This window comes from Streptomyces sp. NPDC044033, assembly GCF_056434425.1.
The window spans coordinates 233083-289491 of record NZ_JBWKFF010000008.1 but is presented as its reverse complement, the minus strand read 5'-3'; the positions used below and the strand labels follow the sequence as shown (position 1 = coordinate 289491).

53 protein-coding genes, 1 pseudogene and 1 riboswitch (1 of these 55 only partly in view) are annotated in these 56409 nt (G+C 72.5%); of the genes and pseudogenes, 29 read left to right on the top strand and 25 right to left on the bottom strand.

What is annotated here, in order from left to right; translation table 11 throughout:
* On the top strand, positions 1–524 hold the final stretch of the coding sequence (locus tag AC07AB_RS17380) for a metallopeptidase TldD-related protein (RefSeq protein ID WP_478567022.1). It extends 886 nt beyond the left edge of the window; 524 of the gene's 1410 nt are visible here — the last part of the coding sequence; the start codon falls outside the window, past its left edge; the stop codon is at positions 522–524.
* A gap of 57 nt (positions 525–581) precedes the next feature.
* On the top strand, positions 582–2006 hold the full coding sequence (gene tyrS, locus AC07AB_RS17375; protein ID WP_478567019.1) for a tyrosine--tRNA ligase: 1425 nt from the start codon (positions 582–584) through the stop codon (positions 2004–2006).
* A gap of 251 nt (positions 2007–2257) precedes the next feature.
* Here the strand turns inward: tyrS and AC07AB_RS17370 are convergent, their stop codons facing one another.
* Positions 2258–2833, bottom strand: coding sequence for a TetR/AcrR family transcriptional regulator (locus tag AC07AB_RS17370; RefSeq protein WP_478567016.1), 576 nt, complete (start codon positions 2831–2833; stop codon positions 2258–2260).
* 74 nt (positions 2834–2907) lie between these two features.
* Between AC07AB_RS17370 and AC07AB_RS17365 the strand changes: the two genes are divergently transcribed.
* Positions 2908–3957: a zinc-binding dehydrogenase gene (locus AC07AB_RS17365; RefSeq protein WP_478567013.1), complete on the top strand. Its 1050-nt coding sequence runs from the start codon at positions 2908–2910 to the stop codon at positions 3955–3957.
* A 400-nt stretch (positions 3958–4357) separates the two neighbouring features.
* On the opposite strand, the gene AC07AB_RS17360 is transcribed toward AC07AB_RS17365, so the two are convergent.
* Positions 4358–4633, bottom strand: coding sequence for a GlsB/YeaQ/YmgE family stress response membrane protein (locus tag AC07AB_RS17360; RefSeq protein WP_478567010.1), 276 nt, complete (start codon positions 4631–4633; stop codon positions 4358–4360).
* A 210-nt stretch (positions 4634–4843) separates the two neighbouring features.
* Between AC07AB_RS17360 and AC07AB_RS17355 the strand changes: the two genes are divergently transcribed.
* Together AC07AB_RS17355 and AC07AB_RS17350 are read left to right on the top strand one after the other, a co-directional pair.
* Positions 4844–5218: a DUF3099 domain-containing protein gene (locus tag AC07AB_RS17355; protein WP_478567007.1), complete on the top strand. Its 375-nt coding sequence runs from the start codon at positions 4844–4846 to the stop codon at positions 5216–5218.
* A 180-nt stretch (positions 5219–5398) separates the two neighbouring features.
* Positions 5399–5635: a hypothetical protein gene (locus tag AC07AB_RS17350; protein ID WP_478567005.1), complete on the top strand. Its 237-nt coding sequence runs from the start codon at positions 5399–5401 to the stop codon at positions 5633–5635.
* On the opposite strand, the gene moaA is transcribed toward AC07AB_RS17350, so the two are convergent.
* From moaA to AC07AB_RS17335, 3 genes are all read right to left on the bottom strand, one after another.
* Entirely contained in the window at positions 5618–6607 is a 990-nt protein-coding gene (gene moaA, locus AC07AB_RS17345) for a GTP 3',8-cyclase MoaA (RefSeq protein ID WP_478567002.1), read from the bottom strand. The genes AC07AB_RS17350 and moaA overlap by 18 nt on opposite strands.
* Positions 6608–6776: 169 nt before the next feature.
* Positions 6777–8402: a solute symporter family protein gene (locus AC07AB_RS17340; RefSeq protein WP_478566999.1), complete on the bottom strand. Its 1626-nt coding sequence runs from the start codon at positions 8400–8402 to the stop codon at positions 6777–6779.
* Complete coding sequence (locus AC07AB_RS17335; protein WP_478566996.1) at positions 8399–8743, bottom strand: DUF485 domain-containing protein; 345 nt, start codon at positions 8741–8743, stop codon at positions 8399–8401. The genes AC07AB_RS17340 and AC07AB_RS17335 overlap by 4 nt, the downstream gene beginning before the upstream one ends.
* Before the next feature lie 640 nt (positions 8744–9383).
* Between AC07AB_RS17335 and AC07AB_RS17330 the strand changes: the two genes are divergently transcribed.
* A complete protein-coding gene (locus AC07AB_RS17330; protein WP_478566994.1) occupies positions 9384–10907 on the top strand; it encodes a S8 family peptidase in 1524 nt (507 codons plus the stop codon).
* On the opposite strand, the gene AC07AB_RS17325 is transcribed toward AC07AB_RS17330, so the two are convergent.
* Together AC07AB_RS17325 and AC07AB_RS17320 are read right to left on the bottom strand one after the other, a co-directional pair.
* A complete protein-coding gene (locus AC07AB_RS17325) occupies positions 10879–11682 on the bottom strand; it encodes a lysoplasmalogenase (protein WP_478566991.1) in 804 nt (267 codons plus the stop codon). The genes AC07AB_RS17330 and AC07AB_RS17325 overlap by 29 nt on opposite strands.
* The gene (locus tag AC07AB_RS17320) at positions 11679–12578 is read right to left on the bottom strand and encodes a sterol desaturase family protein (RefSeq protein ID WP_478566988.1); all 900 of its coding nucleotides are present in this window, start codon (positions 12576–12578) and stop codon (positions 11679–11681) included. Before AC07AB_RS17320 ends, AC07AB_RS17325 begins: the two co-directional genes overlap by 4 nt.
* A 157-nt stretch (positions 12579–12735) precedes the next feature.
* Here AC07AB_RS17320 and AC07AB_RS17315 point away from each other — a divergent pair, with 157 nt between their 5' ends.
* Positions 12736–15891 carry an NACHT domain-containing protein gene (locus AC07AB_RS17315; protein WP_478566985.1) on the top strand — a complete coding sequence of 1052 codons (3156 nt, stop codon included), beginning with the start codon at positions 12736–12738 and terminating at the stop codon, positions 15889–15891.
* A 4-nt stretch (positions 15892–15895) separates the two neighbouring features.
* Here AC07AB_RS17315 and AC07AB_RS17310 read toward each other — a convergent pair whose 3' ends face one another.
* The 3 genes from AC07AB_RS17310 to AC07AB_RS17300 all read right to left on the bottom strand — a co-directional run bounded on the left by AC07AB_RS17310 (position 15896) and on the right by AC07AB_RS17300 (position 19307).
* Positions 15896–17137, bottom strand: a complete 1242-nt coding sequence (locus AC07AB_RS17310) for an amidohydrolase family protein (RefSeq protein WP_478566982.1) — start codon at positions 17135–17137, stop codon at positions 15896–15898.
* Positions 17130–18419 (bottom strand): amidohydrolase family protein, encoded by a 1290-nt coding sequence (locus tag AC07AB_RS17305; RefSeq protein WP_478566979.1) that lies wholly within the window; start codon positions 18417–18419, stop codon positions 17130–17132. Before AC07AB_RS17305 ends, AC07AB_RS17310 begins: the two co-directional genes overlap by 8 nt.
* A gap of 90 nt (positions 18420–18509) precedes the next feature.
* Entirely contained in the window at positions 18510–19307 is a 798-nt protein-coding gene (locus AC07AB_RS17300; RefSeq protein ID WP_478566976.1) for an acetoacetate decarboxylase family protein, read from the bottom strand.
* 105 nt (positions 19308–19412) lie between these two features.
* Between AC07AB_RS17300 and AC07AB_RS17295 the strand changes: the two genes are divergently transcribed.
* The 5 genes from AC07AB_RS17295 (at position 19413) to AC07AB_RS17275 (ending at position 24662) form a co-directional block, all read left to right on the top strand.
* Complete coding sequence (locus AC07AB_RS17295; protein ID WP_478566973.1) at positions 19413–20030, top strand: TetR/AcrR family transcriptional regulator; 618 nt, start codon at positions 19413–19415, stop codon at positions 20028–20030.
* Positions 20031–20137: 107 nt separating this feature from the next.
* On the top strand, positions 20138–21151 hold the full coding sequence (locus tag AC07AB_RS17290; protein ID WP_478566970.1) for a DEDDh family exonuclease: 1014 nt from the start codon (positions 20138–20140) through the stop codon (positions 21149–21151).
* A gap of 88 nt (positions 21152–21239) precedes the next feature.
* Positions 21240–22085 carry an SURF1 family cytochrome oxidase biogenesis protein gene (locus AC07AB_RS17285; protein WP_478566967.1) on the top strand — a complete coding sequence of 282 codons (846 nt, stop codon included), beginning with the start codon at positions 21240–21242 and terminating at the stop codon, positions 22083–22085.
* A 29-nt stretch (positions 22086–22114) separates the two neighbouring features.
* The gene (locus AC07AB_RS17280; protein WP_478566964.1) at positions 22115–23902 is read left to right on the top strand and encodes a glycoside hydrolase family 15 protein; all 1788 of its coding nucleotides are present in this window, start codon (positions 22115–22117) and stop codon (positions 23900–23902) included.
* 4 nt (positions 23903–23906) lie between these two features.
* A complete protein-coding gene (locus AC07AB_RS17275; protein WP_478566961.1) occupies positions 23907–24662 on the top strand; it encodes an SDR family oxidoreductase in 756 nt (251 codons plus the stop codon).
* A 224-nt stretch (positions 24663–24886) separates the two neighbouring features.
* Here AC07AB_RS17275 and amaP read toward each other — a convergent pair whose 3' ends face one another.
* From amaP to AC07AB_RS17250, 5 genes are read right to left on the bottom strand one after another with little or no spacing between them, the layout of a single operon-like run.
* The gene (gene amaP, locus AC07AB_RS17270; protein WP_478566958.1) at positions 24887–25483 is read right to left on the bottom strand and encodes an alkaline shock response membrane anchor protein AmaP; all 597 of its coding nucleotides are present in this window, start codon (positions 25481–25483) and stop codon (positions 24887–24889) included.
* 7 nt (positions 25484–25490) lie between these two features.
* Complete coding sequence (locus AC07AB_RS17265) at positions 25491–26147, bottom strand: DUF6286 domain-containing protein (RefSeq protein WP_478566955.1); 657 nt, start codon at positions 26145–26147, stop codon at positions 25491–25493.
* Positions 26144–26482 carry an Asp23/Gls24 family envelope stress response protein gene (locus AC07AB_RS17260; protein WP_478566952.1) on the bottom strand — a complete coding sequence of 113 codons (339 nt, stop codon included), beginning with the start codon at positions 26480–26482 and terminating at the stop codon, positions 26144–26146. Before AC07AB_RS17260 ends, AC07AB_RS17265 begins: the two co-directional genes overlap by 4 nt.
* Before the next feature lie 54 nt (positions 26483–26536).
* Positions 26537–26728 carry a hypothetical protein gene (locus tag AC07AB_RS17255; RefSeq protein ID WP_030889278.1) on the bottom strand — a complete coding sequence of 64 codons (192 nt, stop codon included), beginning with the start codon at positions 26726–26728 and terminating at the stop codon, positions 26537–26539.
* 12 nt (positions 26729–26740) lie between these two features.
* On the bottom strand, positions 26741–27232 hold the full coding sequence (locus tag AC07AB_RS17250; protein WP_478566950.1) for an Asp23/Gls24 family envelope stress response protein: 492 nt from the start codon (positions 27230–27232) through the stop codon (positions 26741–26743).
* A gap of 170 nt (positions 27233–27402) precedes the next feature.
* Between AC07AB_RS17250 and AC07AB_RS17245 the strand changes: the two genes are divergently transcribed.
* Complete coding sequence (locus tag AC07AB_RS17245; protein ID WP_478566947.1) at positions 27403–28269, top strand: hypothetical protein; 867 nt, start codon at positions 27403–27405, stop codon at positions 28267–28269.
* A gap of 106 nt (positions 28270–28375) precedes the next feature.
* Here the strand turns inward: AC07AB_RS17245 and AC07AB_RS17240 are convergent, their stop codons facing one another.
* The 6 genes from AC07AB_RS17240 to AC07AB_RS17215 all read right to left on the bottom strand — a co-directional run bounded on the left by AC07AB_RS17240 (position 28376) and on the right by AC07AB_RS17215 (position 35386).
* Positions 28376–29161: an enoyl-CoA hydratase/isomerase family protein gene (locus AC07AB_RS17240; RefSeq protein ID WP_478566944.1), complete on the bottom strand. Its 786-nt coding sequence runs from the start codon at positions 29159–29161 to the stop codon at positions 28376–28378.
* 104 nt (positions 29162–29265) lie between these two features.
* Positions 29266–29487, bottom strand: coding sequence for a helix-turn-helix domain-containing protein (locus AC07AB_RS17235; RefSeq protein ID WP_030889289.1), 222 nt, complete (start codon positions 29485–29487; stop codon positions 29266–29268).
* 406 nt (positions 29488–29893) lie between these two features.
* Entirely contained in the window at positions 29894–31492 is a 1599-nt protein-coding gene (locus tag AC07AB_RS17230; protein ID WP_478566942.1) for an ABC-F family ATP-binding cassette domain-containing protein, read from the bottom strand.
* Between the two features lie 195 nt (positions 31493–31687).
* Complete coding sequence (locus AC07AB_RS17225) at positions 31688–33238, bottom strand: hypothetical protein (protein WP_478566939.1); 1551 nt, start codon at positions 33236–33238, stop codon at positions 31688–31690.
* A gap of 88 nt (positions 33239–33326) precedes the next feature.
* The gene (locus AC07AB_RS17220; RefSeq protein WP_478566936.1) at positions 33327–34454 is read right to left on the bottom strand and encodes an alpha/beta hydrolase; all 1128 of its coding nucleotides are present in this window, start codon (positions 34452–34454) and stop codon (positions 33327–33329) included.
* Positions 34455–34732: 278 nt separating this feature from the next.
* Positions 34733–35386 carry a class II aldolase/adducin family protein gene (locus tag AC07AB_RS17215; RefSeq protein WP_478566933.1) on the bottom strand — a complete coding sequence of 218 codons (654 nt, stop codon included), beginning with the start codon at positions 35384–35386 and terminating at the stop codon, positions 34733–34735.
* Between the two features lie 262 nt (positions 35387–35648).
* Here AC07AB_RS17215 and AC07AB_RS17210 point away from each other — a divergent pair, with 262 nt between their 5' ends.
* The 8 genes from AC07AB_RS17210 (at position 35649) to AC07AB_RS17175 (ending at position 45510) form a co-directional block, all read left to right on the top strand.
* Positions 35649–36452, top strand: coding sequence for a lysozyme (locus AC07AB_RS17210; protein ID WP_478566930.1), 804 nt, complete (start codon positions 35649–35651; stop codon positions 36450–36452).
* Positions 36453–36622: 170 nt separating this feature from the next.
* Positions 36623–37882, top strand: a complete 1260-nt coding sequence (locus AC07AB_RS17205) for an inorganic phosphate transporter (RefSeq protein WP_478566927.1) — start codon at positions 36623–36625, stop codon at positions 37880–37882.
* An 18-nt stretch (positions 37883–37900) separates the two neighbouring features.
* On the top strand, positions 37901–38140 hold the full coding sequence (locus AC07AB_RS17200) for a hypothetical protein (protein WP_478566924.1): 240 nt from the start codon (positions 37901–37903) through the stop codon (positions 38138–38140).
* A 180-nt stretch (positions 38141–38320) separates the two neighbouring features.
* Positions 38321–38454, top strand: a riboswitch (cobalamin riboswitch).
* Positions 38455–38507: 53 nt separating this feature from the next.
* Complete coding sequence (locus AC07AB_RS17195; RefSeq protein WP_478566921.1) at positions 38508–39653, top strand: cobalamin biosynthesis protein; 1146 nt, start codon at positions 38508–38510, stop codon at positions 39651–39653.
* Between the two features lie 8 nt (positions 39654–39661).
* Positions 39662–41212 (top strand): cobyric acid synthase, encoded by a 1551-nt coding sequence (locus AC07AB_RS17190; RefSeq protein WP_478567132.1) that lies wholly within the window; start codon positions 39662–39664, stop codon positions 41210–41212.
* A gap of 142 nt (positions 41213–41354) precedes the next feature.
* Entirely contained in the window at positions 41355–43493 is a 2139-nt protein-coding gene (locus AC07AB_RS17185; RefSeq protein WP_478566919.1) for a putative cobaltochelatase, read from the top strand.
* Entirely contained in the window at positions 43493–44089 is a 597-nt protein-coding gene (gene cobO / locus AC07AB_RS17180) for a cob(I)yrinic acid a,c-diamide adenosyltransferase (RefSeq protein ID WP_478566916.1), read from the top strand. The genes AC07AB_RS17185 and cobO overlap by 1 nt, the downstream gene beginning before the upstream one ends.
* Positions 44083–45510 (top strand): cobyrinate a,c-diamide synthase, encoded by a 1428-nt coding sequence (locus tag AC07AB_RS17175; protein WP_478566914.1) that lies wholly within the window; start codon positions 44083–44085, stop codon positions 45508–45510. Before cobO ends, AC07AB_RS17175 begins: the two co-directional genes overlap by 7 nt.
* 41 nt (positions 45511–45551) lie before the next feature.
* On the opposite strand, the gene AC07AB_RS17170 is transcribed toward AC07AB_RS17175, so the two are convergent.
* Positions 45552–46277, bottom strand: a complete 726-nt coding sequence (locus tag AC07AB_RS17170) for a ZIP family metal transporter (RefSeq protein WP_478566911.1) — start codon at positions 46275–46277, stop codon at positions 45552–45554.
* Positions 46278–46454: 177 nt separating this feature from the next.
* Between AC07AB_RS17170 and AC07AB_RS17165 the strand changes: the two genes are divergently transcribed.
* Genes AC07AB_RS17165 through cobC form a run of 3 tightly spaced genes read left to right on the top strand, consistent with a single transcriptional unit; the run spans position 46455 to position 48498 of the window.
* Complete coding sequence (locus AC07AB_RS17165) at positions 46455–46922, top strand: cobalamin biosynthesis protein (protein WP_478566909.1); 468 nt, start codon at positions 46455–46457, stop codon at positions 46920–46922.
* Between the two features lie 57 nt (positions 46923–46979).
* On the top strand, positions 46980–47426 hold the full coding sequence (locus AC07AB_RS17160; protein WP_478566906.1) for a hypothetical protein: 447 nt from the start codon (positions 46980–46982) through the stop codon (positions 47424–47426).
* A complete protein-coding gene (gene cobC, locus AC07AB_RS17155; protein ID WP_478566904.1) occupies positions 47419–48498 on the top strand; it encodes an Rv2231c family pyridoxal phosphate-dependent protein CobC in 1080 nt (359 codons plus the stop codon). Before AC07AB_RS17160 ends, cobC begins: the two co-directional genes overlap by 8 nt.
* A gap of 71 nt (positions 48499–48569) precedes the next feature.
* On the opposite strand, the pseudogene AC07AB_RS17150 reads toward cobC, so the two are convergent.
* Together AC07AB_RS17150 and AC07AB_RS17145 are read right to left on the bottom strand one after the other, a co-directional pair.
* Positions 48570–48662: pseudogene (locus AC07AB_RS17150) on the bottom strand (VOC family protein); the annotation flags it as partial.
* Between the two features lie 266 nt (positions 48663–48928).
* Entirely contained in the window at positions 48929–49894 is a 966-nt protein-coding gene (locus AC07AB_RS17145) for an SCO1860 family LAETG-anchored protein (protein WP_478566901.1), read from the bottom strand.
* A gap of 310 nt (positions 49895–50204) precedes the next feature.
* Between AC07AB_RS17145 and AC07AB_RS17140 the strand changes: the two genes are divergently transcribed.
* Positions 50205–51203: a bile acid:sodium symporter family protein gene (locus tag AC07AB_RS17140; RefSeq protein WP_478566898.1), complete on the top strand. Its 999-nt coding sequence runs from the start codon at positions 50205–50207 to the stop codon at positions 51201–51203.
* Between the two features lie 97 nt (positions 51204–51300).
* Here AC07AB_RS17140 and AC07AB_RS17135 read toward each other — a convergent pair whose 3' ends face one another.
* Positions 51301–52392 carry an amidohydrolase family protein gene (locus tag AC07AB_RS17135; RefSeq protein WP_478566895.1) on the bottom strand — a complete coding sequence of 364 codons (1092 nt, stop codon included), beginning with the start codon at positions 52390–52392 and terminating at the stop codon, positions 51301–51303.
* Between the two features lie 464 nt (positions 52393–52856).
* Between AC07AB_RS17135 and ectA the strand changes: the two genes are divergently transcribed.
* The 4 genes from ectA to thpD all read left to right on the top strand — a co-directional run bounded on the left by ectA (position 52857) and on the right by thpD (position 56215).
* Positions 52857–53405, top strand: coding sequence for a diaminobutyrate acetyltransferase (gene ectA, locus AC07AB_RS17130; RefSeq protein WP_478566892.1), 549 nt, complete (start codon positions 52857–52859; stop codon positions 53403–53405).
* A 105-nt stretch (positions 53406–53510) separates the two neighbouring features.
* Positions 53511–54779 (top strand): diaminobutyrate--2-oxoglutarate transaminase, encoded by a 1269-nt coding sequence (gene ectB / locus AC07AB_RS17125; protein ID WP_478566889.1) that lies wholly within the window; start codon positions 53511–53513, stop codon positions 54777–54779.
* Between the two features lie 75 nt (positions 54780–54854).
* A complete protein-coding gene (locus AC07AB_RS17120) occupies positions 54855–55277 on the top strand; it encodes an ectoine synthase (protein ID WP_478566886.1) in 423 nt (140 codons plus the stop codon).
* A 35-nt stretch (positions 55278–55312) separates the two neighbouring features.
* Complete coding sequence (thpD, locus tag AC07AB_RS17115; RefSeq protein ID WP_478566883.1) at positions 55313–56215, top strand: ectoine hydroxylase; 903 nt, start codon at positions 55313–55315, stop codon at positions 56213–56215.
* Positions 56216–56409: the final 194 nt, after the last annotated feature.

The window sequence follows — 56409 nt, the reverse complement described above, 5'->3', positions numbered from 1 at the left end:
AATCGGCGCCGTTCGTGATCGCGCACTCCTCGGAGGAGGACTCGTCGGTCTTCGACAACGGCCTGCCGCTCACCGCCACCGACTGGATCCGCGACGGGGTGCTGAACCGGCTGCTGGCCACGCGCCACAGCGCCGCGCTCACGGGGCAGCCCGTCGCCCCGAGCGTCGACAACCTCATCCTCGACGGGGGCGGCACCCGTTCGCTGGAGGAGATGATCGCGGGAACGGAGCGCGGGCTGCTGCTGACGAGCCTGTGGTACATCCGCGAGGTCGACCCGGCCACCCTGCTGCTGACGGGGCTGACGCGGGACGGCGTCTATCTGGTGGAGCACGGCGAGGTCGTCGGCGAGGTGAACAACTTCCGCTTCAACGAGTCGCCGGTCGGTCTGCTCTCCCGCGCCGCCGAGGCGGGCCGCACCGAGCCCACGCTGCCGCGCGAGTGGGGCGACTGGTTCACCCGGGCCGCGATGCCCGCGCTGCGGGTGCCGGACTTCAACATGAGCTCCGTCAGCCAGGGGGTGTGAACCGCCGAATAGACTGGTCCCGACCATCCGACCCGTTCACCGATCATCAGGAACGCCATGACACGCCTCGGCGAATCCGTCGCCCGCGCCAGCGAGCTCCTCGCGCAGGACCTCTCCTCCGACCAGACGGTCGAGCAGCTGCTCACCGAGACGGGCTCGCGGCGCTATCTCGACCTGACGGACCTGTCCGCCGCGGAGCAGGCGGAGCTGATCGCCGGGCGGGCCGTGAACGTACTGCCGTCGGCGGAGAAGCTGGCCGAGGAGATCGAGTCCGTACGGGCCGCGGGCCGCGGCCTGAAGGTGAAGCTCGGCATCGACCCCACCGGGGCCGATGTGCACCTGGGCCACACGGTGCCCATGATCGTGCTGAGCCGCTTCCAGCGGATGGGCCATGACGTCACGCTGCTGATCGGCGACATCACGGCCAAGATCGGCGACCCGTCGGGGCGGTCCGCGGAGCGCCCGCCGCTGACGGACGAGGACATCGCCCGGCACCTGTCCACGTACCAGGACCAGGTCCGGCCGTTCTTCGACTTCGACAAGGTCGGCGTGCGGTTCAACAGCGAGTGGCTGGCGGGGATCACGCTGCCGAAGCTGATCGGCATCCTCGCCCAGGTCCCGGCCTCGCAGCTGCTCCAGCGCGACGACTTCCGCAACCGGCTGGCGGCCGGCTCGGGGCTGACCATGTCGGAGCTGATCTACCCGATCGCGATGGCCATCGACTCCGCCGAGCTCGACTGCGACATCGAGCTGGGCGGCGTCGACCAGCTGCTCAACATGCAGATGGGCCGCAAGGTGATGGAGATCTACGGTCAGCGGCCGCAGATGATCGCCACCATGCCGCTGATCGAGGGGACCGACGGCACCGGCGCGAAGATGAGCAAGTCCAAGGGGAACGCGGTCGCCCTGACCGCGCCCGCCGACGATGTCTTCGGCAAGATCATGTCGATTCCGGACCGGCTGATGGTCCCGTACCTGCGGGCCTGGACCGAGTGGACCGACGCCGAGATCGAGGCGGCGGGCGCGCGGCTGGAGGCGCGGACGCTGCACCCGATGGACCTGAAGAAGGTCCTGGCCGGTGAGGTGGTGGCCGCGCTGTACGGGGTGCCGGCGGCGATGGCGGCGCGGGCGGGGTTCACGGCGCAGTTCTCGAAGAAGAGCTTCGTCGACGTCGACTCGCTGCCGGTGGTGGAGATGGCCGAGCACGGCGAGAAGCCCGTCACGGCCGTGCTCGCCACGGTCCTGGAGTTCCAGCCCAGCGCGTCGGCGGCCCGCCGGGTGGCCAAGCAGAACGGGCTGCGGCTGGTCGTGGAGACCGGGGACGGCCAGGAGTCGATCGTGCTGGCCGAGGCGGAGGCCATCCGGCCGCTGGGCGAGGTCGTCGCCGAGGTGCTGGCGAAGGCCGGCCTCGGCGCCGAGGGCGGCGTGTACCTGAAGGCCGGCCGCAAGCTCGCCCAGCTCCGGGGCGTTCAGGGGGCCTGACACACCGACCGCACGGCGGCGCGGCTGTCAGGTCCTGTCCGACGGACCGGGCGCCGCGCCGCCTGGCGCGGCGCCTCGCCGCGCTGTCGGGATGGTCTCCGCATCTCTCGCCGGAGGGTGATCCTCCGCCTCCGCCTCCGCCTTGCGGTCGCAAGCGCCGGACGCCGCCCCTGACCCCCTGGCCGGACGCCGCCCCCGGCCCCCTGGCCCCTCGCCCCCTGGCCGAGCGGCGGCCCTCCCCCGAACACGCTCTAGCGGCGGGGCCTCGTACCGGCTCGAACCAGCTCTCGTGCCAGGTCAGTGCTTTCCGGAAGGCTGTCGAGCGAGAGGGGCTGCGTGGCGACAGCCCCCTCGTGCAGAACGAGGAGTTGGGTCGCGAGGGTGGCCGGGCGGGAGCAGCCCGCAGTGGCGGCGAGTTCCTCGAACAGGTTCAGCAGCCACAGCTTCTGTGCCGCGGCGATGCGGTACGCGGGATGCGCGGGGTCCGGGAGTTCAGCCAGCGCGTTGATGAACGCGCAGCCGCGGGAATGGGTCCCGCTCCAGGTCCGCAGCGCCTCGAAGGGCGCGGTGACGGCCTCGGCGGGGGTGCCGCTGCCGTCGACGGCGGCGCGGACGAGCGACCGCCAGCGCCGGTCGCGTTCCGTGAGGTAGACCGCCACGAGGTGGTCCTTCGAGCCGAACTGGTTGTACAGGGTCCGCTTGGTCACGCCGGAGTGCTCAGCGATCAGATCCACGCCGACCGCTGTGATCCCGCGGTTGTAGAACAGCTCCTCGGCCGCCGCCACGATGCGGCGGCCCGCCGGCGTCAAAGGTCGCGCTTCCCGCACGAGCCACTCCTTCACTGATCGGTGTACGGTGGGAGATGTTCACAGATCAGTATACCTACGAGGAGGTTCAGACGATGAGCGTGTCCGACTTCATGAGCGCGGTACGCATCACACGGCACGGCGGACCGGAGGTCCTTGAGTCGGCGAAGGTGGCCGTGCCCGCCCCGCGGGCAGGAGAGGTACTGGTCCAGGTCAGCGCGGTGGCCCTCAACAACACCGACCTGTGGACCCGGGAGGGCGCCTACGGCCGCCCGGGAGATCCGGGGGCGCGGTCGGGCTGGCGGGGCCCGATCGACTTCCCGCGCATCCAGGGCGCCGACGTGGCAGGCCGGATCGTGGCCGTCGGTACCGGAGTGGCGGAGGGGCTCGTCGGGCGTCGGGTGGTCGTCGACCCGGCGATCTACGACGGCGACGGGCCGGACGCGAACCCGGTGGGCCTGATGGGGAGCGAACGCGACGGCGGTTACGCCGAGTACGTGACAGCTCCGGCGGAGCGTGTCCATGACGTGACGGAATCCCCGCTCACGGACGACCAGCTCGCGGCGTTGCCCACCGCCTACGGCACGGCGCTGGGCATGATCGAACGGGGCCGGCTGCGGGACGGGGAGACCGTCCTGGTCTCGGGCGCGTCCGGCGGCGTCGGCCTCGCGCTGGTCCAGATCGCCCGTGCGCGCGGCGCGAGGGTGCTCGCCATCAGCAGCGGACCCAAGATCGACGCGGTGCGCGAGGCAGGCGCGCACGACGTCATCGACCGCGCGGGAGACGTGACCGAGCAGATCCGCGCCGCCGCCCCGGAGGGCATCGACGTCGCGCTCGACGTCGTGGCCGGCGAGCTGGTCGGCGAGGGGCTGCCGCTGCTGCGCGAAGGGGGCCGGTGGGTCATCGCCGGCGCGCTCGGCGGCTACGGCGTGACCTTTGACGTACGCCGCCTCTACCTGCACAACGCCCAGGTCATCGGGTCCGCGATGCACACGCCCACGCACTTCGGCCTCCTCATGGACCTGGCCCGCCGGGCCGAGGTGCAGCCCGTCATCGCCGCGGCCTTCCCCTTGGACCAGGCCGCTCGGGCGCAGGAAGAGCTCTCCCGCAGGGGGCACGTGGGAAAGATCGTCATGCGTCCCTGAGTTCCGTCCGGCGGATGCGGATCACGGGCGGAGTCACGAGCAACCGCCGTGGCGGTGACCGCGCCGCGGCGGTGACCGCGCCGGGGCGGACGTAGGGGATTTCCGTCGATCACCTGACGGTGACCGTTCCACCGTCCGCCGCGCAGCCCCGTCGCTGGAGTGGATCGGCGCGCGTCAGGTCGCCCCGCCCCGTGCCGGACGCCGACGAGCCGAGAGCTACCCGACCCGCCGGACAGGACCTGATCGGCAATCAGCCGGGAAGCCACCCGTCAATCAGGTGGCTTCCCGGCTCCCGTACTCCTGATCCCTCGCGCTCCTGGCCCCTCGTACCCCTGAGCCATCGCGCCCTTGAGCTCTTGAGCCCCTGAGCCCTTGAGTTCGGCCCGCCCTCGCGGGCCGCTCAGGTGCGCTGCTTGTTGCCCCGTACCGCGGCCCATAGCCGGTCGCCCACGGCGACGATCACGACCGCGCCCGCCAGTTGCAGCAGGTGCCGCGTCCAGTCGATGCCGCGTGTGTCGTTGACGCCGAGCCCGGTGGCCGCCCAGTTGCCCAGGACGCTGCCGAGGATGCCGAAGACAGCCGTCAGCCAGAGCGGGATCTGCTGCTTGCCCGGGAGGATCGCCTTGGCGATCAGACCGAGCACCAAACCGACGATAATGGCCCACAACCAGCTCATGTCGCCTCCTATGCGGCGCGATGTGGCATGCCCAGCCAGTCTCCGTCCGATACCCGTACGGCGCATGTCGGACCGGGTCGTACGAGGTAGGTACGACAGGGGACGGCATCCCGGGATGTGCCCCGGCCTCGAACCCGGACGTGGCTCGGCGTAACGTTGGCTACGTCCCGGACGGGGAGAGCCGGCACTGCGATCAGGTGGTGGAACGTGATGCGGAAGCAGAGCGGTGCTGAGTCCTTCCGGATCACCGGCGCCCGGCAAGGGCTGACGGAGGACGTGCGGGGCCGGCAGCGGCGCTACATCATCTCCATGTCGGTAAGGACCCTGGCCGTCATCGCGACCGTCGTGTTGTGGGATGTCGAGCGGTTTGTGGCCATCGCGACGCTGGTTCTGGGCGTGGCACTGCCTTATATCGCGGTGGTCATCGCCAACGCGGGCCGGGAGAACGCCCCTTCGCTGCCGGGCACCTTCGTCCCCCCGCCGACCCGTCCGATGCTGGTCGCCGGTGCGGCGGAGCCCGCCGCGGAACCGGTCCCGGAAGCCAAAGCCCATGAGCGGAGCGAGGGTTCGGCACCGCAGAGCTGACCTTCAGCGGGGCATAAAGCTCAAGAAAAGCTCAGATCAATCATGTGGTTCCGGTGCACCGCCTCGGCTCGCCCGTGACATACTTCGTATGCGCTCCGCATCCCCCGTCGGAGCGACGGACCGACGCCGGGCGGCTCCCCCCGTGGCTGCCCGGCGTCGCTCATGTGCACACTGGTGGCTGTGAACGACGAATCGCCGATCTGCTCGGCCAAGGGCTGCCGTGCCGCCGCCGTGTGGGTGCTGGCGTGGAACAACCCGAAGATCCACACTCCGGAGCGTCGCAAGACGTGGCTCGCGTGCGACGAGCACCGCGAGCACCTCTCCCAGTTCCTCGGCGTACGGTCGATGCTCAAGGACGTGGTGACGCTCGCCGACTGGGAGGCGGGGGCCGGCGAACGGTCAGCCACCGATGGCTGACATCGGGCGCTGAGGCTGGAGGAAGGCCGGGTCGTCCAGGCCGGAACCGGCCTTCTTTCCCCACATCGCGAGCTTCCAGCGGCGGGCGATCTCCTCGTCGGGCGCGTCCGAGCGCAGCGCGCCGCGCAGGTCCGACTCCTCCTGGGCGAACAGGCACGTGCGGATCTGTCCGTCGGCCGTGAGCCGGGTGCGGTCGCAGGCGGCGCAGAACGGGCGGGTGACGGAGGCGATGACGCCCACCCGGGCCGGGCCGCCGTCGACGATCCACCGCTCGGCGGGCGCGGAGCCGCGCGCGTCGTCGCTCTCGGGGGTGAGGGTGAAGCGGGTGCGCAGCGACGTCAGGATGTCCCCGGCGGTGATCATGCCGTCACGCTTCCAGCCGTGCTGGGCGTCGAGGGGCATCTGCTCGATGAAGCGGAGTTCGTAGTCGTTCTCGACGGCCCAGGCGAGCAGGTCGGGCGCCTCATCGTCGTTCAGACCGGGCATCAGGACGGAGTTGACCTTGACCGGGGTGAGTCCCGCGTCGCGGGCGGCCGCGAGGCCGTCCAGCACGTCGCTGTGGCGCTTGCGCCGCGTCATGGTCTGGAAGACGTCGGGGCGCAGCGTGTCGAGGGAGACGTTGACGCGGTCGAGGCCGGCGTCGGCGAGGGCCCGGGCGGTGCGCTGGAGGCCGATGCCGTTGGTGGTCAGCGACATCTTGGGGCGCGGTTCGAGGGCGGCGCAGCGCTCGACGATGGAGACGAGGCCGGGGCGCAGCAGCGGTTCGCCGCCGGTGAAGCGGACGTCGGTGATACCCAGGTCGGTGACTGCTATACGGATCAGCCGGACGATCTCGTCATCGGTGAGCAGATCGGGCTTGGCAAGCCACTGCAGCCCCTCTTCCGGCATGCAGTAGGTGCAGCGGAGGTTGCAGCGGTCGGTAAGGGAGACGCGGAGGTCGGTGGCGACGCGACCAAAGGTATCGATGAGCATGGTGGCGGCCCCTCCTGCGGGAATGAACCATGGATACATCCAATTGTCCCGCAGCGTACGCGATAGGTCGGACACTCGGCGCTTGACCGAAGTGAGCGCCGGTGACCCTGCGCGATGAGGGGCCGCCCCGGCCGTACGGCCGGCTGGTGATCGTTACGGGCCAGTGGAGCTAGTGCGCGCCGTAGCCGGTGAGCGAGCGGACCTCCAGTTCGGCGTACTTACGGGCGTCCGGCCGCTCCTTCGACAGCAGCGAGCCGAGCCAGCCGAGCAGGAAGCCCAGCGGGATGGAGACCAGGCCGGGGTTGGCGAGCGGAAAGTAGTCGAAGGCCATGCCGGGGAAGAGCGCCTTCTCGTTGCCGGACAGCACCGGCGAGAAGATCACCAGCGCCACCGAGGAGACGAGCCCGCCGTAGATCGACCAGACCGCGCCCTGGGTGGTGAAGCGCTTCCAGAAGAGGCTGTAGAGGATGGTCGGCAGGTTGGCGGAGGCCGCGACGGCGAAGGCGAGAGCCACCAGCGCCGCGGCGTTGAGCCGGTGGGCGAAGATGCCGAGCGCGATGGAGATCGCGCCGATGACGACGGCCGCGAACTTGGCGGTGAGGACCTCCTCCCGCTCGCTGGTGCGGCCCTTGCGGATGACGTTGGCCCACAGGTCGTGCGCGAAGGACGCGGACGATGCGAGGGTCAGGCCCGCGACCACGGCGAGGATGGTGGCGAAGGCGACCGCGGAGATGACGGCGAGCAGGATCGCGCCGCCGGTCGAGTCCGCGCCGCCGCCGACCTCCTGGGCGAGCAGCGGGGCCGCGGTGTTGCCCGCCTCGTTGGAGGCGATGATCGCCTTGGAGCCGACGAGGGCGGCGGCGCCGAAGCCGAGCGCGATGGTCATCAGGTAGAACGCGCCGATGATGCCGATGGCCCAGTTGACGGACTTACGGGCGGCCTTGGCGGTGGGCACCGTGTAGAAGCGGATGAGGATGTGCGGCAGTCCGGCGGTACCGAGGACGAGCGCGATGCCGAGCGAGATGAAGTTGAGTTTGGACGTGCCGTCCTTGCCGTATTGGAGGCCGGGTTCGAGGAACGCCTTGCCCTTGCCGCTCTCCTTGGCCGCCTCTCCGAGCAGCGTGGAGATGTTCCAGCCGAACTTGTTGAGCACCAGGATCGTGACCAGCAGGGTGCCCGCGATGAGCATGACCGCCTTGACGATCTGCACCCACGTGGTTCCCTTCATGCCGCCGATGGTCACGTACAGCACCATGACGATGCCGACGAGGGCGATGATCCAGCGCCGCGCGCCCTCGCCCGTCGCGCCGAGCAGCAGCGCGACCAGGGCGCCCGCGCCGACCATCTGGGCGAGCAGGTAGAAGATCGAGACGACGATGGTGGAGGTGCCGGCGGCGGTGCGTACGGGCCGCTGCTTGAGGCGGTAGGCGAGCACGTCGGCCATGGTGAACCGGCCAGAGTTGCGCAGCGGTTCGGCGACCAGCAGGAGGGCGACGAGCCAGGCGACGAGGAAGCCGATGGAGTAGAGGAAGCCGTCGTAGCCGAAGAGGGCGATGGCGCCGGCGATGCCGAGGAAGGAGGCGGCGGACATGTAGTCGCCGGAGATGGCCAGGCCGTTCTGGAAACCGGTGAAGGAGCGGCCGCCGGCGTAGAAGTCGGTGGCGTCCTTGGTCTGCCGGCCGGCCCAGATCGTGATGCCGAGGGTGATGGCGACGAAGACGGAGAAGAGCGAGATGATCAGGGTGCGGTGCTCGGTGGCGGCCGCGGCGGCGGCGAGCTGCTGACTGGTGATCACGCGTCGCCCTCCAGGCGCTCTTTGATGGCCTTGGCCTTCGGGTCGAGACGGGCGGCGGCGTGCCGGGAGTACCACCACGCGATGAGGAACGTGGTCAGGAACTGGGCCAGCCCGAACACGAAGGCGATGTTGACGTTCCCGACGACCTGGGTACTCATGAAGCCGCCCGCGTAGTTGGACAGCAGCACGTACAGCAGGTACCAGGCGATGAACGCGACGGTGAGCGGGAAGGCGAACGAGCGCTGTGAGCGCCGCAGTTCGGCGAATTCTTCACTGGACTGGACGTCGGTGAAGCGATCCGGCCCGCCCTGCCCTTCGGCGGTGTGTGGTGCGGAGTCCACGGTCTCTCTCCTGACAAGCGGCAGCGGCGCGTGAGCCATTGACATGTGATCCGGGTCACGCATCGTAGAGGGGTGCGGCGCCATTCGACAGAGGGTTGTGGTTGAAGTCGACAAGAACCACCTTCCGGGGCGACACCGCCCGTGCGTGGCTTCGTTGTCCAGATGTGAACAGTGCCCAGCCCCCTCCGCCGCCCGGACGGTCCGGTTCCGGCCCGGCCCGACGCCCGTACGGGATGGTCGCCCTGGCGGCTCCGGTAGCGGCCGTACGGTCCGTACGGCGGACCTCCCCGGCGGCCGACGGCCGCTGGTACGGGCCCCGGCCGCCCCTGCCGCCGCTGAGCATCGACGCGCTGCGGGGGCCGGCGGCGCCGCCTTGACGGGGGCGGCGTGGGAGGTCCGCGACAGGCGTGGGAGGTCCGCGACGGGGGCCGTCACATGGGTCTATAAGGGTCGCCGCCTGGCCCATAGGGGTCGCCGCTTGGGCCATAGAGGTCGTCACAAGAGGCCCGATCGCGGCCCGTACCGGACTTTCTTGGGGAATTCATTGCTCGACGGCCATGATCGGCGCTAGCTTCACTCGTCATGTACCCGTCCGTGCGCGGCATGTGCGCGTGCGGTACCCGGATGATGTGGAGAACCCATGGCTCATCTGCGATCCAGACGCCGGCGCGCCCTGCTGGCGGTGCCGGCCGGACTGGCGCTCGTCGCCTCCATCGGCCTGCTGCCCGGCGCGGCCTCGGCCACCCCGCAGGACGCGCTCCCGGCCAAGGCCCCTGCCGCCGCCGACGGACCACTGCTGTCATACGTGGTCAACACCACCGCCGACCACGCCACGGTGGCCAGGGTGAAGAAGGCGATCGGCCGGGCCGGCGGCAGCGTCGTGACCGCCTACGAGCAGATCGGCGTGATCGTCGCCCACTCGAAGAACCCCGCCTTCGCGAAGACCGTCCGTACTGTGCCGGGCGTGCAGACCGCCGGTGCCACCCGGACCGCGCCGATCGCGTCGGCGGCCACCACCGACGTCGGCAAGCCCGAGAAGATCAAGGTCCCCCAGGCCACCGCGCGGAGCGAGGCGCGCTCGCTGGCCACGGGCAAGGAGCCCCTGGAGGGGCTCCAGTGGGACATCGCCGCCATCAAGGCCGACAAGGCCGCTGAGGTCAACCCGGGGTCCCGGAAGGTGACGGTCGCCGTCATCGACACCGGCGTGGACGATACCCACCCCGACCTCAAGGCGAACTTCTCGCGGAGCCAGTCGGCGAGCTGCGTCACCGGCAAGGCCGACACCAGCCCGGGCTCCTGGCGGCCGTTCAACCCTGACGAGGACTACCACGGCACCCACGTGGCCGGCGAGATCGCCGCCCCGCGCAACGGCGTCGGCGTCACCGGCGTCGCGCCGAACGTGAAGGTCTCGTCCATCAAGGTCAGTCAGGCCGAGGGCAGCTTCTTCTACGCGGAGAGCGTGGTGTGCGCCTTCGTCTTCGCCGCCGAGCACCACGTCCAGGTGACGAACAACAGCTATTACGTCGACCCGTGGATGTTCAACTGCTCGGACGACCCCGACCAGAAGGCCATCGCCGACGCCGTGGGCCGGGCCTCGAAGTTCGCCACGCGCAAGGGCGCGGTCAACGTGGCCTCCGCGGGCAACTCCAACTTCGACCTGGCGGCCAAGGAGATCACCGACGCCTCCAGCCCCAATGACGGCACCCCGGCGTCCCGCAAGATAGACCCGGCGAAGTGCCTCGACGTGCCCACCCAGATCCCGGGCGTCGTCACGGTCTCCGCGACCGGCGTCAAGTCGCTGAAGTCGTACTACTCCAACTACGGCCTCAACCAGATCGACGTCGCGGGCCCCGGCGGCGACATCCGGCAGGTGCCGGAGCTGCCCGCCAAGGACGGCCGCATCCTGTCCACCCTGCCCGGCGGCGACTACGGCTACCTCCAGGGCACCTCGATGGCGGGCCCGCACGTCGCGGGCGTGGCGGCGCTCCTCAAGAGCGCGCACCCGGACGCCGGCCCGCAGGAGATCCAGTGGCTGCTGAAGGCCCAGGCGGACAACCCCGGTTGCCCGACCGCGCCGGCCGACGCGGCCTGCACCGGCACCAAGCACGTCAACAGCTTCTACGGCTTCGGGATCGTCAACGCCCTGAAGGCGGTGGAGGACTGACCTCCGCCGCGTGAGTGACTGAGTCGTGGGGCCGGGCGGTACACGCCCGGCCCCGCGTACGTGTTCGCCCGCTGCCCGTCTCCGGTGCCGCCCGCAGCAGCCCTTCCGTGAGCAGGTACTGCGCCGCCAGGTAAGTGACCATGACGCAGAGCTGCGGCGCGGGCGGCTGCGGCCAGTCGGCGATGCCGCTCGCGATGAGCGTGTCCGACAGCAGGAACAGCAGCCCGCCCGCGGCGGCCAGCACCCCGACGCGCGTCGCGCCGAGGGCCATGATGGTGAGCAGCAGCGCGTACCCGGCCATCGGCAGGCGCAGCCCGGATTCGAGGCCGGGCCACAGGAGGGCGACGGTGACGAGCCAGGCGACCCCGTAGGCGGCGCCGAGCCCGTACGCGCGCGGGCTGAATCCGTACGTACGTGGGCCGAGTCCGTACGCACGTGGGCCGGCGCCCTTCGCCCCGTGGCGGGTCGCCCCGTGGCGGGCAAAGAGGAACAGATAGCAGAGGTGCCCGGCGGCGAAAGACCCCATTCCGGCGAGGAAGGCGGCCTGATCGTCGAGTTGCAGCAGCGTGTCACCGCCGCAGCCGAACAGCAGCGCGGCGAGCAGCGGGCGGGGCGCGCCGCGGGACGCCGCGTGCAGGGCGAGCGCGGGCATCAGGGCGGGCTTGGTGAGGTGGTGCACGCCGTCGAGGTGGGCGGCGAGGGCGATGAGGTGGGCGGCGCAGAGGGCGGCGAAGAGGGCGCCGGTGGCGCGGACGGCCCACTGCCGACGGCTCATGCGACGCGTTGGGGGGAGGGGGCGGGGGGCTGCTGCGGCGCGGCCACTGCCCCGGTCGTCCGTACGGGCTGCCATCCCGGCCCCCGGAACACCCGCCCGGCCCGCTCGCGCCAGCTCGTGGCCGCCCGTACGTCGCGCGCGATGGCGGCGTACTCATGGGTGGCGACCCGCAGCGGGTTGAACGTGTGGATGTTCTTGGTGAGCCCGAACACCGGCCGCTCCGTCTCCGGCACGAAGGAGCCGAACATCCGGTCCCAGACGATGAGGATGCCGCCGAAGTTGCGGTCGAGGTAGCCGCCCTGCGAGGCGTGGTGCACCCGGTGGTGGGACGGGGTGTTCAGCACGTACTCGAACGGCCTCGGCAGCCTGCCGACCCGCTCCGTGTGCACCCAGAACTGGTAGACGAGGTTGGCCGACGAACAGAACGCGACCGCCGCCGGGTGCACGCCGAGCGCGATCATCGGCACGTAGAACGGCCACACGGTCAGCGTGGTCCACGGCTGCCGCAGCGCGGTCGTCAGGTTGAACTTCTCGCTGGAGTGGTGGACCACATGGCAGGCCCACAGAACGCGGATGACGTGGTGGCCCCGGTGCGACCAGTAGTAGAAGAAGTCCTGCGCGAGCAGCATCAGGGGCAGCGTCCACCACAGGACGGGGACGCGCAGCGGCGTGAGTTCGTAGACGGCCGTGTAGACCGCCACGATCGGGATCTTCCAGAGCGCGTCGAAGACGAGACTGCCGACGCCCATGCCGATACTCGTGGCGGCGTCCTTGGTCTCATAACCCGCGGCGCCGCTCTCCTCGGCGGGGTGCCATCGGTAGCTCACCATCTCCAGGACGGTGAGCAGGACGAAGGCGGGTACGGACCACATCACGACATCGGGGAGATGGGGCATGGCGGCACCATAGGCGGGCGAGCGGGGGCGACGCCAGGGGTTGTTACCGATCGGTATTGGTCGGGGTTACCGGGGGTTCGGGCTGTCGGGGCGGGGGTGGGCGCGGATACTGGCTCCCACGTTGCGCGCACGGGGAGGGACCGGGAGGGGGCAGCGGATGCAGGGAGCGGAGACGGTCGTCTTACGGCTGGCCGCTACGGTCGTGAGCGCGCTCGCCAAGTCGCTGATCGCCAAGAACCCGGGCGCGGGGCTCGTACGTAAGCCCGGAAGCCCGGCGCCGGTCGGCCGACGGCCCGATCAGTTGGGCGAGAAGGAGACGGCTCGGCTGGTGGAGGCGCTGTCACGACGGCTGACGGCGGCGGAGCCGTCCCTGCCGGAGCACGAACAGCGGGCGGCGGTCGACGCGGTGTGCGACGTCTTCGGCGGTACGGAAGCCATCAGCCAGGAGACGTTATTCACGGCGGACCTCGATCCGACGCGGCTGCGCTCCGTACTCCTGGAGCGCTCCCCCGGCCTGCCGGAGCGGGCCGGGCTCGGTGTGGCAGGGACGGCACTGTTCAGCGAACTACTGGACGCGGTCTGCGAACACCTCGTGGAGTACGTGACGTCGCTACGATCGTTCCCGGCGCGCACGGGCGTGGAGTTGGTGCGGCGGTCGGGCGAGACGGGGCGGGCGCTGGAGGACGTGCGGGAGAGGCTGGGGCCCGCATCCGAGGCGCAGTCCCTTGGATTCGAGGAGCGCTACGGGCAGTTCGTCGAGGCGACGCATGGCAAGCTTCAGCTCTTCGGGCTGACGCTTGGATGTACGGCGGCACGGGAGTGGCCGTTGAGCACCGCGTACATCACGCTGAGCGTGAGTACCGAGGCCGAGTGCTATCGAATCGAGCCGACCGCACTGCCCATGACCACGTCCGTCTCGGCCGAGCAAGCGCTGGCTGACTGTGACCGGGTACTGCTGCGCGGCCCGGCGGGCTCGGGCAAGAGCACGCTCCTGCAGTGGCTCGCCACCAACGCGGCGCGCCGGAGCTTCGGGCAGCCGCTCGACGACTGGAACAGCTACGTGCCGTTCATGTTGCGGCTGCGGTCCTTCGTGACGCGGGAGACACTGCCGCTACCGGGCGAGTTCCTAGCCGCTGCAGGCAATCCACTGACGGGGGCGGCGCCGGCCGGGTGGGTGGAGGCACTCCTCACCGAGGGGCGGGCGCTGGTCCTGGTCGACGGCGTGGACGAGATTCCGTCGGCGCTGCGGCAGCACACCAAGACATGGTTGCGGTCGCTCCTGGCCGCCTTCCCGAACGCCAGGTACATCGTCACCACGCGCCCCTCCGCCGTCCCTGAGGACTGGTTGCAGGGCCAGGGCTTCACCGCACACTCGTTGCTGCCGATGGGCCGCGAGGACATCAGGAAGTTCATCGCCCACTGGCACCACGCAGCCCGCGAGGAATGCGACGACGCTCCAGAGCGGCACAAACAGTTGGACGGCTTCGAACGCTCCCTTCAACAGGCCGTCACCACCCGTCGCGAGTTGGGGCGGCTCGCGACGAACCCGTTGATGTGCTCCCTCCTCTGCGCTCTGAACCGCGACCGCCGCATGCATCTGCCGCGCGCCCGCAAGGAGCTGTACGACGCCTCGCTGGACATGTTGCTCGTACGGCGGGACACGGAGCGGGAGATCTCCGGGGTGGAGGGCGTCGACCTCACTCGCGACGAGCAGATGCTGCTGCTCCAGCGTCTGGCGTACTGGCTGATCCGCAACGGCCAGGTGGAGGCAGCGTGCACGGAGGCGGTCGAGATGATCGACGGCTGGCTGGCCGCGATGCCGCAGGTACGCGCCCAGGGCGACGCGCGGGCCGTCTTCCGCCACCTCCTTATCCGCAGTGGCCTGCTCCGCGAGCTGGTCCCAGGTTCAGTGGGCTTCATCCATAGGACGTTTCAGGACTATTTGGGGGCGAAGGAAGCGGTCGAGGCACGGGACTTCGGGATGCTGGTCCGCAACGCGCATGACGACCAGTGGGACGACGTCGTACGGATGGCGGTGGGGCATGCGCGGGCGGAGGAGCGAGCGCGGCTGCTACGGCAGTTGCTGCGGCGGGCGGATCGGGTGAAGAGCCATCGGCAGCGGCTGACGCTGCTAGCGGCGGCCTGCCTGGAGCATGCGCCAGAGTTGGACCCAGCGCTTCGGGAGGCTGTTGAGGCACGCACAGCGGAGTTGCTACCGCCGCGCAACGATGATGATGCCGAGGGGTTGGCCAAGGTCGGTGAGTTGGTTCTTGAGTTGCTGCCAGGACCGGACGGGCTCGGCGAGCTTGCAGCGGCGGCGGTAGTACGGACGGCGGGACTCGTCAAGGGGGATGCCGCCTTCGCGCTGATATCCCGATTCCGAGACGACACACGCTCCCGTGTCGCACTTCAGGTTTCGCGGGCCTGGGGTTCTTTCGAAACGGAATCATATGCCCGGGAAATCCTGACCGCCAACTCGTGGGAAAAGGTTCAACTGCGAGTAGAAAACGCAGAGCAACTTGCCGCCTTACGCCACCTTCCGGCAGTCTGTCGCGTTTTTTTGAGTGGTCCGCACGCCGACCTCACACCGTTGCTCCATGCCAATAAAATGGAACGCCTTGCCATTTTCGACAACCACACCCTCAGCAATCTCTCCTCGTTCACCTTCGTCCCCAAAATGCGAGAGGTCTCACTCAGCCGTTGCCCTGAAGTAAGCGACCTGAGCCCGCTCGCCGGTCCGGGACTGAAGGTCCTCTCACTTTACGACGTTCATCCTGACGTCTCCATGGAGCCCCTGCGGGACATGCCTGATCTCCAGTCCCTCACAATCGACCACCCAGTGATCACCGACCGTGTGGGAGAACTACCAGTCGGCCCTCAGCTCAAGGGGCTTTCACTCCGTCACCGAATGCGCTACCTGAGCTTGGACGGGATTGAACGCTGGCCTGGCCTCGCCCGAATCAGGCTGGGCGGTTCGACGCAGTTGCAGCAGCTGTCCAGGACGACTTCCCTTCCCGAGCTGGCTCAGCTGTACCTCGAAGAGCTGCGTTCGCTCGACCTGGCTCTGGTAGGCCGAATCACGCAACTGCGGCAAATCATCTTATGGCGGTGCGACATTCCCAAAGGTCTCGGCCCGTTGCGTGACCTGCCGAACCTCACGTCCCTCTGGGTTTCGCATTGCGCACAGTCGGGAACTCCGATCGACCTGAGTCCATTGGCCGACCTGGAGAAGCTCTCCATCACGCTCGTCGCCGGAACCCCAGTAATCGGCGAAGACCGAATCCCACCCGAACGCCTCACCCGCCTGTCCTAGCCCCTCACCAAACCCGCAACGAAGCCCCCTTAGCAAACACCGGACTAGTAGCCCCCTCCGGCGCCTCCCCCAACGGCTCCCAAACCTCTGCGACCGTAGGCCCCACCCTCCCCGCAATAGCGCCCAACGCCCCTAGATCAAACCCGTAAACCCGAGCAGCATTCCCCCCGACCATCGCCGCCACCTCCGCCCTGTCCACCCCCGCATAAGCGGCCCGCAGCCCCTCCCGCGTATACGGATACGTCCCCTCGTCATGCGGGTAATCGCTCCCCCACATGATCTTCTCCAGGCCGATCCGATGGCGCAGCGGCACCTCATGGGGCCGCATGAAGCTCGCGCCGACGAAGCAGTTGTCGCGCCATACCTCGCTCGGGGGTACCCCCATCAATTCCCCCAGCCCCACCCCGAATTTCGCTTCTGCTGTAGCCGCCCGCGTCGAAGCCGCCATCAGCCGCCCGTGGTAGTAGTCCAGCATCTCCAGGACGCCCGGAATCCAGCCCGAGCCCTGTTCCGTAAGGACAAGCCGTAGCCCCGGGTGGCGGTGGAAGGCGCCGCCGAACACCAGATGCCATAGCGCCCGGTGCGAGAACCACGTCGTCTCGACCATGAAGACCGCGCGCGCCGCAGGTTCGTCACCCAGCGGCGGGGACGCCGAACCCGCGTGGTGATTCACCGGGACGTCGAGTTCCGCGCAGACCGCCCACAGCGGGTCGTACGTCCGGGAGTGCAGTTCCGGGAGACCCGAGCCCGGGGGCGTACCAGGGAGCAGGATGCCGCCCGTCAAGCCCACCGACTTGACCCAGCGGACCTCGCGCACGGCCTCCTCGACATCGTTCAGCAGGATCTGCGCCACCCCCGCGCGGCGGCCCGGGGCCGCCGCGCAGAAGTCGGCCAGCCAGCGGTTGTGCGCACGCAATCCCGCCCAGCGCTGGGCGAACTCCTCGGGTGTGGGAGCGGGGGCCATCAGCGCGGCGCTGGGGAAGAACGGCGGGATGGTGTTGGGGAAGACGACTTCCGCGACGATGCCGTCCGCCTCCAGTTCGGCGAGGCGCCGGTCCGAGTTCCAGTTGCGGTCGGCGGAGTCGGCGAGCAGGTCCTCGTACGGATTGACGTACGTGGCCGCCCAGGCGTCGAACGCCTCGTGGTGGGCCCGCTCCAGGTACGGGCGGTAGTCGAGGAGGTCCGCGCCGGCGTGGCAGTCGGCGGAGATGACCGTATAGCGATCAGCGGGGCCGCGCTCAGTCATCGCCCACCCCGATGTACGGGAAGTCGAACCCGGTCAGCCAGTGCCGGCCGGTCTCCCGCGACCGTCGCCAGGACGCCTCGACGGGCGCCTGGTTCGCGCTCTGGCCGAGTTCGGACGGGGTGGGGCCGATGCGCCGGGCGACGGGGGCCAGGGCCGCGACGTCGAAGTCGAAGACCTCCGCCGCCGACTGGCCGAGCATCCGGCGGGTCTCGCCGACGGGGATGTCGTGGAACGTGCCGCGCAGCCACTCCCTCGTACGCGGCCAGGTCCCCTCGGGGTGCGGGAAGTCGCTGCCCCACAGGATGTTGTCGACGCCGATCTCGTAGCGCTGGGCGAGTTCGCGCCGCTTGGTGTTGGTGGCGCAGATGAAGATGTTGCGGTCGAGGTACTCGTGCGGCGGGCGTTTGAGTTCGGCGAAGGGCGAGAGCTTCTTGCCGCCGTGCGAGCCGAGGTAGAGGCGGTCCATGAACCACAGCAGGTTGGGCAGCCACCAGCAGCCCGACTCGGCGACGCCGAAGCGCAGTCCGGGGTGGCGTTCGAAGACGCCGGACCAGAGCATGAACCACAGGGGCCGGGCTGGCCACCAGGTCACCTCGGAGACGTAGATGCCGAGGTGGTCGCCGTACTCGTGGCGGGGCGCGGCCCCCGAGTGGGTGATCACCGGCATCCGGGCCTCGGCGGCGGCCGCCCACACCGGGTCGTAACGGCGGTCGTGGTAGGGGGCCTTGTCCACCCACATCGCGGGGATCATCAGCGCGCCGAGCCCGGCGTCCTTGGCGCGGTGGATCTCGGCGACCGCCCGGTCCACGTCTCCGGTGATGGGCAGCAGAGCGACGCCGCAATGTCTCTTCGGGTCGTGCGCGCAGAAGTCGGCGAGCCAGCGGTTGTGGGCCTGGGCGCCCGCCATGCCGAGGTCCGGGTCCTGGTCGCCCGAGAGGCCGAGGCCGACGCCGAAGGGGGCCGCGGTGCGGCTGTCCACGGCGTCGGCGTCCGGGAAGACGACCTCGCCCGCCACCCCGTCGCCGTCGAGTTCCTTCGCCCGCTGGGCGGCGTCCCAGCCGCCGCGCAGCCCTTCCTCGTGCTCCTCGAACCACTTGGTGGCGAAGGTCTCGTTCCGGATGCCCAGGCGGGTCATCTCCTCGCGGCGGCTCTCGCGCTGCCCGAGGAAGTCGTCGAAATCCCGGTGGAACCTCGCGTCCAGATACGGCCGGTACTCCTCGGTGGGCAGTCCGGCGTGGCAGTCGGAGGAGATGATCAAGTACGGGTCCGTCATATCCGTCATCACTTGCTCCTCGGTCGGGTGGAATCGGGTGCTGTGCGGCGTTACCTGTACTTCGCGGACGCTGCCGCGTTCGCCGTACGGAGTACGGACTCAGACGCTCCCCTCCGGCGGCCCGTCCACGATCTGCCGGGCGTCGTCGTACCGCTGGTGGATGTACGGCAACAGGGCCTGCGCGCTGACCCGTTCGGCGACCCGGCCCCTCTGGTCCGTGGTCTTCTCGCCGATCGTGATCTCCACGAGCCTGCGCACCGGCAGGTCGGCGACCGGGTCGTACGCGGACTCGCGCAGCAGCACGTCGCCGCTCATCGCCTCCAGCTTGCGGACCTTCTCGGTGCGCGTGCAGTACACGAGCAGCGGGTCGGCGTCGAAGCCCGTGCCGTCCACGGCGGGCAGGAACTTGAAGTAGAAGTCCAGCTTCTCGGCCGGCGGCGGGAGCGGCAGCGCGCCGCCGACCGCGCCCCGCACCTCGACGAAGGCGATGCCGTGCCGCGCCAGGTACGCCCGTACGACGCCGCCCTCGCGTTCGATCACGACCTCGCCGAGCTTCTTCGGTTCGCCGAACACCTCGCGCCCGCCGATCAGCGCCCGTTCATGGGTCATCGGCATGACCAGCGGGTACCAGCCGTCGTGCCCGCCGTGGTGCGCCGCGACGGCCACCGAGCCGGCGCCCAGGGGGTAGCCGGGCAGGTCGACCTTGCTGACGGCGGCCCGTACGAGCGGGCGGCCGGCGGGTTTGAGCGGTGGCGGCAGGACCGCCGCCACCGCGTCCGGATCGCTCTCCCAGAGGGCGACCACGCCCGTGGACCAGATGTCGGGGAGCCGTGCGCTCCCCTCCCGCGCCGCCTTGACCTCGGCCTCGTCGCGCGCGCCGTACCGTACGCGTGCCATGTCCTACCGCCCTTCGACAGCGTGCTCGGCCTGTTGCGTGTAACACAGTTACAGGCGGGAGCGCGAAGGGTAAAGGGCCCCGCACACAGCGGAGTTGGGGGCAACATGCCAAAACCGGCGCTGACCCGCGAGGACGTGCTCGACGCCGCCGCACGACTCGTCGAGCGGCACGGCCCGCAGGCCCTGTCGATGCGCAGGCTGGCCGCCGAGCTCGATACCGCCGTCACCTCGATCTACTGGCATGTGGGCAATCGCGAGTCACTGCTCGACGCGCTCGTCGAGGCGACCGTGAGCGGGCTCGGGACCGTCCGGCCCTCCGGGCGCACCCCGCGGCAGCGCGTCGTCTCCGTCGCCCGCGCGCTCCGGCGCGATCTGCTGGAGCACCCGCAGCTGATCGCGGTGGTCCATGAACGCGGCCTGACGGAGCGGATGTTCGTCCCCGCCCAGCAGGCGCTGATCCGCGAGGTGCACGCCGCGGGGCTGCGCGGGGCGCGCGCCGCGGCGGCGGTGCGGGCCGTGCAGTTCCAGGTGGTCGGGTACGTCCTCGTGGAGCGCAACCGCGAACGCGCGCCCGCCCGGGGGCTCCGCGAGGCGGCCCGGTGGGACGCGCCCGCCGCCGACCACGATCCGCCGCTCGCGCGCGCCCTCGCCCGTCCGGTCGATTCCGAGCGGCTCTTCGTCACGTCCGTACGGGCTCTGGTCGACGGGCTCCTCCCGCGCTGACCACGCCCGCCGCCGTCCGGCCGGGCCGGTGCGGGTGCGCGCGGGAGGGCGGCCCGCAGTGCCCTGGCGGGCCGCGCTGTCAGCGGTGGCCCGTATCCTCTGGGACCATGCTCGAAGACCACACCGCAGCCGCACTGCCGACCCCGTGGCCGACCGCGTACCCCGAGGGCTACGCGGTCGTCGACGTGGAGACGACCGGCCTCGCCAGAGACGACCGGATAGTGTCGGCCGGCGTCTATCAGCTGGACGCGCGCGGCGAGGTGCAGGACCACTGGTACACGCTGGTCAACCCCGAGCGCGACCCCGGCCCGGTCTGGATCCACGGCCTCACCTCGGACATGCTGGCGGGCGCGCCGCTCTTCGGGGAGATCGCGGCCGCGCTGTCCGAGAAGCTCGACGGCCGGGTGCTCGTCGCGCACAACGCGGCCTTCGACTGGTCGATGCTGGCGCGTGAGTACGCCCGCGCGCGGGCCACCACCCCGGTGCGGCAGCGGCTGTGCACCATCGCGCTCTCCAAGGAGCTGCGGCTGCCGCTGCCCAACCACAAGCTGGAGTCCCTCGCCGCGCACTACGGCGTGGTCCAGCAGCGCGCGCACCACGCGCTGGACGACGCGCGGGTGCTGGCGGAGGCGTTCCGGCCGAGCCTGGCGCTGGCGGCGCGGGCTGGGCTGCGGCTGCCGCTGCTGGCGTGCCAGCCGCTCACGGAGTGGTCGGACGGGCCGTCGGCCTCCTCCCCCATCGGCTATCAGGGCGGGCGCTCCGGGCACGCCGCGGGCGGTTCGTACCGGCCGGGGACCTGGCGGGCCAGCCGTAAGCGGCCCGCCTGCCCGTATCCGAACCCGGGCCGGTACGTACCGGGCGGACAGCTCGTCCAGGGCATGCGGGTGGCGTTCTCGGGCGACACGTCCGTGGACCGCGAACTGCTGGAGGACCGGGGCATCGAGGCCGGGCTGCACATCGCCACCAGCGTCTCCCGGCTCACCAGCGTGCTGGTGACCAACGACCCCGGCTCCGTCACCTCCAAGACCGCGAAGGCCGCCACCTTCGGCACCCCCGTGATCGACGAGGCCGCCTTCATGCAGCTGCTCCAGCACGTGGTGCCCGCGCCTCCCGCGCCGTGAGGGCGGCGGCGGGCCCGGCGGGACCGCCGGGCCGGGCCCGCGGGACCCAATAGTCCGGGCCCGCGCCCCTGCGGGTACCGTCGAAGCCGTGTATCGCTTCCTGTTGTCCCGGCAGTGGGTGATCCTCACGCTGGTGGGGCTCGTCCTGATTCCGGTGATGATCAAACTGGGCTTCTGGCAGTTCCACCGCCATGAGCACAAAGTCGCGCAGAACCAGCTGATCGCGGACAGTCTGGACGCCGAACCCGTACCGGTCGGCAAGCTCACCGCGCCCGGCCGCACCGTCCCGCACGACGACATGTGGCGCCGGGTGACCGCGCAGGGAACGTACGACGCCAAGGACGAGGTGGTGGTCCGCCAGCGGACCTCGGCGGACGGCCAGAGCCAGGGCTATTACGTCCTCACCCCGCTGCTGCTCGACGACGGCCGGGCGGTCCTCGTCAACCGCGGCTGGATCCCCGCCGACGGGAACCTCACCGAGTTCCCGAAGGTCCCCGCGCCGCCCGCCGGGAAGGTCGCCGTCACCGGACGGCTCAAAGAGGACGAAACCAGCGGCTACAGCGGCATCAAGGACAAAAAGGGCCTGCCGCCCCGCCAGGTCATGCTGATCAACAGCGGCGAACAGGCGAAGAACGTGCACCGCCCGCTACTCGGCGGCTATATCGAGCTGATCTCCCCGCACGCCAAGGGGCAGCCCGAACTCGTCCCCGCCCCCGACCACAGCGAGATCGGCCCGCACATGGCCTACGCCGTGCAGTGGTGGCTGTTCTCCGGCGCCGTCCCCGTCGGGTGGGTCATCCTGGTCCGCAGGGAGCGCCGCGACCGCCTCGCCGACGCGGCCAAGAAGGCCAACGAGGCCGCCGCCGCCGAAGAGACCGCCCCAGGCGAGCCGAAGGGCCCGGAGATCGCCCGTACGGCCGCCGCGGCGGAGTAGCGCACCCGCCTACCGGGAAGGCGGCACGCGTGGCTCAACTCATCGAGGATTACGCGCTCATCGGCGATCTCCAGACCGCCGCCCTGGTCGGCAAGGACGGCTCCATCGACTGGCTCTGCCTGCCCCGGTTCGACTCGTCCGCCTGCTTCGCCGCGCTGCTGGGGGACGAGGACAACGGGCACTGGCGGCTCGCCCCGGCCGGCGCCGGGACCTGCACCCGCCGCGCCTACCTCGACGACTCCCTCGTCCTGGAGACGGTCTGGGAGACGGAGAGCGGCACCGTCAAGGTCACCGACTTCATGCCGCAGCGCGACGAGGCCCCCGATGTCATCCGGATCGTCGAGGGCGTCAGCGGCTCCGTCGACATGAGCGGCGTGCTGCGGCTGCGCTTCGACTACGGCCGCGTCGTCCCCTGGGTGCGCCGCTCCGGCGGCAGCCGGCGGGTGGCCGTCGCCGGCCCTGACTCCACCTGGCTGCGCAGCGAGCCGCCGGTGAAGACGTACGGCCATGACTTCTCCACGTGCTCCGACTTCACCGTCGCCGAAGGCGAACGGGTCGCCTTCGTCCTCACCTGGCACCCCTCGCACAAGCCGCGCCCGAAGGAGCTCGACCCGTACAAGGCCCTCGAATACAGCCTCGCGGACTGGCGCGCCTGGGCCCGCAAGTGCAGCCACCGGGGTCCGCACCGCGAGGCCGTCGTCCGCTCCCTCATCACCCTCAAGGCGCTCACCTACGCCCCCACCGGCGGCATCGTCGCCGCCCCCACCGCCTCCCTCCCCGAATCCATCGGCGGCGTGCGCAACTGGGACTACCGCTACTGCTGGCTGCGCGACTCCACGCTCACCCTCGGCGCGCTGCTCTCCGCCGGATACCAGCAGGAGGCCGCCGACTGGCGCGACTGGCTGCTGCGCGCCATCGCCGGTGACCCCGCCGACCTCCAGATCATGTACGGCATCGGGGGCGAGCGCCGGCTGCCGGAGAGCGAACTCCCCTGGCTCGCCGGATTCGAGGGCTCCGCGCCCGTACGCATCGGCAACGGCGCCGTCAGCCAGCTCCAGCTCGACGTGTACGGCGAGGTCATCGACTCGCTCCACCTCGCACGCTCCGCCGGGCTCAAGGACAAGCCGCACGCCTGGAACGTGCAGCGGCGCTTCATGGAGTTCCTGGAGTCCACGTGGCGGGAGCCCGACGAGGGGCTGTGGGAGGTCCGCGGGCCGCGCCGGCACTTCGTCCACTCCAAGGTGATGGCCTGGGTCGCCGCCGACCGCGCCGTGCGCACCCTGGAGGACGACCCCGGGCTTGAGGGCGACCTCGACCTGTGGCGGGCGATGCGCGACGAGGTGCACCGCGAGGTCTGCGAGAAGGGGTACGACCCCGAGCGCAACACCTTCACCCAGTCCTACGGCTCGGCCGAACTCGACGCCGCCACGCTCCTCATCCCCCGGGTGGGGTTCCTGCCCCCCGACGACCCGCGGGTGGTCGGCACCGTCGACGCGGTGGCGCGCGAGCTGCGCCACGACGGCCTCGTACGGCGCTACAGCACCGAAGGCGGCACGGTCGACGGCCTGCCCGGGTCCGAGGGCGCCTTCCTCGTCTGCTCGTTCTGGCTGGCCGACGCCCTGTGCCTGACCGGCCGGAAGAAGGAGGGCGAGGAGCTGTTCCAGCGGCTACTGGCGCTCCGCAACGACGTCGGGCTGCTCGCCGAGGAGTACGACCCCGTGGCGGGGCGGATGCTCGGCAACTTCCCGCAGGCGTTCAGCCACATCGGCCTGGTCGGCACCGCCCACACGCTCATGGACGGGGAACCGGCAGACTGACCCCATGGATCTTGGACTCAAAGACCGCGTGTACATCGTCACCGGAGCCACCCGCGGGCTGGGCTACGCCACCGCGCGCGAGCTCCTCGCCGACGGCGCGAAGGTGGTCATCACCGGCCGGGACGAGCGGACGGTGGCCGCCGCCGCGGAGCAGCTCGGTGACGGCTGCGCCGGAGTGCCCGCCGACAACGCGGACCCCGCCGCGGCCGACCGCCTCATCGCCGCCGCCCGCGACCGCTTCGGCCGCCTCGACGGCATCCTGATCAGCGTCGGCGGCCCGCCGCCGGGGTCGGCCGCCGACAACACCGACGAGCAGTGGCGCACGTCCTTCGAAGCCGTCTTCCTCGGCGCGGTCCGGCTCGCCCGCGCCGCGTCGGCGGCGCTCGACGCGGACGGCGTGATCGCCTTCGTCCTCTCCGCGTCCGTGCACGAGCCGATCGCCGGGCTCACGATCTCCAACGGGCTCCGGCCGGGGCTCGCCGGGTTCGCCAAGTCCCTGTCCGTGGAGCTCGGCCCCCGCGGCATCCGCGTACTCGGCCTGCTCCCCGGCCGCATCCTCACCGACCGCATCCGCGAACTCGACGCGCTCTCCGGCGACGCCGACGAGAACCGGGAGCGCCGCACCGCGGCGATCCCGCTGGGCCGCTACGGCACTCCGGCCGAGTTCGGCCGCACGGCGGCGTTCCTGCTCTCCCCCGCCGCCTCGTACGTCAACGGCGTGATGCTGCCGGTGGACGGGGGCGCCCGGCACGGCTTCTAGCTTTCTCGGGCCGCGCGTTCCGGCTCTCACGGGCCGCCGCGCCCGGCGGGGGCCGGGCCTGTCGCGGTGCGGCGGACGCCGGACGCCGGGCCCCTCCGGCGGGTGCTCAAGCGGTACGGGCGGCGCGCGGTATCGGGCCCGGCCCGGGCGGCGCGGCGGACTGTCCAGTACGGCGGGTGCTCAAGCGGTACGGGCCCGGGTCCGGGCGGCGCGGTCCCGGGCCGTCAGGTCACGCGGCGCGCGCGGTGCCGGACCGCTCTGAGGCGGACCTCGGCCGGCAGCCGGTCCAGGCCCGCCGAGACGCGGGCGTGCTCCAGGGCCTCGGTCCGCAGCCGGTCCAGCGCCACCGCCGGTTCCGCGTGCGCCTCCAGGACCAGGCCCACCCGGGCCCGCGGCGCCGTGCGCCGGCCGCGCAGCGCGACATGGGCCCGGTCGACGCCGTCCAGGTCCTCGGCCTCCGCCGCCAGAGCGTCCTCCAGCGCCCGGCCGCGCAGCCGCGCGCCTTCGCCGTCGCCACTGTCCACCAGCAGTTCGCGCAGGCGCCGCCGCCGCGTCTGTGCCAGCAGCCACCACAGACACAACAGCACCAGTACGGCCAGCACCGCGATGACCACCGGCCACCACCAGCCGTCGGCCCGCCACTTGGTGCGGTCCGCGTGGCTCAGCAGCACATCGCGGGGGCCGCTCCACGGCCAGGCCGAAGGCAGCGAGAAGCCCCACCGCCGCGGCAGATCCAGGCCGCCGAGCAGCACGGCGGCGCCCAGCGCCAGCAGCACCAGGCCCACGAGCCCGACCAATACCCGATTGACGGTCCTCAACACCGCGCGCTCACCTCTTCGCCGGTCGGCGTACGTGCACGGACAGGCCCGGCTGCCGCACCAGCCCCAACTGGCGGATGCCGTCGGCCAGTGCCGCGTCCAGATCGCCGCGCACTTCGTCCACGTCCCTGAAATGCGACTGCGCCCGCGCCTTGACCCGCCGCCGCCCGACGTCCACCCGCACCGACTGCACCCCGGCGACCTTCATCGCCCGGTCCCGCAGCACGAGGGAGGCCGCGGCGCGGTCCAGCCCGGCCCGTACGCCGCCGGTCCGCCGCATCGGCAGCGACCTGCGCAGGCCCGGCGTCAGGGCCAGCACCAGCAGCCACACGCCCAGCACCACGGCGATCGCGGCCCCGGCGATGACCCAGCCGTGTTCGAGGTGACGGGTCGCCAGCTGGTCGGCGAGCCACCGGCGCCACCGCATCGCGGGGCGGTCCGCCCGTACGGCCGCCACGTCATAGAGGAAGAGCCCGGCGGCGCCCAGCAGCACCAGCCCGACCAGCACGGCCGGCACCCGCCGCGTGGACCAGAACCGCCCGGCCCGGCCGCCGTCCGGACCGCCCGGCTCCGGAGCCGTGGCGCTCCCGGACCGCTCGGCCCCCGCCGCGTCCGACGCCTTCTCCAGCGTCGGCGAACTCCGCGTACCCGGTTCGCTGTCGCTCATCGCACCCTTCCCTGGCCCGCGCGCTGGAGTTGCGGCGAGTGCAGCCGCTCCACGGTGACCGCGACCTCGGGCACCTCCATGCCCGTCAACGTCCGTACCCGCTCGGCGACTCGGCGGCGCACCGCGCCGCACTGCGCGCCGATGTCGGACGGATAGCCGAGTTCGACGGAGACCCGCACCCGGGCCGACATCTCCCGTACGGCCACGGCCGCGTGCGGGACGTCCGCCGCGCCGTCCGCCGCCGGGCCGGTCAGCGCCTCGCGCGCCGCCTGCGAGGCGATCTTCGATACGACCCGGTCCGCGATGCGCGTCGCACCCCGCTCAGCCGGCTCCACCGTGCCCCCTCACCGCGTGTTCGCGCATCGCGTTTCCAGGGTGTTCGCGCACCGTCACCGCCGGCGTCCGTCACGCTCGCGCGTGCGGAAGAAGTCGCCCGGTTCCAGATCGCCGTCCAGGAACCGGCCGGCTACGAACCCGATGGCGCCCAGGGCCGCCACCAGCAGAAAGGCTCCGAACCCGCCGAAGTATCCGGCGAACCCCAGCGCCATGCCCACGATCAGACCGACCACGGCCATGCTCATCCTGTGCTCCTTCTACTGGAGCCTCGGCTCCGGCTCGTCCTCTTCTTCGTCCGGCAGTTTCACGTCGCTCACCGCGATATTGACCTCGACCACTTCGAGGCCGGTCATCCGCTCGACCCCGGAGACCACGTTCTCCCGCACGGACCGCGCCACATCCGCGATCGACACGCCGTACTCGACCACGATCTCCAGATCGAGCGCCGTCTGCACCTCGCCCACTTCGGCCTTCACGCCACGCGTGACGGACTTCCCGCTGCCGGGCACCCGGTCCCGGACCGCGCCGAAGGTCCGTGAGAGACCACTACCCATCGCGTGCACGCCGACCACATCCCGGGCCGCCAGCCCGGCGATCTTCTCCACGACGCCGTCGGCGATGGTGGTCCGGCCTCGGTCGCCCGGGGCGGAGCCGCGCTTGCCGCTCGACCCGAGCGTCTTCCTGCCCTCGCCGCCCGACTGCTCCTGGCCCGACGATCCGGACTGCTTGAACTGTGCCGTGTCACTCATCGCCGATCATCCCTTTCCGCGGGGAAGGAGCGGCCTGCCGCTCCTTTTGCCACCCTAAGTGCGATTCCGCCGTCCCGCTCCGGGGATACGTCAGCCGTGGCGCGTCACCCGCCGATCGGGTGGGCCGGTGCGGCAGGCTGGGCGTACGCACGACGAAGGGGCGACGGACTGTGGTCACGGACCGGTTGGCACAAGCGGTACGGCAGCAACTCCGCCTCGGCAGGGTGCTGCCGCTGGGCGGCCCCGCGGACGGTGCGTGGATCACGGAGCGCGCGGCGGGCGGTGTGCTGCGCCGGGCCGCCGACGCGCTGCCCGGCGTCCGCCTCGGCCCGCTGCGCATCGGGTCGGCCGACGCGCCGACCGACGCTCCACCGGCGGAGCGTGCGGCGGTGCCGCCCCCGCCGAGCGCCCTGCCGCCGGGGCCGCTGAGCGTCGAGGCGCGGTTCGCGGCCTCGGCCGATCAGCCGTTGCCCACTACGGCGGGGCTGCTGCGCGACACGCTGCGGGCGACGGCCGTCAATCGCCTCGGGCTGGCCGTGGACACGGTGGATCTGCACATCACGTCGCTGCTCGACGACGAGAGTGAGAGCGGGGACGGGGACAGGGACGAGCAGGGGGACGGGGGCGAGCAGGGGGACGGCGGCGGCGATGACGCGGCGGACGGCTCCGGCGGCCGGGACGGCTCGGCGTCAGCGGGCCCGTACTCCCCCGGCGACGCTCCCTCCGGCGCCCATACGGAGACCGGCGCCGTCGAGGCCGCGGCGCGGGGCGTCGCGGGCGTCACCCGACTGGCCCCGGCGCTCGGCGGCCCGGCGGCGCACGCCGTACGGATCGAGGACCGCGCGCCGCAGGACGGCGACGGGGAGGAGACGGCCGGGCGGCACGTGCAGGTCCAGCTCGCCGTCGGCGCGGACCACCGCGCCCTCGACGTGGCGCTGGCCGTCCGCGCCGCGGTGGCCGGGGCCGTGGCACCGAGCGCCGCCGGCCCGGTCACCGTCGCCGTGCTCGTGACGGCCGTGGACGGCGCCGAGGGCTGAGGCTCTGAGAGCCGGTGTTCACGCCCGGCGCCGGCGCGCGCTGATCCGGCCACGGACATGACTGTCCAGGCTCCGAGGCCCCGCGGGACCGGCGGGACCGGCGGGTTCAGTCCGAGAGGCCGGCCAGGTCGCGCAGTCGGCGGCCCTGGGCGGCGCGCTCCGCGGCGCGCTGCTCGTCGTACGTACGGCCGGCGGCGTCGCGCAGCAGGGCCTTGGTCTCGATGACGGCGTCGCGCGGGGCGGCGAGCAGCGCGGCGGCCAGGTCCGCCACGGCGGCGTCGAGGTCACCGGCGGGCACGACGAGGTTGGCGAGGCCGGTGCGTTCGGCCTCCTCGGCGTGGACGGACCGGCCCGTGGCGCAGATCTCCAGCGCGCGGGCGTAGCCGACCAGCGAGAGGAGCGGGGTGGTGCCGGTGAGGTCGGGCACCAGGCCCAGGCTCGTCTCCCGCATCGCGAACTGGACATCGTCCGCGCAGACGCGCAGGTCGCAGGCGAGGGCGAGCTGGAACCCGGCGCCGATCGCGTGCCCCTGGACGGCGGCGACGGAGACGATGTCGTTCCGCCGCCACCAGGTGAACGCCTCCTGGTACTCGGCGATGGCCGCGTCGAGGCCGCTCTCCGAGCCGCACGCCAAGTCGAGGAAGGACGGCTCGCCGTCGAAGCCCTCGGGGGTGAAAGCCTGCCGGTCGAGGCCCGCGGAGAAGGACTTGCCCTCTCCGCGCACCACGACGACGCGCACGGTGCCCGGCAGGAGTCGCCCGGCCTCGGCCAGCGCCCGCCACAGGGCGGGCGACTGGGCGTTGCGCTTGGCCGGGTTGGCCAGCGTCACCGTGGCCGTGGTCGCCGCTTCGTCGACGGCGAGCCGCACGCCGTCCTTGTCGAGCAGGGTCAAGGGGTGCCTCCGGAGTCAACCGCAGTTAAGTTGACTGAACAGTAACCACCCGGTCGGCCGAACGGCAGACCGGGTGGCACCACTGCATTCCGGAGCCGGCCTCGTCAGGCAGAGGCAGGTTTCTTGCCCCTCGTCGCCCCTCCGCGGCCACGCAGAGTTACGCCCGATTCGCTGAGCATCCGGTGGACGAACCCATAGGAACGGCCGGTTTCCTCGGCCAGCGCCCGAATGCTCGCACCGGAGTCGTACTTCTTCTTCAGGTCTGCCGCGAGCTTTTCGCGCGCGGCGCCGGTAACCCGGCTGCCCTTCTTCAGAGTCTCGGCCACCCGTGCCTCCTCGTGGGAAGTGCGCTCTGGACTCTCATGATCACCCCTCCACGCCATCCTGGCCACCCATTCGGCAAGGTAGGTGAGAGGGGTTTTCCCGGCATTGAGGGGCCGACAGCCCCCGGAACACGGGATTCCGAGGGGGTTCGGGCGTACGGCCGTCCGGGTTGCCGGGCGAAGCGGCAGGTCAGGCCCGGCGGGGGCGCGGGCGGGGCCGGAGCGCCCGGCGGGACGCACAGGGCGCACGCCGGGGCGCTCAGCCACGCTGCGGTACGAGCCGCACTCACTCAGATGATGGATCACGCGTCGGCCGAATGATCCAGTCGGCACTGATCACCTCATGCGGATCGGCCCGCACCCCAGGGGTACGGGCCGATCGCGGCATTCGGTTACGTTCCGTGCCCAATCAGGCCAGGGCGACCAGATCCAGGTAGTCGGCGCCCCACAGGTCCTCGACGCCGTCCGGGAGCAGGATGATGCGCTCCGGCTGGAGCGCGTCCACCGCGCCCTCGTCGTGGGTCACCATCACGACCGCGCCCTTGTACGTGCGCAGCGCGCCGAGGATCTCCTCGCGGCTGGCCGGGTCGAGGTTGTTGGTGGGCTCGTCGAGGAGCAGGACGTTGGCGGAGGAGACGACGAGGGTGGCCAGCGCCAGCCGCGTCTTCTCGCCGCCGGAGAGCACGGCGGCCGGCTTGTCGACGTCGTCGCCGGAGAAGAGGAACGAGCCGAGCGTCTTGCGGACCGCGACGAGGTCGAGGTCGGGGGCGGCGGAGCGCATGTTCTCCAGGACCGTGCGGTCCGGGTCGAGCGTCTCGTGCTCCTGCGCGTAATAGCCGAGCTTGAGGCCGTGGCCGGGCGTGACCTGGCCGGTGTCGGGCTTCTCGGCCCCGGCGAGCAGCCGCAGCAGCGTGGTCTTGCCCGCGCCGTTGAGGCCGAGGATGACCACCCGCGAGCCCTTGTCGATGGCCAGGTCCACGTCGGTGAAGATCTCCAGCGATCCGTACGACTTGGACAGGCCCTCGGCGGTGAGCGGGGTCTTGCCGCACGGTGCGGGGTCGGGGAAGCGCAGCTTGGCGACCTTGTCGGAGGCGCGCACGTCCTCCAGCCCGGCGAGCAGCCGCTCGGCCCGCTTGGCCATGTTCTGCGCGGCGACGGTCTTCGTCGCCTTGGCGCGCATCTTGTCGGCCTGCGAATTGAGGGCGGACGCCTTCTTCTCGGCGTTCTGCCGCTCGCGCTTGCGGCGCTTCTCGTCGGCCTCGCGCTGCTGCTGGTACAGCTTCCAGCCCATGTTGTAGATGTCGATCTGGGACCGGTTGGCGTCGAGGTAGAAGACCTTGTTGACGACGGTCTCGACCAGTTCGACGTCGTGGGAGATGACGATGAAGCCGCCGCGGTAGGTCTTGAGGTAGTCGCGCAGCCAGACGATGGAGTCGGCGTCGAGGTGGTTGGTCGGCTCGTCGAGGAGCAGGGTGTCGGCGTCCGAGAAGAGGATGCGGGCGAGCTCGACGCGGCGGCGCTGGCCGCCGGAGAGGGTGTGCAGCGGCTGGCCGAGCACCCGGTCGGGCAGTCCGAGGCTGGCGGCGATGGTCGCGGCCTCCGCCTCGGCCGCGTACCCGCCCTTGGTGAGGAACTCCGTCTCCAGGCGCTCGTACTTCTTCATGGCCTTCTCACGCGTGGCGCCCTGCCCGTTGGCCATGCGGTCCTCGTTCTCCCGCATCTTGCGGAGCACCGAGTCCAGGCCGCGGGCCGAGAGGATGCGGTCGCGGGCGAAGACGTCGAGGTCGCCGGTGCGCGGGTCCTGCGGCAGATAGCCGACCTCGCCGGAGCGGGTGATGGACCCGGCGGCGGGCTGGCCCTCGCCCGCCAGGCACTTGGTGAGCGTGGTCTTGCCCGCTCCGTTGCGGCCGACGAGGCCGATGCGGTCGCCCTTGGCGATACGGAAGGAAGCGGACTCGATGAGAATGCGTGCGCCGGCACGCAGCTCGACGCCGGAGGCGGTGATCACGGTATTGCTCCTGGGCAGGATGGACGGCGGGCGGGACGGTCGAGGTCTGTCTGACGCCGTCTAATGCACAAGGAGGAAAGCCATACGGACCATTCTAACGGTGGCTCGCAACTTGGATTCCGCGGCGGCCGGGACGGCCCGCGGGGCTTCGGCGCGTACCGCCCCGGCGGGTGCCCGCCGCGCCGGGGCCGGGGCTCAGACCCCGCCGGTGTGCACCTGGAACGCCGCCCGGCGCACCGCCTTGGCGAGCGCCGGGTCCGGGTGCGCGGCGGCCAGCGCGACCAGTACCTGCACGGTGCGCGGGTGGCCGACGGCCCGTACCTCCTCCAGGAGCGCCGGCACGGTGCCCTGGACGGCCGAGTCGAGATGGCGGACCAGCAGCCGGCTCTCGCCGTGGTCGGCGACGGCCGCGGCGGTGTCGACCCACAGCCAGGTGGCTTCCTCGCGGGTCAGCACGGACAGCGTGCTCTCCGGATCGCCGCCCTCCTGCTCGGCCAGCCACAGCAGGGCGTACGGGCGCAGGACGGGCTCTCCGGAGGCGCCGCGGACGGCGGGCTCGGCGGGTGCGCCGACCGCGCGCAGCGCCTCGAAGGCGAGGCCGCGCAGCAGGGCGTCGTCGCCGCGGGCGGCGTCGAGGAGCTCGGTGACGGCGCTGCCCACGGGGCGGGCGGCGAGCCAGGCGCGGTATTCGGCGCGGGCCGGGCCGGGGGTGAGGTCGGCGCAGCCGCGCAACATGTCCTCGGCGGACAGTTCGATGTTGCCCGCGGGGCTCTGGGCGGCGACGCAGATCTGTTCCAGCTTGACCCACACCGCCCAGTTGCCGAGCGGTGTCAGGGCCGCGATGCGGGTGTCGGCGTGGGCGGCCCCCGGCGGACCGGCCGTGTCGGTGGCGTCCGCCGGGGTGCCCTCGCGCACGACGAGCGCGCCGACGGAGGCGAGGGCCGCGAGGGCCCAGTCGAGCAGCGGGGGCAGCGGGTCGTCAGACGTCTCCGGCACAGCCGGGCCCGCGGGCTCGGCGAGGCGGGTGCCGGCGGTGGCGGTGACGGCGCTCTCGGGGTGCTCGGGGGCGGCCGGCGCGTCGGGGCCGGTCCGCGTGGCGGCCGGGGACCGCTGTCCGTACGGCACTTCGCACCGCTCGGCGCGGATCTCGGCGACGCGCTGCTGGAGCAGGTCGAGCAGCATCGCGGCGGAGAGCGCGCCGGCCGACAGGTGCATGACGGACAGGAGCTGCGGCACGGCCTCGACGACTTCGGCGGCTATGGCCGGGTCGGCGTCGGGGCGGGCCGGGTGGGCGAGCGACCAGGCGTCGAAGAGGGCGACCCAGCCGCGCAGTACGGCGCTGTCGTCGCGGTCCCACGCCTGGAGCCGCCAGCCGGGGCGGGCGGCGGCGCCGTGGATCTCGATGAGGCCCGTGAGGCGGGCCCGGTCCCAGTCGGCGCGTACCCGGGGCGCGGGGAGCAGCAGGGCGGCGGCAGCCCGCTCGACCGCCTCGTCGGAGAGCGCCGCGATGCCGCCGGACCGGGGCTCGGCGCCTTGGCCGCGCTCCTCGGCCATCCAGCGGGCGACCTTGACGGCGCCGGTGAGCCCGACTCGCGCGTGCCGGGCCAGCTCGGCCGGTGGCGGCATGCCCGCTGGTGGGCGGGGCGCCGGGCGGGAGCCGCGGTTCGCCACGGCCCGGCGGGCTGCGGCGATCGGCGCTTGAGGGACAAGTCGGAGCCGGGAGTCGCGCGGAGTACGGGACGTCACAGGAGCAGTCTTGCCGTTGACGCTCCGAAAACCCAATCGGAATGCCCGACGGGGATCTTCGCCGCGGTGCGCGGCGGTGTCCGAGGCGCTACATGAGCGGTGTCATGAAGCGCCGCAGGGCTTCTTCGTAGCCCTGCGGATCAGCGTTCCACATCGCGGCGTGCGGCGCGCGCGGAACGGTGTGAAGCGTGATCAGGTCGGGTCGCGCGGCGGCCAGTTCGCGGGAGCTCCGCCAGGGGGCGACGGTGTCGTCCGGCCCGTGCACGATCAGGGTGGGCACGGCGAGGCCGGCGGCCGCGGCGGCTTCCGCGCGCTCGCCGGTGAGCAGGCCGGTGCGGCCCTGTGCGGCCCGTACGGCCAGCGGCAGCAGCGCCGAGGGGGTGTGGCGGGCGGCGGCCGTGGCGCGCAGTGTGGCCTGCCAGTCGAGGACCGGGGAGTCCAGGACGATGCCGCTGACGCGGTGGCGCAGCGCGGATGAGGTGGCGGCGCGCAGCGCCATGGTGGCGCCGGTGGAGAAGCCGTGCAGGATGACGCCGCGCGCCCCGTAGCGCACGGCGTAGCGGATCGCGGCGTCCAGGTCGCGCCATTCGGTGTCGCCGAGGCGGCCGATGCCGTCGGGTTGGCGGGGCGCGCCGGGGTCGCCGCGGTAGGCGAGGTCCAGCACGGGCAGCTGCTGCCCGTGCAGGAACGGCATGACCACCATGGGGTGTTCGCGGGTGGTGCCGAGGCCGTGCGTGGTGATGACCCAGATGTCCCGGGCGCCGGGCACGAACCAGGCGGGCAGGGTGCCGAGTTCGCCGGGCACGTCGACGTCGGCGTGGTCGAGGCCGAGCGCGTCGCGCGGGTTGCCCACATACGCCTGGGGGGTGAGCCGCATGCGCAGGCCGGGTTCGAGCCTGCCGTGGGTGACGCGTTCGAGGCGGCGGACGACGCAGGCGGCGGGGGACGGGGCGCCTTCGACGACGGGCCCGACGACGGCGTGGCAGCCGGGGCCGGTGAGTCCGTACGTGCCGGGGCGGAGCGAGGCGAGGGTGCGGCTCAGGGTGATCTGGCCGGCCGCGATGGCGTGCACGGTGAGTTGCGGGTCGCCCGGCAAGGGGCGGCCCGGTGCGGGTTTGAGGGCAGCATCGCTGGCGTACCGTCCGGCCGCCACTGCGGCGGCCCCGGCACCGAGCACGGTGGTGACGGCCGCGGCCGCCGCTGTACGCAGGCGCATCCTCCTCAGTGTGGGTGCGTGCGGGTGGCACGGCCAGTGGGCGGGCGCGGCCGGGTGAAGGGGCGCGGCGCGGCGGGCTCCGGGGCGGGCCGGTTCAGGCCGGGCGGTACGGGCGTGGGCGGGCCTGCCGCGGGCGCGGGGCGGTACGACCGGTGGGCGCGGCTCGGGCGCGTGCGGCGCGGGGCGGTGCGACCGGTGGGCACGGCTCGGGCGCGTACGGCGCGGGCGGTGCGTCCTGCGGGCACGGCTCGGGCGCGTACGGCGCGGGGCGCTCCGGCTCAGTCGCGCTGTCCGTAGCCGCGGAGCTTCTCGGTCACCTGCTGGAGCTGTTCGCCGGTCAGCAGGGTGGGGGTGCGGCCGGGCTGGGCGGCGGCGGTGAGCCAGACCCGGCACATCCAGTCGAGCTGGGCGGTGCGGTCGTACGCCTGGCCGAGGGTGTCGCCGTAGGTGACGGTGCCGTGGTTCTGGAGGAGGCAGCCGGTGCGGCCGTCGAGGGCGCGGAGCATGTTCTCGGCCAACTCCCGGGTGCCGTAGAGGGCGTAGGGGGCCACGCGGACGGGACCGCCGAGCGCGGCGGCCATGTAGTGGATCAGGGGCAGCTCGGGGACGAGCGTGGAGACGGCCGTGGCGTGTTCGGCGTGGGTGTGGACGACGGCCTGGGCGGGGGTCTCGCGGTAGATCGCGAGGTGCATGGGGAGTTCGCTGGTGGGGATCAGCTCGCCGAGCACCTGGCGGCCGTCGAGGTCGACGGCGACGGCGTCGTCAACACCGAGCCTGTCGTAGGGGACCCCGCTGGGGGTGACGAGGATCAGGTCGCCGGCGCGGGCGGAGACATTGCCCGAGGTGCCGACGACGAGCCCGTCGGCGACCGTCCGGCGGGCCGTGGCGACCACGTCGGCCCAGGTCCGTTCCACCGCGGTGCGGTCCGTCATGAGCCTTCGCCTCCACTGGATTCCGTGCGCTTGCGTCCGCTTCCGTCGCGTTCCGTCGCGCGATCGTACGGGGGCCGGGCGGGCCGCGGGCGAGTCGCGGACCGGGGCCGCGGCGGGGGCGGCCGGAGGGGGCCGAACAGGCGGCGTCGAGGGGGCGCGGCGGCGGGCGGCGCTCCAGCGCGGACCCGGAGCCTCCGGAATCCGCTATAGAGGGCCTGATAAGCGACTTACTGTGATTGGCTGGTGATCGACGGTGTTGGTCATGACATCCACGAACCTTGCCGCGATGTGTCATGCGCTCCGCCTCCCGGGCGGAAACACGGACCATGACAACCATCCGCGGCGGCGGGGCAGGCTGATCGCCGCCTCCGCCTCGGCCGCCGCGCTCGCTCTCGGAGCCGCCGTCCTCGCCGAGAGCTCCCCGGCGGCGGCCTGGGCCAAGCCGCGCGGCCACGATGTGTCCTCGCACCAGAAGAACGTGCACTGGCCGACGGTCCGCGCCGACGGCGCGAGCTTCGTCTATGTGAAGGCCACCGAGGCCACGAACTACCGCAATCCGTACTTCACGCAGCAGTACAACGGCTCGCGGAAGGCCGGGCTGCTGCGCGGCGCGTACCACTTCGGGGTGCCCAGCCGCTCCTCGGGCCGCGCGCAGGCCGCGTACTTCCTGCGGCACGGCGGCGCGTGGCGGGCGGACGGCTGGACCCTGCCGCCCGCGCTGGACATCGAGGGGAATCCGTACGGCGGGAAGAAGTGCTACGGGCTGAACCGGACGGAGATGGTGCGCTGGATCTCGTCCTTCAGCGGCGAGGTGCTGCGGCGTACGAGCCGCCGTCCGGTGATCTACACGACGGCCCGCTGGTGGAACAGCTGCACGGGCGGCAGCGCGGCCTTCGCGGCGAACCATCCGCTGTGGCTGGCGAACTGGCACGACTCGCCGGGGCCGATGCCCACCGGCTGGTCGTTCGCGACCTTCTGGCAGCACGCGAACCGCGGACTCCTGCCGGGCGACCAGGACGTGTTCAACGGCACGATGAAGGGGCTGCGGCAGCTCGCCTCCGGGTGAACGTCCGGCCGCCGCCCAACCCCCGCACCGCCGCGGCGCGGCTTCCGGGACGCCGGGCGCCGCGCCACTCCGGTTGGCGTCACCACCACGCCCGTTCCAGTTCATCTTCCGTTCATCAAGGCTCTTTAGGTTCGCCGCGTAACTGCTCACCAAACTGATTGCCTGGGTGAATGGAACACATCACGCTTCTCATCGGGATCGTGATCGTCACGGCCTTGGTGTTCGACTTTACGAACGGCTTCCACGACACGGCCAACGCCATGGCCACCACCATCTCCACCGGCGCCCTGGGCCCCCGCACCGCGGTGGGGATGTCGGCGGCCCTGAACCTCGTCGGCGCGTTCCTCTCCGTCGAGGTGGCCAAGACCATCTCCGGCGGGATCATCGACGAGGGCGCGGGCATCAGACCCGAGGTGATCTTCGCCGGCCTGGTCGGCGCGATCGTCTGGAACCTCCTGACCTGGCTGGCCGGGCTCCCCTCCAGCTCCTCGCACGCCCTCTTCGGCGGTCTGATCGGCGCGACCCTGGTCTCCGTCGGCACCAGCGGGGTCAACGGCGACGCCGTCATCATGAAGGTCGTCATCCCGGCGGTGGCCGCCCCCTTCGTCGCCGGCCTCGCCTCGCTGCTCGCCACCCGCCTGACCTACCGCGTCGCCCGCAACCGCGACGAACGGGACACCGCCAAGGGCTACCGCGCGGGCCAGATCGCCTCCGCCGCCCTGGTCTCCCTCGCCCACGGCACCAACGACGCGCAGAAGACCATGGGCGTGATCACCCTCGCGCTGGTCACCGGCGGCGTCGTCGCCCCGCACGCCGACCCGCCGCTGTGGGTCATCGTCTCGGCCGGTCTCGCCATCGCCCTCGGCACCTACCTGGGCGGCTGGCGCATCATCCGCACCATGGGCAAGGGCATCACCGACATCCAGCCGCCGCAGGGCTTCGCCGCCCAGACCGGCGCGGCCGCCGTGATCCTCTCCTCCTCCCACCTCGGCTTCGCGCTCTCCACCACCCAGGTCTGCTCCGGTGCGGTGATGGGCTCCGGCCTCGGCCGCAAGGGCGGCGTCGTCCGCTGGTCGACGGCCGGCCGTATGGTCATCGCCTGGTGCCTGACGCTCCCGGCCGCGGCCCTCGTCTCCGGCGGCGCGGCGTTCCTCGCCGACCAGGGCGACTGGGGCATCACCGCGGTCGCCGTCCTCGCCCTCGCCGTCTGCGGCGCGATCTGGGCGGCCGCGCGCCGCAAGCCGGTGGACCACACCAATGTGAACGCGCCGGAGCCCGCCGCCGCGGACGCCCCGGCCGCCGAGCCGGCCGGCGTGGTCACCGCCGCGCTCCAGAGCGTCGCCCCGCCGCCCGCCGGGCAGCTCACCGCGGCGGACGTGCCGACCGCCCGGCCCCACGACCTCGCCCCCGCCACCGCGGGCACCAGCTAAGGAACCAGGACCCACGCCATGAACATCGACTGGGCAGCCCTCGGGCAGGTCTTCGGCGTCAGCCTCGTGGTGACGGTCGGCATGGTGGGCGTGTTCACGCTCGGCATCGTCGGCACGTCCCGCAAGCCGCGGGAACAGGGGGACGGCACGGCCGCCGCGACCGGCGGCCCCGGCGCCCTCGCCCGCTCGGGCGCGTACGCCTGCTTCGCCCTGTGCGCGGCGGTCGTCGCGTACGGCATCTACCTCATCGTCGCCTGAGCGGGGCGGCGGCAGCGCCTTCGGGCCCGCCGGGCGGCGGAGCGTTTCAGCGACGCCGCCCGGCGGGCCCTTCCGCGCTTCCCGCTGTGTGCCTCCGCACACTCCCTCGTCGCAGGTCAAGCGTGAGTTGACGGCCGTTCCCGGCCCATGGTGGACTTCCGGAGCCAAACGGCGACAGCAGAGGAAGCCGGTGCGAATCCGGCGCGGTCCCGCCACTGTTACCGGGGAGCGCTCCCCCATCACTCACAGGCCACGGCTCGCCGACACCGAGCTGGAAGGCCGGGGAAAGCGCGGATCCGGGAGCCAGGAGACTCTGGTCGCCGGTCACGTCGAGCCAGGGCGCGGACCCTGAGTGAGGACACTACGGATGCGTGCCGGTCACGCCCCTTTCGCGTACGGCGCCGCGCTCGGCTTCCTCGGCGACCTCCTCGCGGGCGACCCCCGCCGCGGCCACCCGGTGGCCGCCTTCGGACGCGCCGCCGCCGCGGCCGAACGCCTCCTGTGGCGCGACCACCGCGGCCCCGGCGCGCTGCACACCGCGCTGTGCGCGGGCGGCGCCGCCGCGGGCGCCGCGCTGCTGGCCCGTACCGTACGCACCGCGCCCGCGCCCCGCGCCGCCGAGGCCGCGCTGACCGCCGCCGCCACCTGGGCCGTGCTCGGCGGCGCCTCGCTGGGCCGGGAGGCGCGGGCGGTCGGCGGCGCGCTGGCCGCCGGGGACCTCGCGGCGGCCCGGGAGCGGCTGCCGCACCTGTGCGGGCGCGACCCCCGGGAGCTGGACGAGCGGCAGATCGCGCGCGCCGTGGTGGAGTCGGTCGCCGAGAACACCTCCGACGCGGTGGTCGGCGCGCTGGTGTGGGGGGCCGTCGGCGGGGTGCCGGGGCTGGTCGGCTTCCGCGCTGTCAACACCCTGGACGCGATGGTCGGCCACAAGTCGCCGCGCTACCGCCGGTTCGGCTGGGCCGCCGCCCGCCTCGACGACGTCGCCGGCTGGCCGGGGGCGCGGCTGACCGCCGTGCTCGCCGCCGTCGCCGGGCCCGATCCGCGCGGCGCGTGGCGCGTGGCCCGCCGCGACGCGGCCAAGCACCCGAGCCCCAACGCCGGCCCGGTCGAGGCCGCCTTCGCGGGCGCGCTCGGCGTCCGCCTCGGCGGCACGCTCGCCTACCAGGGCCGGGTCGAACACCGGCCCGTACTCGGAGCGGAGCTGCGCCCGGTCGGCGTCGAGGACATCGAACGGGCCGTACGGCTCTCGCGCCGGGTCTCCCTGCTGGCGCTGGCCGTCGCGGTCGCGGGCCGGGCGGCCGTCGCGACGGCGACGGCGACGGCGGGACGCGCCCCGCGGACGCGTACGGACGGACGGACGGGCGCCGTGTCCCGTACCCGCGAGGCGGCCGGGCGCCGGGCGCCGGGCAGACTTCCGAGGGCCGCCCGGGTCCGCGGGGCCGGGGCGCGCGCGTACGCCCCGGAGGGGGACCTCCCACAGGCGGGCTTCCCAGCAGCGAGGAGAGACCGGTGAGAGCCGACATGCACGGAGCGGGCGGCAGGCTGGGCGGGGGGCTGCTCGTCGCCGGGACCACCTCGGACGCGGGCAAGAGCGTGGTGACGGCCGGGATCTGCCGGTGGCTGGTCCGCAAGGGCGTCAAGGTCGCCCCGTTCAAGGCCCAGAATATGTCGCTGAACTCCTTCGTGACCCGCGAGGGCGCGGAGATCGGGCGGGCCCAGGCGATGCAGGCCGCGGCGGCGCGTGTGGAGCCGAGCGCGCTGATGAACCCGGTGCTCCTCAAGCCCGGCAGCGACCGCAGCAGCCAGGTCGTGCTGATGGGCAAGCCGGTGGGCGAACTCAGCGCGCAGGGCTACTTCGGCGACGGCGAAGAGGCCCGGTACACCGGGCGGGAGCAGCTGCTCGGCACCGTCACGGAGTGCCTGGAGGAGCTGCGCCGCACGCACGACGCGGTGATCTGCGAGGGCGCGGGCAGCCCCGCCGAGATCAATCTGCGCCGCACGGACATCGTCAACATGGGCATCGCGCGGGCCGCGCGGCTGCCGGTGATCGTGGTCGGCGACATCGACCGCGGCGGCGTCTTCGCGTCGTTCTTCGGCACGACGGCGCTGCTCTCCGAGGCGGACCAGCGGTTCATCGCCGGGTATCTGGTCAACAAGTTCCGCGGCGACGTGACGCTGCTCGAACCGGGCCTGGACATGCTGCGGGACCTCACCGGGCGGCCGACGGTGGGCGTCCTGCCGTACGCGCACGGGCTCGGCATCGACGAGGAGGACGGGCTGCGGGTCTCGATGCGCGGCGCGGTGCGCGAGAGCGTCGTCGCGCCGCCGCACGGCGCCGACGTGCTGCGCGTCGCGGTGGCCGCGGTGCCGCTGATGTCGAACTTCACGGACGTGGACGCGCTGGCCGCCGAGCCGGGCGTCGTCGTGCGGTTCGTGGACCGGGCGGAGGAGCTGGTCGACGCCGATCTGGTGGTCCTGCCGGGCACGCGCGGCACGGTACGGGCGCTGGCCTGGCTGCGCGAGCGCGGGCTGGCCGACGCCATCGTGCGCCGGGCCCGGGAGGGGCGGCCGGTGCTGGGCGTCTGCGGCGGGTTCCAGATGCTGGGCGAGCGCATCGAGGACGACGTGGAGTCGAAGGCCGGGACGGTGGCGGGGCTGGGCCTGCTGCCGGTACGGGTCCGGTTCGCCCCCGGCAAGACCCTGGCCAGGCCCGCCGGCACGGCGCTGGGCGAGCACGTGGAGGGGTACGAGATCCACCACGGGGTCGCCGAAGTGGCGGGCGGGGACGAGGAGTTCCTGGACGGCTGCCGGGTGGGGGCCGTGTGGGGCACGCACTGGCACGGGTCGCTGGAGAGCGACGGCTTCCGGCGGGCGTTCCTGCGGCGGGTCGCGGACGCCGCGGGCCGGGCGTTCGTGCCGGCCCCGGACACGAGCTTCGGGGCGCTGCGGGAGGAGCAGCTGGACCGGCTGGGCGACCTGATCGAGGAGCACGCGGACACGGACGCGCTGCTGCGGCTGATCGAGGACGGCGTGCCGGAGGGGCTGCCGTTCATTCCGCCGGGGGCGCCGTGACGGGCGCCGGCTCCGTGTGCGCGGAGCCCACCACGCAGCCGCCCCCGGCCCGGGGCCGCCGTCCCGGGCGCTCTGAACACCTCGGATACCTCGGACATCAACGAGCCAATCGCCACAGGCCACTCGAAGGAGTGATCACCGGATGAGCACCACCTATCCGTTCACCGCGGTCGTCGGGATGGAGGACATGCGGCTGGGCCTGCTGCTCAACGCCATCTCGCCCGCCATCGGCGGTGTGCTCGTACGGGGCGACAAGGGCACCGCGAAGACCACGACCGTGCGCGGCCTCACGGCGCTGCTGCCCGGCGTCGCGGTCGTACCCGGCTGCCGCTTCTCCTGCGACCCCGCCGCCCCGGACCCCCAGTGCCCCGACGGGCCGCACGAGAGCGGCGCGGGGGGCACGGGCGGCGGGGCCGACTCGCGCGGCGCGAAGATGGTCGAACTGCCCGTAGGGGCCTCCGAGGACCGGCTCGTCGGCGCGCTCGACATCGAGCGGGCGCTGTCCGAGGGCGTGAAGGCGTTCGAGCCGGGCCTGCTGGCGGCGGCGCACCGGGGCGTGCTGTACGTCGACGAGGTCAACCTGCTGGGCGACCACCTGGTCGACGCGCTGCTGGACGCCGCCGCCACGGGCGCCTCCTACGTCGAACGCGAGGGCGTCTCCGTACGGCACGCGTCCCGTTTCCTCCTCGTCGGCACGATGAACCCCGAAGAGGGCGAGCTGCGCCCGCAGCTGCTGGACCGGTTCGGCCTGACGGTGGAGGTCGCGGCCTCGCGGGACACGGACGAGCGGGTCGAGGTGGTGCGCCGCCGCCTCGCGTACGACGAGGACCCGGCGGCCTTCTCCGCGAAGTGGGCGGCCGAGGAGAACGCGCTGCGGGAGCGGATCGCGGCGGCGCGTGCGCTGCTGCCGTCCGTACTGCTCGGGGACGGCGCGCTGCGGCGGATCGCCGCGGTGTGCGCGGGGTTCGAGGTGGACGGCATGCGCGCGGACATCGTGACCGCGCGGACCGCGACGGCGCTGGCCGCGTGGGCGGGCCGCTCGAACGTGGTGACCGAGGACGTGCGGCAGGCCGCGCTGCTCGCGCTGCCGCACCGGCGGCGGCGGGCCCCCTTCGACGCGCCCGGTCTGGACGAGGAGAAGCTCGACGAGATCCTGCGGCAGTTCGAAGAGGACAACCCCGAGCCGGAGCCGGACCCGGAGCCCGAGCCGGAGGGCCCGGACGATGAGGGTCCGGGCGGGAGCGGCCCGGAGGACGACGGCCCCGGCGGCGGATCGCCGCAGGACGGGGACGGGCCCGACAGCCCGGAACTGCCCACGCAGCGCGAGGAGTCCGGCGCGGGGCAGCAAGACGCGCCCCAGCGGCAGGAGAGCGCCCCGCAGGAGCCCCGCGGGGACCACGGTCCCGACGCGGACGCGGACGCCGGTGACGGCGAAGGGGCCCCGACCGTGGGGGCCGTGGCCGCGGCCGAGCCCTTCAAGACCCGCAGGCTGGATGTGCCGGGGCTCGGTGAGGGCGCGGACGGGCGGCGCTCGCGGGCCCGCACCGCGCACGGGCGTACGACCGGTGCGCGCCGCCCTCAAGGCGCCCTGTCCAAGCTCCACCTGGCGGCCACCGTCCAGGCCGCCGCCCCCCATCAGCGGGTGCGCGGACGGTCCGGGCCGGGCCTTCTCGTGCGCCGGGACGATCTGCGGGAGGCGGTGCGCGAGGGGCGCGAGGGCAACCTCGTGCTGTTCGTCGTGGACGCCTCCGGGTCGATGGCGGCCCGGAAGCGGATGAGCGCCGTCAAGGGCGCGGTGCTGTCGCTGCTGCTCGACGCCTACCAGCGCCGGGACAAGATCGGCATGGTCACCTTCCGGGGGTCGAAGGCGGCGGTCGCGCTGCCGCCGACGTCCTCGGTGGAGGCGGGCGCGGCGCGCCTGGAGCAGCTGCCGACCGGGGGCCGGACGCCGCTGGCGGCCGGTCTGCTGACCGCGCACGAGGTGCTGCGCATCGAGCGGATGCGGGACCCCTCGCGCCGCCCGCTGCTGGTCGTGGTGACCGACGGCCGGGCGACGGGCGGGCCCGAGCCGGTCGTGCGGGCGACCCGCGCGGCGCGGCTGCTGGCCGGCGGGGGCACGGCGTCGGTGGTCGTGGACTGCGAGGCCGGGCCGGTGCGGCTGGGGCTGGCGGGGCAGCTCGCGCGCGAGCTGCGGGGCCCGGCGGTGACGCTCGACGAACTGCGCGCGGACAGCGTCTCCGCGCTCGTCCGGACCGTACAGAACACACGGAAGGCCGCGTAATGCCCAAGGGACAGCCGTCAGTCGTGCCCGAGGACGGGCTCACCACACGCCAGCGCCGCAACCGGCCGCTGGTCTTCGTGCACACCGGCATCGGCAAGGGGAAGTCGACGGCGGCGTTCGGACTCGCGCTGCGGGCCTGGAATCAGGGCTGGCCGGTGGGGGTCTTCCAGTTCGTGAAGTCGGCGAAGTGGAAGGTCGGCGAGGAGCGCGCGCTGCGGGTGCTCGGCGACAGCGGCGAGGGCGGGACCGTCGCCTGGCACAAGATGGGCGAGGGCTGGTCCTGGGTGCAGCGCGACATGACGTCCAGCGAGGAGGCCGCGCGCGAGGGCTGGGAGCAGGTCAAGCGGGACCTGGCGGCCGAGACGTACAAGCTGTACGTGCTCGACGAGTTCGCCTACCCGATGCACTGGGGGTGGGTGGACGTGAACGAGGTCGTGTCGGTGCTGCGCGACCGGCCCGGCACCCAGCACGTCGTCATCACCGGCCGCAACGCGCCCCAGGAACTGATCGACTTCGCCGACCTGGTCACCGACATGTCGAAGGTCAAGCACCCGATGGACACCGGTCAGAAGGGCCAGCGGGGCATCGAGTGGTGAGCGTTCCCCGCACCGTCCCCCGCCTGGTCATCGCCGCTCCGGCGTCCGGGAGCGGCAAGACGACCGTCGCGACGGGGCTGATGGCGGCCTTCGCGGCGGCCGGGCTCGCGGTGTCCCCGCACAAGGTCGGCCCGGACTACATCGACCCCGGCTACCACGCGCTCGCCACGGGGCGGCCGGGGCGCAACCTGGACGCGTACCTGTGCGGCCCGGAGCGGGTGGCCCCGCTCTTCCTGCACGGCGCCCGCGGCTGCGACCTCGCGGTGGTCGAGGGCGTGATGGGCCTCTTCGACGGGGCCAGCGGCCAGGGCGAACTGGCGTCGACCGCGCATGTCGCGAAGCTGCTGCGGGCGCCGGTCGTGCTCGTCGTCGACGCGTCGTCGCAGTCCCGGTCGGTGGCGGCGCTGGTGCACGGCTTCGCCTCGTGGGACCCGGAGGTGCGGCTCGCGGGCGTCATCCTCAACAAGGTCGGCACGGACCGCCACGAGCACCTCCTGCGCGAGGCGCTCGACGGGGCGGGTGTGCCGGTGCTGGGCGCGCTGCGGCGCGTACGGACGGCGAGCACGCCCAGCCGCCACCTCGGCCTGATACCGGCCGCCGAGCGGCACGCGGAGGCGCTGGAGGCGGTGGCCGCGCAGGCGGCGCAGGTCCGCGAGGGCTGTGACATGGAGGCGCTGCTGGCCTTGGCGCGCAGCGCTCCGCCGCTGACGGAGACGGCGTGGGACCCGGCAGAGGCAGGGGCGCAGGCGGAGGCTAAGGCGGAGGCGGGCGGGCCGGTGGCCGCGGACCGCTCCGGGACCACCCCGGCCGGCAGGCCGGTGGTGGCCGTGGCGGGCGGCGCCGCGTTCTCGTTCTCGTACGCCGAGCACGCCGAACTGCTCACCGCCGCCGGCGCCGAGGTCGTGCCCTTCGACCCGCTGCGGGACGAGGAGCTGCCGCCGGGCACGGGCGGGCTGGTCATCGGCGGCGGCTTCCCCGAGATGTACGCGCCCGAGCTGTCGGCGAACGAGCGGCTGCGCAAGGCCGTGGCGGAGCTGGCCGCGTCCGGTGCGCCGATCGCCGCCGAGTGCGCGGGGCTGCTGTACCTGGGGCGCTCGCTGGACGAGAAGCCGATGTGCGGGGTGCTGCCCGCCGCCGCGCGGATGTCGGAGCGGCTGACGCTCGGGTACCGCGAGGCGGTGGCGGTGGCGGACAATCCGCTGGCGGCCGCCGGGTGGCGGGTGCGCGGGCACGAGTTCCACCGCACGGTGATCGAGCCGGGCGCGGGCGCGGCCCCGGCGTGGGGGCTGACCCACCCGGAGCGGCGCGTCGAGGGCTTCGTACAGGGCTCGGTGCACGCCTCGTACCTGCATGTGCACTGGGCGGGCGCGCCGGGGACGGCGGGGCGGTTCGTGTCGGGCGTGTCCGGGCCGCGCCGGTGACCGTACGAGCGGCCGTACGTGCCCGGGCGGCCGCCTGCCGTTCAGGAGGCGACGCCGACGACCAGCCAGATGAAGCCCACCCCGGCCGCCGTGCAGGCCAGCGTGGACAGGGCCGGGTGGTCGTGGTGGGCCTCGGGGAGGATGTCCGAGGTGGCGAGGTAGAGCAGCACGCCGCCGAAGAAGCCGAGGTAGATTCCGAGCAGTTGCTCCGGAAGGGTGAACAGGAGCGTCGAGGCCGCGCCGACGAGGGGGGCCACCGCGTCCGCGCAGAGCATCAGGACGGCCTTGCGCCGCGCGTTCCCGTACAGGCTGGTGATCGTGTACGTGTTGAACCCGTCGGCGAAGTCGTGGGCGATCACGGCGAGCGCCACGGCCGCCGCGACCCCGCCGCCGACCTGGAAGGCCGCGCCGATGGCGACGCCGTCCATGACGCTGTGCACGACCATCGCGGTGGCGGCGGTCAGGCCGACCTGCGGTACGCGTTCGTCGGGGTCCAGCCCGTGGGCCGCTTTGCGGACGGCGAGCAGCCGTTCCACGGCGTGGGCGGCGAGGAAGCCGAGCACGAAGCAGAGCAGCGCGGCCGGGACGCCGAAGACCTCGCTCCCGGCCGCCTCCAGCGCCTCCGGGAGCAGGTCGAGGCCGACGACGCCGAGCATCAGGCCGCCCGCGAGCCCGAGTATCAGGTGTCGCCGGTCGGTGACGCGCTGGGCGGTCCAGCCGCCGAGCAGCGTCATCAGGAACGCCCCCAAGGCTATGACCACCGGCACGGGTCCACCTCTCTCTCGGCTCCGCCGCCTGCTGTCCGCTGATCCCTGCTTACTGACCCCGGCCCTTCCCCGCATGTCCGGCGGGCGCGATTCCATCCCCCTCCCGCGCCTTCGGGCGTCTTCAGCCACCTCTTCAGCCATCGTCCGCCCCCTTCCGCCCTACGCCAGGAGCCCGCTATGACGTCCGCCCCCGCCGGCCGCGCGCCCTCGGTCTTCGTCGGGCTCGGCGCGTCCCGAGGAGCCACGGTGGAGGAGGTGCTCGGACTGATCGGCGCGGTCCTGGCCGAGGCGGGGATCGGCCCCGAGGAGGTCGCCGCGCTGGCGACGGCCGAGGCGAAGGCGGCCGAGGCCGGGCTGACGGCCGCCGCCGCCCGCCTCGGAGTGGAGCTGCGCGGGTACGGGGCCGGGGCGCTGGCCCGCGTCGAGGTGCCGCATCCGTCCGGCGCGGCGCTGGCGGCCGTGGGAACGCCGAGCGTGGCCGAGGCGGCGGCCCTCCTCGCGGCAGGAGCGGGCGGCGAACTCGTGGTGGGCAAGCGGAAGTCCGCACCGCCGACCGGGCCCGCGCGGGTGACCTGCGCCGTCGCGCGCGGCGCGGGCGGCGAGCGGAACGGACCTGCCTGCGCGGGGACGCCCGCCCGAAAGTAACGTCTGAGGGCGGCCGTACGCCCGTACACCCTGCCCCCTCAGCACGGAGGAGATCGAGTGACCACCCCGCCAGCGCTTCTCACCCCCGGCCATGGCGCCCCCGACGAAGGAGAGGCCGAGGCGGTCCGGGAGCTCGTACGGGCGCTGAGCGGCCGGGCGCCCGGACAGGGACATGACACAGGCTCTGAGCCGCCGACGGCGCTGGAGCGGCGGCTGGACGCGGCGCCGGGCGAGATGGCGCGTACGCCCCCGGACCGGGCGGCGGCATCGGGACCGGACCGGTGTGTGCGGCTGGGGGCGCGGCGGATCGCCGTACGCGCTCTTCTCGGAGCGCTGCCGGACCAGGTGCGGCGGAGGCGGACGAAGGCGCGGTCGGCGGCCCATCCCGAAGTGGAGGCGGCCCCGGCGGAGGCGATCGGCCCGGCGGAGGAGCTGAACGGGCAGGTCATGGGGTGTGACAGGGAGACAGGACGGTACGAGGAGGCGGTGGGCGGCCATGCGTAGACCGGCGACGGGGATGGACGGCGCGGTGGCGCCGGTCCACGATCTGAGGCATCACGGGGACGCCGAAGTGCGGGGCGGCGGAGCGGAGTTGACCGACCTCGCCGTGAACGTACGGTCCGGGACCCCGCCGGTCTGGCTCAAGGAGCGGATCGCCGCCTCCCTGGACGGTCTCGCGGCCTACCCGGACGGGCGCGCGGCACGGCAGGCGGTGGCGGTGCGGCACGGGCTGCGGGATGAGCGGGTGCTGTTGACGGCGGGCGCGGCGGAGGCGTTCGTCCTCATCGCGCGCGCCCTGCCGGCCCGGCGGCCGGTCGTCGTGCACCCGCAGTTCACGGAGCCGGAAGCCGCGCTGCGCGACGCGGGCCACGACGTGGAGCGGGTGCTGCTCGACGAGCGCGACGGGTTCCGCCTCGCGCCGGACGCGGTGCCGGCCGACGCCGACCTGGTCGTCATCGGCAACCCCACCAACCCCACGTCCGTACTGCACCCGGCGGGCGACATCGCCCGGCTCGCCCGGCCCGGCCGGACCCTGGTGGTGGACGAGGCGTTCATGGACGCGGTGCCGGGCGAGAGCGAGTCCCTGGCGGCGCGCACGGACCTGCCCGGCCTGGTCGTGCTGCGCAGCCTCACCAAAACCTGGGGCCTGGCGGGGCTGCGCATCGGCTACGCGCTGGCCGCGCCCGGCACCGTATCCGCGCTGGCGGGCGCCCAGCCGCTGTGGCCGGTGTCGACCCCGGCGCTGGCGGCGGCCGAGGCGTGCAGCGCTCCCGCGGCCCTCGCGGAGGCCGGCCACGCCGCGCACCGCATCGCCTCGGACCGGGCCCATCTGGCAACGCGGCTGGCGGAGTTCGAGGAGGTGCGGGTGTACGGACCGGCGGCGGGCCCGTTCCTGCTGATCCGCCTGCCGGACGCCGGGCGCGTCCGTTCCCGCCTCCGCGACCTGGGGTTCGCCGCCCGCCGCGGCGACACCTTCCCGGGTCTCGGCCCGGACCACCTCCGCCTGGCCGTCCGCGACCGCGCGACCACGGACCGCTTCGCGGTGGCGCTGTCCAAGGCGTTGGAGGAGGGGTGAGGGGCCGCGGCTGACGCCCGTCCCCCGGACGGCTCGGATCAGCCGTTGTACGGGGCCGCCACGTCCAGGACTCAGGTCACGCCGAAGCGGTCGGTGAGCATGCCGTACAGCGGCGCCCACGGCGACGACGCCAGGGGCTGCACCACCGTCGAGCCCTGAGCCAGCTTTGGAGCTTGCCGGCGGCACCCTCGTGGCCAGGGGCTATGGCCTCTCTGGCGGCTTGATATCCACCATTCCACGGGTAGCGGACAGGTGGTGTCCGGTACTGGGGCGGCTGGAGCCGGTGATGTCCGCCGCGCGTCGGAACGCGGACCGGGCCGCGGCGGAGAAGCCACGACCCGGTCCCCTCGGTGCCGGAGGGGCGGAGGGGTCGCGGGCTCAGCCCCTCGCGCCCTCCGGCACCTCAGCCCCCTCGGGCCCTTTCGATCCCTCAGCCGCGCCCTCGCGCGGCGGCGGACCGGCGGCGGACGGCGATGAGGGTGCCGGCGCCCGCCGCGACCAGCAGGGCGGCGCCGCCTGCCAGATACGGGGTGAGGGAGTTGCCGCCGGTCTCGGCGAGGTTCGCGGGGGCGTGGCCCGAGCCCGTCTGCGGCTTGGGCGCCGGGCCTCCGGTGGCGCTGGGGGCGGGCGCGGAGGGGCTCGGAGCGGTGGTGGCCCTGGGCGTCTCGCAGGTGGCCCGGGCGAGGGTGACTCTGCCCTTCACGTCCGCCACGTTGAGCTTCAGCGGGTTGACGGCGACCTTGAGTTCGAGGGCGGTCGCCGCCGCGGTGCGCGAGGTGGTCGCGGTCTTCGACAGATCGAGCCGGACCTCGCCGACGCCCGGCACGTCGACCCTGGTCGTACCGGCCGCCGAGAGGGTGACCTTCCGGCCGAGCACGGACACGTCGCCGAGCACGTTCGACGAGGCGGCCGGCTTGCGGCCCGCCTCGCACACGGCCTTGGAGGTGACCTGCTGAACCTCGATGAGGGAGAGCAGCGGCAGGCCCGGTACGTGCACTTTGGCGCGCGCCAGGTTGGCGTACCCCCGCGCGGCGTGGCGGTCGGCCGTGGCGCGCGCCGTGGCCGCGTCGGCGCGCAGCACGTTGACGGGGTGGCCCCCTGCGACGCCGTCCAGGGTGACGTTGAGCGCCGTCTCGGTGGCCTCGGCGGGTGCGTGGACCTCGTTCAGGGAGGTGGTGAGCGGTACCTCGGTCGCCTTGTCGAGCAGCGAGACGTCGAGCCCCGCCCGGAGGACGACCGCGCTGGCCTTGCCGTCGCCGGTGGCGGTGCGGGTGGTGGCGTTCGCCGGCGCGGCGCCGGAGAGGACGGCGGGCCCGGCGGCGAGCGCGGTGGCCACGGCGATCGACGCGAGCCGGCGTGCGGGCAGGCCGAAGGAGGAGTTGGTGGTGCTGGGCATGTGTGTGGAACCCCCACATGAGGCATGGAGCCGTCGGCGCGGCCAATGGGGGACATCGCGCGCCGACGGCATCGACCCCGTCATGTTTGACGCACCGAGGGTGAACGGACAGCTACCTGCCGTCAGTTCATTCCAAAGGGTGGTTTCCGCATCTGGATTCGATTCCCCCGGCGCTCCTTCCTCGTCCCGTGCTCGCACCTCTCCGGACCCTCGCCTCACACGCCGCCACCAGGGCCGCCCCACCCCCGCCCAGTCCACGATGCGGAACCGCTTGTTCGATATACGCGGGTCATCGCTAAAGTGCCGTTCTGTGTCACATGAGCAGACGGACCAGCGCCCCGAGACCCCGACAGCAGCCGCCCCCGAGGGCGACTCCCCCGCCACCGACCGGGCCGCGCGCCTCGCGGTAACGGTCTTCCCCCTGCTCGTCGTGGCGGCCGGAGTACTGGGGCTCGCCCTCCCCTCGCCCTTCACGGGCTGGGCGCCGGCGGTCCCGTACCTGCTCGGCATCGTGATGTTCTCGATGGGGCTCACGCTGACGCTGCCGGACTTCACGGCCGTCGCCAAGCGCCCGTGGGCGGTCGCGATCGGGCTGGTGGCGCACTACGTGATCATGCCGGGGCTGGGCTGGCTGATCGCCACCGTGCTCGATCTGCCGCCGCAGCTCGCCGCCGGAGTGATCCTGGTCGGCTGCGCGCCGAGCGGTACGGCCTCCAACGTCGTGACCTATCTGGCGCGCGGCGACGTGGCCCTGTCGGTGTCGGTCGCGACGGTCTCGACGCTCGTCGCGCCGCTCGTCACGCCGCCGCTGACGCTGCTGCTCGCGGACCAGTTCCTGCACGTCGACGCGGGGGCTATGGTCACCGACATCCTCAAGACGGTGCTGGTGCCGGTCCTGCTGGGCGTGCTGGTGCGGCTGGTGGCGAGTCGCTACATCGACAAGGTGTTGCGGGTGCTGCCGTGGATCTCGGCGGTCACCATCGCGGTCATCGTGCTGACGGTGGTGTCCGGCAGCGCGAAGCTCATCATGGACGCGGCGGCGCTCGTCTTCGTCGCCGTCATCCTCCACAACGGGCTGGGCCTCGCCCTCGGCTACGCCTCCGGCAAACTGGCCCGGCTCGGCAGGCCGGGCAGCAAGGCGATGGCCTTCGAAGTCGGCATGCAGAACTCCGGTCTCGCCGCCTCGCTGGCCACCGCCCACTTCAGCCCGGCCGCCGCGCTGCCGGCGGCGGTCTTCTCCGTCTGGCACAACATCTCGGGCGCGCTGGTCGCGGCCTGGATGGCCCGCTCGGCCCGTCGCGCGGAGTAGATCCCGCCGTTGGGCCCGCCGCGCGGACCGGCCCCGCGACAGGCCACCGCGCGGCAGCGGCCCTCCCCGCCCGCGGGCCCTTCGGCGTCCGCGCCCCTCAGCGAATCACCCGTCCCCGCAGCACCACGCGGTCCGGCGCCCCCAGCACCCGTACGTCCGCACGCGGATCCGTCCCGTAGACGACCAGGTCGGCCGGGGCGCCCTCCTCCAGCCCCGGGCGGCCGAGCCACCGGCGGGCGCCCCAGGCCGTGGCGTGCAGCGCGTCGGCGGCCGGGATGCCGGCCTTGACCAGCTCGGCGACCTCCTGGCCGACCAGCCCGTGGGCCAGCGCGCCGCCCGCGTCCGTACCGACGTAGACCGGCACACCCGCGTCGAACGCCGCGCGCACCGTCTCGTAACGCCGCTCGTGCAGCCGCCGCATATGGGCGGCCCAGCGCGGGAACTTCCGCTCGCCGCCCTCCGCGAGCTTGGGGAAGAGCGCGATGTTGACGAGCGTGGGCACGATCGCGACCCCGCGCTCCGCGAACAGCGGGATCGTCTCCTCCGTCAGTCCGGTGGCGTGCTCGACGCAGTCGATGCCCGCCTCGACCAGCGGGGCCAGCGTCTCCTCCGCGAAGCAGTGCGCGGTGACCCGGGCGCCGAGCCGGTGCGCCTCCGCGATGGCGGCCTCGACCTCGCCGCGCGGCCAGCAGGCCGACAGGTCACCGGTCTCCCGGTCGATCCAGTCGCCGACGAGCTTGACCCAGCCGTCACCGTTGCGCGCCTCCCGCGCCACATAGGCCACGAGGTCTTCCGGCTCGATCTCGTGCGCGTAGTTGCGGATGTAGCGGCGGGTACGGGCGATGTGCCGGCCCGCGCGGATGACGCGCGGCAGGTCGTCCCGGTCGTCGATCCAGCGGGTGTCCGACGGCGAACCGGCGTCGCGCAGCAGCAGCGCGCCCGCGTCGCGGTCGGTCATCGCCTGCTTCTCGCTGGTCGACGCGGACACCGGGCCGTGCTCGTCGAGGCCGACGTGGCAGTGGGCGTCGACCAGGCCGGGCAGCGTCCAGCCCTCGACGGCGGTGGTCTCCCGCGCGCCGCGCGGCCGTTCGTATGTGATGCGCCCGTCGACCACCCACAGTTCGTCGCGTACGTCCTCCGCGCCGACCAGCACCCGCCCCTTGATGTGCAACACCGCGCTATCGCTCATGGACGGCACTGTACGAGCCCTATCGCGCGTATGCGCGGTGCGCCCGCGAGCGGAACGCGAGGGTGCGCGGCGCCTTTCCCGCAAGCCTTCCCCATGTTCCTTCCCGACTCCTTCCGGGCCCCTTCCCGCGATCGGCACCCCAATACCTATTGATGAATTATTTATTCCATCCCTAGAATCCTATTAAGCGCAGCTTCCCGGATTCTTCTGCCCGCTTTCCTTGACCTTAAACACCAAGATTCCGCTAACGCCGGATGGCGTAATTCCAGGGAATCTCAAGACCGTTACGCAGATGTGACACACTCCACAGCACGTCCGTATTGCCCGGAAAATACCGGACAAACCGCCACATCTCAATCAGCAGCCGCGCGCTCGCGGGCCCCCGCGCGTTAACATAAATGCGCATCCGACGTAACCCCTACCCGCGATGCAATTTCGAATTTAGCTCGGTAAATTCAATCCGCATGACCGCCGCACAAGCAGACCTTGCACGTGCCCGCTGCGAATTTCTCGAAATGCCGGAGGGGCTGAAGCTCGACACTCCATGTCTGGAGGACGGAGCCGCGATCTGGCGTATCGCCCGCGACTCCGAGGTGCTGGACCTCAACTCCTCGTACAGCTATCTCCTGTGGTGCCGCGACTTCGCCGCCACCTCGGCGGTGGCGCGGTCCGCGGGCGGCGAACCGGTCGGCTTCGTCACCGGTTACATACGCCCCGAGCGCCCGCGCACCCTGGTCGTCTGGCAGATCGCCGTCGACGGTGCGTACCGCGGCCGGGGGCTCGCCGCCGCAATGCTGGACGGGCTGGTGGAGCGGACCTCGCGGGAACCGGGCGTGGACGAGGTCGAGACCACGATCACGGACGACAACGCCCCTTCCAACCGGCTGTTCACCTCGTTCACCGAGCGGCACGGCGCCCGTATGGAGCGCGAAGTCCTCTTCGGCGCCGAGCTGTTCCCGGACGCCGGTCACGAGCCCGAGGTGCTGCGCCGCATCGGCCCGATCGTGGTCTGAGGCGGCCCCGCGCCCCCGCGGTCCGAGTCAGGACCGCGCCTCTCCGGTACACCCCCCATCGCTTCTCACTCACCCCCCTCGCGATTCGTCTCCCAGGAGAACGCTGTGACCATCACCCCGCCCGCCCTGAGCGTCTTCGAGACCCTGGAGTCGGAGGTGCGCAGCTACTGCCGCAGCTGGCCCGCCGTCTTCGACCGTGCCCAGGGCAGCTACATGTACGACGAGGACGGCCACACCTACCTCGACTTCTTCTCCGGCGCCGGGGCCCTCAACTACGGCCACAACAACCCGGTGCTCAAACGCGCGCTGATCGACTACATCGCGCGGGACGGCGTCACGCACGGCCTGGACATGGGCACCACCGCCAAGCGCGCGTTCCTGGAGTCCTTCCAGAACATGATCCTGCGCCCGCGGGACCTGCCGTACAAGGTCATGTTCCCCGGCCCGACGGGCACCAACGCCGTGGAGGCCGCGCTCAAGCTGGCCCGCAAGGTCAAGGGCCGCGAGTCGATCGTCTCGTTCACCAACGCCTTCCACGGCATGTCGCTGGGCTCGCTCGCCGTCACCGGCAACGCCTTCAAGCGGGCCGGCGCGGGCATCCCGCTGGTGCACGGCACGCCGATGCCGTTCGACAACTACTTCGAGGGCCGCGTCCCCGACTTCCTGTGGTTCGAGCGGCTGCTGGAGGACCAGGGCTCCGGCCTGAACACCCCCGCCGCCGTCATCGTCGAGACGGTGCAGGGCGAGGGCGGCGTCAACGTCGCCCGCCCCGAGTGGCTGCGCGCCCTCTCCGACCTGTGCAAGCGCCGCGACATGCTGCTCATCGTCGACGACATCCAGATGGGCTGCGGCCGCACCGGCGCGTTCTTCTCGTTCGAGGAGGCGGGCATCACCCCGGACATCGTGACGCTGTCGAAGTCCATCGGCGGCTACGGGATGCCGATGTCGCTCACCCTCTTCAAGCCGGAGCTGGACATCTGGGAGCCCGGCGAGCACAACGGCACCTTCCGCGGCAACAACCCGTCCTTCGTCACCGCCGCCGCGGCCCTGGACACCTACTGGGCCGACGGCCAGATGGAGAAGCAGACCCTCGCCCGCGGCGAGCAGGTCGAGCAGGCGCTGCGCGCGATCCGCGAGGAGCACGTGCGGCTCGGCGCCGAGTACCGCGGCCGCGGCCTGGTCTGGGGCCTGGAGTTCACCGACAAGTCGCGCGCCTCGGCGGTGGCCAAGCGCGCCTTCGAACTCGGTCTGCTGATCGAGACGTCCGGCCCGGAGAGCGAGGTCATCAAGCTGCTCCCGGCCCTGACCGTCACCCCCGAAGAGCTGGACGAGGGTCTGCGGACCCTCGCCCGCGCGGTCAACGAGACCGCCTGACCGCAGTACACGCGAGGGGCGCGGCAGGCGCCCGTCGCGCAGTATGTACCCACGAGAGAAAGGCAGCACCGCACCGTGATCGTCCGATCCTTCAAGGACATCGAGGGCACCGACCGGCACGTCAAGGCGGCGACCGGCACCTGGGAGAGCAAGCGCATCGTGCTCGCCAAGGAGCGGGTGGGCTTCTCCCTGCATGAGACCACCCTCTACGCGGGTACCGAGACATCGATGTGGTACGCCAACCACATCGAGGCCGTGCTGTGCGTGGAAGGCGAGGCCGAGCTCACCAACGACGAGACCGGCGAGAAGCACCTGATCACCCCCGGCACCATGTACCTGCTCAACGGGCACGAGAAGCACACCATGCGCCCGAAGACCGATTTCCGGTGCGTCTGCGTCTTCAACCCGCCGGTCACCGGCCGTGAGGACCACGACGAGAACGGCGTGTACCCGCTGCTCACCGAGCCGGAGTCCGTTCCGGAGACCGTCAGCAGCTGAAGCCCGAGCCCCGCAGGCCCAAGAGAGGAGAGATCATGACCACCGCACCCGAGCGCACCACCGACCTGTACCCGACCCGTGGCACGAGCGAGGTGACCACCCAGCGCCAGGACCCGGTGGTGTGGTCCGACCCTGGGGCCCCGGGCCCGATAGGGCCGGCGGAGCTGCGGGACTACGAGCGGGACGGCTTCCTCTCGGTGGAGCAGCTGATCACCCCGGCCGAGGTCGAGCTCTACCGGGCCGAGCTCGACCGGCTGATCGCCGATCCGGCCGTACGGGCCGACGAGCGCTCGATCGTGGAGCCGAAGTCGCAGAAGGTGCGGTCGGTGTTCGAGGTGCACCGGCTCAGCGCGGTCTTCGCCGGGCTGGTCAGCGATCCACGGGTGGTGGAGCGCGCCCGGCAGATCCTGGGCTCGGACGTGTACGTCCACCAGTCGCGGATCAACGTCAAGCCGGGGTTCGGGGCGAGTGGCTTCTACTGGCACTCGGACTTCGAGACCTGGCACGCCGAGGACGGGCTGGCGAACATGCGGACCGTGTCGGTCTCGATCGCGCTGACCGAGAACTACGACACGAACGGCGGCCTGATGATCATGCCGGGTTCGCACCGGACGTTCCTCGGCTGCTCGGGCGAGACGCCGAAGGACAACTACAAGCAGTCGCTGAAGATGCAGGACGCGGGGACGCCCTCGGACGAGGCGCTGACCGGCTTCGCCGAGCAGCACGGCATCAAGCTCTTCACGGGGCCGGCCGGCTCGGCGACCTGGTTCGACTGCAACTGCATGCACGGGTCGGGCGACAACATCACGCCCTTCGCGCGCAGCAATGTCTTCATCGTCTTCAACAGCATGGAGAACCCGGCGGTGGAGCCCTTCGCGGCGCCGGTCCCCCGCCCGTCGTTCATCGGCGCGCGGGCTCCGTTCACGCCCGTGAGATAGCACGGCCTCGAAGCAGCACGGCCTCGAACTCGAAGCAGCACCCGCGTGGAGTAACGCGCCCGCGCGGTGATCGGCCCCCGCGCCCGTGGGGGGGGCCCCAGCCGGGGGGAGCCCCCGGGGGGGGGGGGGGCTTCTGCCGCCTCCAACCGGAAAGGGGCATCCACCATGGCGCGCCCCCCTCTCCCCCACCAACC

Bases quoted from the DNA above. Each gene is read 5' to 3' on its own strand.
- tyrS (WP_478567019.1), top strand. From the start codon at position 582: ATGACACGCCTCGGCGAATCCGTCGCCCGCGCCAGCGAGCTCCTCGCG.
- AC07AB_RS17365 (WP_478567013.1), top strand. From the start codon at position 2,908: ATGAGCGTGTCCGACTTCATGAGCGCGGTACGCATCACACGGCACGGC.
- AC07AB_RS17360 (WP_478567010.1), bottom strand. From the start codon at position 4,633: ATGAGCTGGTTGTGGGCCATTATCGTCGGTTTGGTGCTCGGTCTGATC.
- AC07AB_RS17355 (WP_478567007.1), top strand. From the start codon at position 4,844: ATGCGGAAGCAGAGCGGTGCTGAGTCCTTCCGGATCACCGGCGCCCGG.
- moaA (WP_478567002.1), bottom strand. From the start codon at position 6,607: ATGCTCATCGATACCTTTGGTCGCGTCGCCACCGACCTCCGCGTCTCC.
- AC07AB_RS17330 (WP_478566994.1), top strand. From the start codon at position 9,384: ATGGCTCATCTGCGATCCAGACGCCGGCGCGCCCTGCTGGCGGTGCCG.
- AC07AB_RS17325 (WP_478566991.1), bottom strand. From the start codon at position 11,682: ATGAGCCGTCGGCAGTGGGCCGTCCGCGCCACCGGCGCCCTCTTCGCC.
- AC07AB_RS17320 (WP_478566988.1), bottom strand. From the start codon at position 12,578: ATGCCCCATCTCCCCGATGTCGTGATGTGGTCCGTACCCGCCTTCGTC.
- AC07AB_RS17315 (WP_478566985.1), top strand. From the start codon at position 12,736: ATGCAGGGAGCGGAGACGGTCGTCTTACGGCTGGCCGCTACGGTCGTG.
- AC07AB_RS17310 (WP_478566982.1), bottom strand. From the start codon at position 17,137: ATGACTGAGCGCGGCCCCGCTGATCGCTATACGGTCATCTCCGCCGAC.
- AC07AB_RS17305 (WP_478566979.1), bottom strand. From the start codon at position 18,419: ATGACGGATATGACGGACCCGTACTTGATCATCTCCTCCGACTGCCAC.
- AC07AB_RS17300 (WP_478566976.1), bottom strand. From the start codon at position 19,307: ATGGCACGCGTACGGTACGGCGCGCGCGACGAGGCCGAGGTCAAGGCG.
- AC07AB_RS17295 (WP_478566973.1), top strand. From the start codon at position 19,413: ATGCCAAAACCGGCGCTGACCCGCGAGGACGTGCTCGACGCCGCCGCA.
- AC07AB_RS17290 (WP_478566970.1), top strand. From the start codon at position 20,138: ATGCTCGAAGACCACACCGCAGCCGCACTGCCGACCCCGTGGCCGACC.
- AC07AB_RS17275 (WP_478566961.1), top strand. From the start codon at position 23,907: ATGGATCTTGGACTCAAAGACCGCGTGTACATCGTCACCGGAGCCACC.
- AC07AB_RS17265 (WP_478566955.1), bottom strand. From the start codon at position 26,147: ATGAGCGACAGCGAACCGGGTACGCGGAGTTCGCCGACGCTGGAGAAG.
- AC07AB_RS17255 (WP_030889278.1), bottom strand. From the start codon at position 26,728: ATGAGCATGGCCGTGGTCGGTCTGATCGTGGGCATGGCGCTGGGGTTC.
- AC07AB_RS17250 (WP_478566950.1), bottom strand. From the start codon at position 27,232: ATGAGTGACACGGCACAGTTCAAGCAGTCCGGATCGTCGGGCCAGGAG.
- AC07AB_RS17220 (WP_478566936.1), bottom strand. From the start codon at position 34,454: ATGCGCCTGCGTACAGCGGCGGCCGCGGCCGTCACCACCGTGCTCGGT.
- AC07AB_RS17215 (WP_478566933.1), bottom strand. From the start codon at position 35,386: ATGACGGACCGCACCGCGGTGGAACGGACCTGGGCCGACGTGGTCGCC.
- AC07AB_RS17210 (WP_478566930.1), top strand. From the start codon at position 35,649: ATGACATCCACGAACCTTGCCGCGATGTGTCATGCGCTCCGCCTCCCG.
- AC07AB_RS17205 (WP_478566927.1), top strand. From the start codon at position 36,623: ATGGAACACATCACGCTTCTCATCGGGATCGTGATCGTCACGGCCTTG.
- AC07AB_RS17200 (WP_478566924.1), top strand. From the start codon at position 37,901: ATGAACATCGACTGGGCAGCCCTCGGGCAGGTCTTCGGCGTCAGCCTC.
- AC07AB_RS17195 (WP_478566921.1), top strand. From the start codon at position 38,508: ATGCGTGCCGGTCACGCCCCTTTCGCGTACGGCGCCGCGCTCGGCTTC.
- AC07AB_RS17190 (WP_478567132.1), top strand. From the start codon at position 39,662: ATGCACGGAGCGGGCGGCAGGCTGGGCGGGGGGCTGCTCGTCGCCGGG.
- AC07AB_RS17185 (WP_478566919.1), top strand. From the start codon at position 41,355: ATGAGCACCACCTATCCGTTCACCGCGGTCGTCGGGATGGAGGACATG.
- cobO (WP_478566916.1), top strand. From the start codon at position 43,493: ATGCCCAAGGGACAGCCGTCAGTCGTGCCCGAGGACGGGCTCACCACA.
- AC07AB_RS17165 (WP_478566909.1), top strand. From the start codon at position 46,455: ATGACGTCCGCCCCCGCCGGCCGCGCGCCCTCGGTCTTCGTCGGGCTC.
- cobC (WP_478566904.1), top strand. From the start codon at position 47,419: ATGCGTAGACCGGCGACGGGGATGGACGGCGCGGTGGCGCCGGTCCAC.
- AC07AB_RS17145 (WP_478566901.1), bottom strand. From the start codon at position 49,894: ATGCCCAGCACCACCAACTCCTCCTTCGGCCTGCCCGCACGCCGGCTC.
- AC07AB_RS17135 (WP_478566895.1), bottom strand. From the start codon at position 52,392: ATGAGCGATAGCGCGGTGTTGCACATCAAGGGGCGGGTGCTGGTCGGC.
- ectA (WP_478566892.1), top strand. From the start codon at position 52,857: ATGACCGCCGCACAAGCAGACCTTGCACGTGCCCGCTGCGAATTTCTC.
- thpD (WP_478566883.1), top strand. From the start codon at position 55,313: ATGACCACCGCACCCGAGCGCACCACCGACCTGTACCCGACCCGTGGC.